The sequence below is a fragment of the Candidatus Poriferisodalis sp. genome, from assembly GCF_965214215.1.
Taxonomy (GTDB): domain Bacteria; phylum Actinomycetota; class Acidimicrobiia; order Acidimicrobiales; family Poriferisodalaceae; genus Poriferisodalis.
Genome location: NZ_CBDCBD010000003.1, coordinates 2871551 through 2928723, shown reverse-complemented (window position 1 = coordinate 2928723; position 57173 = coordinate 2871551). Strand labels below are relative to the sequence as shown.

The 57173-nt window shown below is 65.3% G+C and carries 56 protein-coding genes (2 of these 56 running past the window's edge); 34 read left to right on the top strand and 22 right to left on the bottom strand.

Translation table 11 applies throughout. The features are described 5' to 3' along the window. From ACOOF5_RS15450 to ACOOF5_RS15430, 5 genes are all read left to right on the top strand, one after another. Positions 1-380, top strand: the 3' end of a protein-coding gene (locus tag ACOOF5_RS15450) for a dipeptide/oligopeptide/nickel ABC transporter permease/ATP-binding protein (protein ID WP_420440722.1). Its footprint begins 1675 nt before the window's first position; 380 of the gene's 2055 nt are visible here — the last part of the coding sequence; the start codon falls outside the window, past its left edge; the stop codon is at positions 378-380. Then, positions 377-1462 carry an oligopeptide/dipeptide ABC transporter ATP-binding protein gene (locus ACOOF5_RS15445; RefSeq protein WP_420440720.1) on the top strand — a complete coding sequence of 362 codons (1086 nt, stop codon included), beginning with the start codon at positions 377-379 and terminating at the stop codon, positions 1460-1462. The genes ACOOF5_RS15450 and ACOOF5_RS15445 overlap by 4 nt, the downstream gene beginning before the upstream one ends. Then, on the top strand, positions 1455-2828 hold the full coding sequence (locus ACOOF5_RS15440; RefSeq protein ID WP_420440718.1) for an arylsulfatase: 1374 nt from the start codon (positions 1455-1457) through the stop codon (positions 2826-2828). The genes ACOOF5_RS15445 and ACOOF5_RS15440 overlap by 8 nt, the downstream gene beginning before the upstream one ends. An 18-nt stretch (positions 2829-2846) precedes the next feature. Then, positions 2847-4136, top strand: coding sequence for a CaiB/BaiF CoA transferase family protein (locus ACOOF5_RS15435; protein WP_420440716.1), 1290 nt, complete (start codon positions 2847-2849; stop codon positions 4134-4136). A gap of 94 nt (positions 4137-4230) precedes the next feature. Beyond that, the gene (locus tag ACOOF5_RS15430) at positions 4231-4620 is read left to right on the top strand and encodes a RidA family protein (protein ID WP_420440714.1); all 390 of its coding nucleotides are present in this window, start codon (positions 4231-4233) and stop codon (positions 4618-4620) included. A gap of 35 nt (positions 4621-4655) precedes the next feature. Here ACOOF5_RS15430 and ACOOF5_RS15425 read toward each other — a convergent pair whose 3' ends face one another. The 4 genes from ACOOF5_RS15425 to ACOOF5_RS15410 are packed head-to-tail and all read right to left on the bottom strand — an operon-like array spanning position 4656 to position 8566. Continuing rightward, positions 4656-5729: an ABC transporter ATP-binding protein gene (locus ACOOF5_RS15425; protein ID WP_420440712.1), complete on the bottom strand. Its 1074-nt coding sequence runs from the start codon at positions 5727-5729 to the stop codon at positions 4656-4658. Beyond that, positions 5726-6736 (bottom strand): ABC transporter ATP-binding protein, encoded by a 1011-nt coding sequence (locus tag ACOOF5_RS15420; RefSeq protein WP_420440710.1) that lies wholly within the window; start codon positions 6734-6736, stop codon positions 5726-5728. The genes ACOOF5_RS15425 and ACOOF5_RS15420 overlap by 4 nt, the downstream gene beginning before the upstream one ends. After that, positions 6729-7625: an ABC transporter permease gene (locus ACOOF5_RS15415; RefSeq protein ID WP_420440708.1), complete on the bottom strand. Its 897-nt coding sequence runs from the start codon at positions 7623-7625 to the stop codon at positions 6729-6731. Before ACOOF5_RS15415 ends, ACOOF5_RS15420 begins: the two co-directional genes overlap by 8 nt. Then, positions 7622-8566: an ABC transporter permease gene (locus ACOOF5_RS15410; protein ID WP_420440706.1), complete on the bottom strand. Its 945-nt coding sequence runs from the start codon at positions 8564-8566 to the stop codon at positions 7622-7624. The genes ACOOF5_RS15415 and ACOOF5_RS15410 overlap by 4 nt, the downstream gene beginning before the upstream one ends. 229 nt (positions 8567-8795) lie before the next feature. On the opposite strand from ACOOF5_RS15410, the gene ACOOF5_RS15405 reads away from it, so the two are divergent. Genes ACOOF5_RS15405 through ACOOF5_RS15395 form a run of 3 tightly spaced genes read left to right on the top strand, consistent with a single transcriptional unit; the run spans position 8796 to position 12392 of the window. After that, positions 8796-9734, top strand: a complete 939-nt coding sequence (locus tag ACOOF5_RS15405) for a fumarylacetoacetate hydrolase family protein (RefSeq protein WP_420440704.1) — start codon at positions 8796-8798, stop codon at positions 9732-9734. Positions 9735-9759: 25 nt separating this feature from the next. Then, the gene (locus ACOOF5_RS15400; protein WP_420440702.1) at positions 9760-10701 is read left to right on the top strand and encodes an MBL fold metallo-hydrolase; all 942 of its coding nucleotides are present in this window, start codon (positions 9760-9762) and stop codon (positions 10699-10701) included. A 50-nt stretch (positions 10702-10751) separates the two neighbouring features. Continuing rightward, positions 10752-12392 carry an ABC transporter substrate-binding protein gene (locus tag ACOOF5_RS15395; RefSeq protein ID WP_420440700.1) on the top strand — a complete coding sequence of 547 codons (1641 nt, stop codon included), beginning with the start codon at positions 10752-10754 and terminating at the stop codon, positions 12390-12392. On the opposite strand, the gene ACOOF5_RS15390 is transcribed toward ACOOF5_RS15395, so the two are convergent. Both ACOOF5_RS15390 and ACOOF5_RS15385 read right to left on the bottom strand, forming a co-directional pair. Continuing rightward, the gene (locus tag ACOOF5_RS15390; protein WP_420440698.1) at positions 12377-12517 is read right to left on the bottom strand and encodes a hypothetical protein; all 141 of its coding nucleotides are present in this window, start codon (positions 12515-12517) and stop codon (positions 12377-12379) included. The genes ACOOF5_RS15395 and ACOOF5_RS15390 overlap by 16 nt on opposite strands. Before the next feature lie 4 nt (positions 12518-12521). Continuing rightward, entirely contained in the window at positions 12522-13484 is a 963-nt protein-coding gene (locus tag ACOOF5_RS15385) for an alpha/beta fold hydrolase (RefSeq protein ID WP_420440696.1), read from the bottom strand. A 236-nt stretch (positions 13485-13720) separates the two neighbouring features. Between ACOOF5_RS15385 and ACOOF5_RS15380 the strand changes: the two genes are divergently transcribed. The 4 genes from ACOOF5_RS15380 to ACOOF5_RS15365 all read left to right on the top strand — a co-directional run bounded on the left by ACOOF5_RS15380 (position 13721) and on the right by ACOOF5_RS15365 (position 16116). After that, positions 13721-14608, top strand: a complete 888-nt coding sequence (locus ACOOF5_RS15380; protein WP_420440694.1) for a phytanoyl-CoA dioxygenase family protein — start codon at positions 13721-13723, stop codon at positions 14606-14608. A gap of 123 nt (positions 14609-14731) precedes the next feature. Continuing rightward, positions 14732-15151 carry a nitroreductase/quinone reductase family protein gene (locus ACOOF5_RS15375; RefSeq protein ID WP_420440693.1) on the top strand — a complete coding sequence of 140 codons (420 nt, stop codon included), beginning with the start codon at positions 14732-14734 and terminating at the stop codon, positions 15149-15151. Positions 15152-15274: 123 nt separating this feature from the next. Further along, a complete protein-coding gene (locus ACOOF5_RS15370) occupies positions 15275-15706 on the top strand; it encodes a hypothetical protein (protein WP_420440691.1) in 432 nt (143 codons plus the stop codon). Positions 15707-15717: 11 nt separating this feature from the next. Further along, positions 15718-16116 (top strand): DUF5615 family PIN-like protein, encoded by a 399-nt coding sequence (locus ACOOF5_RS15365; RefSeq protein ID WP_420440689.1) that lies wholly within the window; start codon positions 15718-15720, stop codon positions 16114-16116. On the opposite strand, the gene ACOOF5_RS15360 is transcribed toward ACOOF5_RS15365, so the two are convergent. After that, positions 16038-18317, bottom strand: a complete 2280-nt coding sequence (locus ACOOF5_RS15360; RefSeq protein WP_420440687.1) for a CotH kinase family protein — start codon at positions 18315-18317, stop codon at positions 16038-16040. The genes ACOOF5_RS15365 and ACOOF5_RS15360 overlap by 79 nt on opposite strands. Before the next feature lie 349 nt (positions 18318-18666). On the opposite strand from ACOOF5_RS15360, the gene ACOOF5_RS15355 reads away from it, so the two are divergent. From ACOOF5_RS15355 to ACOOF5_RS15330, 6 genes are all read left to right on the top strand, one after another. After that, positions 18667-19488, top strand: a complete 822-nt coding sequence (locus tag ACOOF5_RS15355) for an MBL fold metallo-hydrolase (protein ID WP_420440685.1) — start codon at positions 18667-18669, stop codon at positions 19486-19488. Between the two features lie 57 nt (positions 19489-19545). Next, positions 19546-20454: a haloalkane dehalogenase gene (locus tag ACOOF5_RS15350; RefSeq protein ID WP_420440683.1), complete on the top strand. Its 909-nt coding sequence runs from the start codon at positions 19546-19548 to the stop codon at positions 20452-20454. 50 nt (positions 20455-20504) lie between these two features. Beyond that, positions 20505-21944 carry a N,N-dimethylformamidase beta subunit family domain-containing protein gene (locus tag ACOOF5_RS15345; RefSeq protein WP_420440681.1) on the top strand — a complete coding sequence of 480 codons (1440 nt, stop codon included), beginning with the start codon at positions 20505-20507 and terminating at the stop codon, positions 21942-21944. A 115-nt stretch (positions 21945-22059) separates the two neighbouring features. Continuing rightward, on the top strand, positions 22060-23289 hold the full coding sequence (locus ACOOF5_RS15340) for a hypothetical protein (protein ID WP_420440679.1): 1230 nt from the start codon (positions 22060-22062) through the stop codon (positions 23287-23289). 19 nt (positions 23290-23308) lie between these two features. Further along, a complete protein-coding gene (locus ACOOF5_RS15335; protein ID WP_420440677.1) occupies positions 23309-24463 on the top strand; it encodes a hypothetical protein in 1155 nt (384 codons plus the stop codon). A gap of 18 nt (positions 24464-24481) precedes the next feature. After that, a complete protein-coding gene (locus ACOOF5_RS15330; protein ID WP_420440675.1) occupies positions 24482-25678 on the top strand; it encodes a redoxin domain-containing protein in 1197 nt (398 codons plus the stop codon). A 15-nt stretch (positions 25679-25693) separates the two neighbouring features. Here ACOOF5_RS15330 and ACOOF5_RS15325 read toward each other — a convergent pair whose 3' ends face one another. Continuing rightward, on the bottom strand, positions 25694-26113 hold the full coding sequence (locus ACOOF5_RS15325) for a DUF5367 family protein (protein ID WP_420440673.1): 420 nt from the start codon (positions 26111-26113) through the stop codon (positions 25694-25696). A 115-nt stretch (positions 26114-26228) separates the two neighbouring features. On the opposite strand from ACOOF5_RS15325, the gene ACOOF5_RS15320 reads away from it, so the two are divergent. Continuing rightward, on the top strand, positions 26229-28502 hold the full coding sequence (locus ACOOF5_RS15320) for an arylsulfatase (RefSeq protein WP_420440671.1): 2274 nt from the start codon (positions 26229-26231) through the stop codon (positions 28500-28502). A 59-nt stretch (positions 28503-28561) separates the two neighbouring features. Here ACOOF5_RS15320 and ACOOF5_RS15315 read toward each other — a convergent pair whose 3' ends face one another. From ACOOF5_RS15315 to ACOOF5_RS15290, 6 genes are all read right to left on the bottom strand, one after another. Beyond that, entirely contained in the window at positions 28562-28819 is a 258-nt protein-coding gene (locus ACOOF5_RS15315) for an alcohol dehydrogenase catalytic domain-containing protein (RefSeq protein WP_420440669.1), read from the bottom strand. A 58-nt stretch (positions 28820-28877) separates the two neighbouring features. Then, positions 28878-29690 carry a coniferyl-alcohol dehydrogenase gene (locus tag ACOOF5_RS15310; RefSeq protein ID WP_420440667.1) on the bottom strand — a complete coding sequence of 271 codons (813 nt, stop codon included), beginning with the start codon at positions 29688-29690 and terminating at the stop codon, positions 28878-28880. A 113-nt stretch (positions 29691-29803) separates the two neighbouring features. Further along, the gene (locus tag ACOOF5_RS15305; RefSeq protein WP_420440665.1) at positions 29804-30226 is read right to left on the bottom strand and encodes a c-type cytochrome; all 423 of its coding nucleotides are present in this window, start codon (positions 30224-30226) and stop codon (positions 29804-29806) included. 23 nt (positions 30227-30249) lie between these two features. Then, positions 30250-31836 (bottom strand): copper resistance CopC/CopD family protein, encoded by a 1587-nt coding sequence (locus ACOOF5_RS15300; RefSeq protein WP_420440663.1) that lies wholly within the window; start codon positions 31834-31836, stop codon positions 30250-30252. Between the two features lie 70 nt (positions 31837-31906). Further along, complete coding sequence (locus tag ACOOF5_RS15295) at positions 31907-32413, bottom strand: O-acetyl-ADP-ribose deacetylase (protein ID WP_420440661.1); 507 nt, start codon at positions 32411-32413, stop codon at positions 31907-31909. A gap of 5 nt (positions 32414-32418) precedes the next feature. Beyond that, positions 32419-34827, bottom strand: a complete 2409-nt coding sequence (locus ACOOF5_RS15290) for a CoA transferase (protein ID WP_420440659.1) — start codon at positions 34825-34827, stop codon at positions 32419-32421. 108 nt (positions 34828-34935) lie between these two features. On the opposite strand from ACOOF5_RS15290, the gene ACOOF5_RS15285 reads away from it, so the two are divergent. Continuing rightward, positions 34936-35595, top strand: coding sequence for a hypothetical protein (locus ACOOF5_RS15285; protein ID WP_420440657.1), 660 nt, complete (start codon positions 34936-34938; stop codon positions 35593-35595). Positions 35596-35980: 385 nt separating this feature from the next. Next, the gene (locus ACOOF5_RS15280) at positions 35981-37588 is read left to right on the top strand and encodes an HNH endonuclease (protein WP_420440655.1); all 1608 of its coding nucleotides are present in this window, start codon (positions 35981-35983) and stop codon (positions 37586-37588) included. Positions 37589-37654: 66 nt separating this feature from the next. On the opposite strand, the gene ACOOF5_RS15275 is transcribed toward ACOOF5_RS15280, so the two are convergent. Next, positions 37655-38425 (bottom strand): glucose 1-dehydrogenase, encoded by a 771-nt coding sequence (locus tag ACOOF5_RS15275; protein ID WP_420440653.1) that lies wholly within the window; start codon positions 38423-38425, stop codon positions 37655-37657. Between the two features lie 273 nt (positions 38426-38698). On the opposite strand from ACOOF5_RS15275, the gene ACOOF5_RS15270 reads away from it, so the two are divergent. Together ACOOF5_RS15270 and ACOOF5_RS15265 are read left to right on the top strand one after the other, a co-directional pair. Then, positions 38699-39709 (top strand): LLM class flavin-dependent oxidoreductase, encoded by a 1011-nt coding sequence (locus ACOOF5_RS15270; protein ID WP_420440651.1) that lies wholly within the window; start codon positions 38699-38701, stop codon positions 39707-39709. A gap of 74 nt (positions 39710-39783) precedes the next feature. Continuing rightward, complete coding sequence (locus ACOOF5_RS15265; protein ID WP_420440649.1) at positions 39784-40467, top strand: VOC family protein; 684 nt, start codon at positions 39784-39786, stop codon at positions 40465-40467. A 352-nt stretch (positions 40468-40819) separates the two neighbouring features. On the opposite strand, the gene ACOOF5_RS15260 is transcribed toward ACOOF5_RS15265, so the two are convergent. After that, entirely contained in the window at positions 40820-41128 is a 309-nt protein-coding gene (locus ACOOF5_RS15260; protein ID WP_420440647.1) for a hypothetical protein, read from the bottom strand. A gap of 9 nt (positions 41129-41137) precedes the next feature. On the opposite strand from ACOOF5_RS15260, the gene ACOOF5_RS15255 reads away from it, so the two are divergent. The 8 genes from ACOOF5_RS15255 (at position 41138) to ACOOF5_RS15220 (ending at position 48927) form a co-directional block, all read left to right on the top strand. Further along, the gene (locus ACOOF5_RS15255; protein WP_420440645.1) at positions 41138-41440 is read left to right on the top strand and encodes a hypothetical protein; all 303 of its coding nucleotides are present in this window, start codon (positions 41138-41140) and stop codon (positions 41438-41440) included. Between the two features lie 69 nt (positions 41441-41509). Then, the gene (locus tag ACOOF5_RS15250; protein WP_420440643.1) at positions 41510-42550 is read left to right on the top strand and encodes a hypothetical protein; all 1041 of its coding nucleotides are present in this window, start codon (positions 41510-41512) and stop codon (positions 42548-42550) included. 36 nt (positions 42551-42586) lie between these two features. Next, a complete protein-coding gene (locus ACOOF5_RS15245; RefSeq protein WP_420440641.1) occupies positions 42587-43429 on the top strand; it encodes a dioxygenase in 843 nt (280 codons plus the stop codon). Positions 43430-43471: 42 nt separating this feature from the next. Then, a complete protein-coding gene (locus ACOOF5_RS15240; RefSeq protein WP_420440639.1) occupies positions 43472-44377 on the top strand; it encodes an FAD binding domain-containing protein in 906 nt (301 codons plus the stop codon). Next, positions 44377-44868: a (2Fe-2S)-binding protein gene (locus tag ACOOF5_RS15235; protein ID WP_420440637.1), complete on the top strand. Its 492-nt coding sequence runs from the start codon at positions 44377-44379 to the stop codon at positions 44866-44868. Before ACOOF5_RS15240 ends, ACOOF5_RS15235 begins: the two co-directional genes overlap by 1 nt. Beyond that, entirely contained in the window at positions 44865-47171 is a 2307-nt protein-coding gene (locus ACOOF5_RS15230) for a xanthine dehydrogenase family protein molybdopterin-binding subunit (RefSeq protein ID WP_420440635.1), read from the top strand. The genes ACOOF5_RS15235 and ACOOF5_RS15230 overlap by 4 nt, the downstream gene beginning before the upstream one ends. A 29-nt stretch (positions 47172-47200) precedes the next feature. Then, positions 47201-48787, top strand: coding sequence for a hydantoinase/oxoprolinase N-terminal domain-containing protein (locus tag ACOOF5_RS15225; protein WP_420441009.1), 1587 nt, complete (start codon positions 47201-47203; stop codon positions 48785-48787). Beyond that, positions 48784-48927, top strand: coding sequence for a hypothetical protein (locus ACOOF5_RS15220; RefSeq protein ID WP_420440633.1), 144 nt, complete (start codon positions 48784-48786; stop codon positions 48925-48927). Before ACOOF5_RS15225 ends, ACOOF5_RS15220 begins: the two co-directional genes overlap by 4 nt. Here ACOOF5_RS15220 and ACOOF5_RS15215 read toward each other — a convergent pair. The 5 genes from ACOOF5_RS15215 to ACOOF5_RS15195 all read right to left on the bottom strand — a co-directional run bounded on the left by ACOOF5_RS15215 (position 48909) and on the right by ACOOF5_RS15195 (position 54020). Continuing rightward, a complete protein-coding gene (locus ACOOF5_RS15215; RefSeq protein ID WP_420440631.1) occupies positions 48909-49997 on the bottom strand; it encodes a DUF917 domain-containing protein in 1089 nt (362 codons plus the stop codon). The genes ACOOF5_RS15220 and ACOOF5_RS15215 overlap by 19 nt on opposite strands. Positions 49998-50032: 35 nt before the next feature. Continuing rightward, on the bottom strand, positions 50033-51133 hold the full coding sequence (locus tag ACOOF5_RS15210) for a phosphotransferase enzyme family protein (RefSeq protein WP_420440629.1): 1101 nt from the start codon (positions 51131-51133) through the stop codon (positions 50033-50035). Continuing rightward, positions 51126-52406 carry an aspartate aminotransferase family protein gene (locus tag ACOOF5_RS15205; RefSeq protein ID WP_420440627.1) on the bottom strand — a complete coding sequence of 427 codons (1281 nt, stop codon included), beginning with the start codon at positions 52404-52406 and terminating at the stop codon, positions 51126-51128. Before ACOOF5_RS15205 ends, ACOOF5_RS15210 begins: the two co-directional genes overlap by 8 nt. Continuing rightward, entirely contained in the window at positions 52403-53278 is an 876-nt protein-coding gene (locus tag ACOOF5_RS15200) for a phytanoyl-CoA dioxygenase family protein (protein ID WP_420440625.1), read from the bottom strand. The genes ACOOF5_RS15205 and ACOOF5_RS15200 overlap by 4 nt, the downstream gene beginning before the upstream one ends. 274 nt (positions 53279-53552) lie before the next feature. Further along, complete coding sequence (locus ACOOF5_RS15195; RefSeq protein ID WP_420440623.1) at positions 53553-54020, bottom strand: hypothetical protein; 468 nt, start codon at positions 54018-54020, stop codon at positions 53553-53555. Positions 54021-54262: 242 nt separating this feature from the next. On the opposite strand from ACOOF5_RS15195, the gene ACOOF5_RS15190 reads away from it, so the two are divergent. The 3 genes from ACOOF5_RS15190 to ACOOF5_RS15180 all read left to right on the top strand — a co-directional run bounded on the left by ACOOF5_RS15190 (position 54263) and on the right by ACOOF5_RS15180 (position 56787). Next, positions 54263-55237 carry a DUF7065 domain-containing protein gene (locus tag ACOOF5_RS15190; protein ID WP_420440621.1) on the top strand — a complete coding sequence of 325 codons (975 nt, stop codon included), beginning with the start codon at positions 54263-54265 and terminating at the stop codon, positions 55235-55237. After that, on the top strand, positions 55234-55671 hold the full coding sequence (locus tag ACOOF5_RS15185) for a hypothetical protein (RefSeq protein ID WP_420440619.1): 438 nt from the start codon (positions 55234-55236) through the stop codon (positions 55669-55671). The genes ACOOF5_RS15190 and ACOOF5_RS15185 overlap by 4 nt, the downstream gene beginning before the upstream one ends. Positions 55672-55752: 81 nt before the next feature. Further along, positions 55753-56787: a phosphotransferase family protein gene (locus ACOOF5_RS15180; protein WP_420440617.1), complete on the top strand. Its 1035-nt coding sequence runs from the start codon at positions 55753-55755 to the stop codon at positions 56785-56787. A gap of 141 nt (positions 56788-56928) precedes the next feature. Here the strand turns inward: ACOOF5_RS15180 and ACOOF5_RS15175 are convergent, their stop codons facing one another. Next, positions 56929-57173, bottom strand: partial view of an LLM class flavin-dependent oxidoreductase gene (locus ACOOF5_RS15175; protein WP_420440615.1) — the 3' end only. Its footprint extends 751 nt past the window's final position; 245 of the gene's 996 nt are visible here — the last part of the coding sequence; the start codon falls outside the window, past its right edge; its stop codon occupies positions 56929-56931.

Genomic DNA, 57173 nt, shown 5'->3' with positions numbered 1-57173 from the left:
CGGATCGCGTTGCGGTCATGTACGCAGGCGAAATCGTCGAGACGGGCCGCCTGACCGACGTGTTCGCCGACCCGCGCCACCCCTACACAGAAGGGCTCATCGCGGCAATTCCCCGAAACGAGCCGCGTTCGGGCGACCTGCCCACGATTCCGGGCGTCGTTCCTCCGCCTTGGGAATGGCCGGACCGGTGCCACTTCGCAGACCGCTGTCCGTACGAGGCCGTCGAATGTAGGCGCGGACCCGTGGAGCTGCGCGCGATAGGTGCTTCGCTCACTCGCTGCGAACGCAGTCACGAACTCGAATTGCAGGGCGTGCGGCACGACGCCGTGGTGGGCGTCGCAGGATGGCAGCAGCGCCCCGGCGGAGATGAGGCTGTGTGAGCGCGCCGCTATTGGACATCGACGATCTGACGATCGTGTTCGGTGGCGGGCGTGGAGCCTTGCCGTGGCAGAAGCTGCCTGACGTTCGAGCGGTCCAGCATGTGTCCTTGCAGATTGACGCAGGTGACACACTCGGGCTCGTAGGGGAGTCCGGATCGGGCAAGACGACGCTCGGTCGTGCAGTCCTGCGATTCCTGCGGCCCCAGAGCGGATCAATCCGGCTCGGCGATTTCGATGTGACGGGTTTCGGTCGGGGCGCGCCGGTGGAGTACCGCAAGGTCGTCCAGGTCGTATTCCAGGATCCGGTCGGTTCGCTCAATCCGTCCATGCTGGTGGGAAGCATCATCGCGGAGCCACTGCGCATTCACTTCGGCATGGACTCCGCAGCGGCGCGCGAGCGGGCCGCTGAACTGCTCACCCAGGTCGGACTCCAGCGCCACCACCTCACCCGGTATCCCCACGAATTTTCCGGTGGTCAACGCCAGCGAATCGCCGTTGCCCGGGCGTTGGCTACCGAACCCGATCTGCTGGTGCTCGACGAACCTGTGTCTGCGCTGGATGTCTCGACCCAGAGCCAAGTCATCAACCTGCTGGAGCGGCTCCAGCGCGAGACCGGCATGGCCTACCTGTTCATCGCCCACGACTTGGCTGTCGTGCGTCACACGTGCCGCCGCATCGCGGTCATGTATCACAGCCGAATCGTCGAGCTTGGCGAATCCGATGACATCTGCGAACGCCCGGCACACCCGTACACCGACCTGCTGCTGGCGTCGATTCCCGACCCCGACCCCGCAGTGCAGCACGTCAAATCGCAACGCCGGCGCGAGCTTGCCCAAGGAGTGGCCGGAGCCAGCGGGAGGGCACCTATCGACAGCTGTCCATTCGCCGAGCGGTGCCCTCATGCGATGGATGTGTGCCGGGAATCGTTTCCTGAACCCGTCGCCACCTCCACCGGGGGAACGGTCTGGTGCCACCTGCACACCAGCGGACCGATGCTCGGCGGCCGACCGGTCAGCGAGCTGGCCACTCGACCGGAGGCGTGTCAGGCAGTCTCAACGTCGCCGTCAGCAGCTGATGGCTGAGCGATCGGGTTCCGAGCCCAGCCGCCCGAACATCTTGTTCGTGTTCGTCGACAATCTCGGTTACGGCGAGCTGGGGTGCTACGGCGGTGGCGCAGTCCGTGGCGTGCCGACGCCCAACATTGACCGCTTGGCAGCCGAGGGCATGCGTCTCACGAACATGAACATGGAGGCTCAGTGCACGCCGTCCCGCTCTGCGGTGATGACCGGTCGCAACCCCATCCGCTCGGGGACTGTTCGTATTCCGTTGCCGGGACAGCCGAGCGGCCTCACTCGCTGGGAGGTGACCCTGCCCGAATTGCTCGCCGTCGAGGGCTACAGGTGTGCGCATTTCGGAAAATGGCATCTCGGGGACGGACCGGGCCGACAGCCGCATGAACGCGGTTTCGACGAGTGGTGGGGCCTGACCGAGACGCACGACTCGTCGTTGTGGTCCACCGAAGCGGGTTACGACACCGAGGTCGTGCCTCCCGAGCAGTTGTTCGAAGGGCGTCGCGGGCAGCCGAGCAGATCGCTGGGCGACTACGACGTCACCCAGCGGGCCCTATTCGACGCCGAGGCGTTCGGGCGGGGCGATGACTTCATGCGCGAATGCGTGTCGGACGAGCAGCCGTTCTTCCTGTACCTGCCTCTGGCGTTCCCGCATTTTCCGACCCTGCCGCATCCGGACTACGCCGGGGTCACCGGGCTCGGCGACTTCGCCGATGCCCTCCGAGAGACCGATGACCGGGTCGGCCGCTTGGTCGGCGTGCTCGACGAGTTGAATGTCGCTGAGAACACCCTGGTGATCTTCACCAGCGACAACGGCGCGGAGGACGTCCTTCCCTGGCGCGGCTGGACCGGCCCATGGGGAGGTTCGTATTTCACCGCCATGGAGGGCAGTCTTCGTGTGCCGTTCATCGCGCGCTGGACGGGCAGGATTCCAGCCGGACTCATGAGCAACGAGCTGGCGCATGCCACCGACATCTTCACCACGTTGGCCGCCGTAGCCGGGGCTGATGTTCCCGCCGACCGCCCGATCGACGGCATCGACTTGATGCCGCTGCTGGAAGGATCGTCGCAGCGTTCGGGGCGCGAGTCGGTGCTGTGCTTCGTGGCCGACCGATTGCACGCGGTGAAGTGGCGCAACTGGAAGCTGCACTTCATCTGGCAGGAATTCATGGGGGATCCGCCGGTGGAGCTCTCGATCCCGCGGGCATTCAATCTCTATGACGACCCCCGCGAACGCCATGACATCTTCCTGCCGTCGAACACCTGGGTTCAGCGGCCCGTGATGGCCGCGGTAGCCGAATTCTGGGACAGCGTTGCCGCGCACCCGCTGATACCGGTGGGCACCCCTGATCCCTACGAGCCGCCGCATGCTCGTTGACCGTGGAGGCCAGTACCGATGAACGCCCCAGTTGATCCTGCATCAGTTGGCGGGGATGTCGGAATCCTTGCCGGCATCAAGGTGGTGGAGTTCGCCCAGAATGCAGCCGTCCCCCATTGCGGCCGTTTGCTGGCAGGTATGGGTGCCGATGTCGTGAAAGTCGAGCCTCCCGGCGGGGACGCCATGCGAACGCTGGCATCGCTGGCTCCGATGGAAGCCAAGGCCTACGCACTGATCAACCCCGGCAAGCGGGCGATGGTGCTGGATCTGGGTCGTCCTGATGCCGCCGAGGTGGTCGACGGTCTCTTCGCCTGGGCTGACGTGGCGCTGGTTGCCTTCAAACAAGGGGACCTCAAGCGCTACGGCATCGACTACGACCACGCTGGGAACGTCAATCCCCGACTCGTGTATCTCGCGCATACCGCATTCGGGCCCGAGGGCGCCGATGCTCATCTCGGCGGCTACGACGTACTGGTGCAGGCTCGCAGCGGCGCGGGCTTCATCATGAACCGGGCCGAGCACGGCGTGCCATCGGCCACACGGCCTGCAGTGAACGATTTCGGCACCGGCATGATCTCGGCGCTCGGCGTGGTGGTGGCACTGCGTCACCGCGACCAGACCGGGCGAGGACAGCGGGTCGACAGCTCGCTGCTGGGCACGGCGATGTCACTCGCCACACCGATGATCGGCGGCTTCGAGACCGACGAGGAGGTACTGACTGAACTGAAGCAGGACTTGGCGGCTGCCCGCGCTGCCGGTGTGGACTTCGTCGACCAGCGTCGTATCTATGAGGAGCGCATCATCCCCGGCGCCGGCGCATTCCGGATCTATTTCCGCACGTACATGACCGCTGACGGAATGATCAGCGTGGCGGGACTGAGTGCGGCGCTGCGGGACAAGTTCCATGAGGTCACCGGTCTGCCGGCTGCTGATCTGCACCGACCCCACTCTGAGGAATTCGCAGAGGTGGTGGCAGCGGCCGAAGCGCTCTTCCGCACTCGAAGCACCGGCGAGTGGCTGGCGGCGTTCCGGGCAGTCGAGTTTCCGTGCGGTCCGTACCTCATGCCCTATGAGGCGCTGGAAGATGAACAGATCCGGGCCAACGACTACGTGGTGGACATCGAGCATCCGGCGTTCGGCCGCTACACGACATCGGGCATGCCGCTGCGATTCAGCGAGGCTGCCAACCCCACCCTCGACGCTTCACCGCAGTACGGCGAGCACACCCGGGAAATGCTGTCCGAGATCGGCCTCGAACCCGCCGCTGTCGAGCGCCTGGTAGCCGATTCGGTGGTCGAAGGCGGCTGACCGCACGTCGTCAGCAGTTGGCGGTGTCCGGTGCTTGCCGATGGGCGCGTCGCGAGCGGTGAATGGCTTACACAGGCAGGGTTAGTCTCCCGTCATGGTTGGCAAGGTCATTCGTTCTGAAGCGCTCATCGAGGCACATCCGGTTCCGGAGCTGATTCGTTCCGGAGCGTTCTCGGCGGCGGTGAGAGCTGGTCCGTCCGTCTACATCTCGGGTTGCATCGCGAACGACCTCACCAAGAGCATGGGTGGCCAGACCGAGGAGATTTTCGAATACATGAGCCTGGCGCTCAGCGAAGAGGGCTTCTCGATGGCCGACGTGGTCAAGCTGCAGGCGTTCATCACCGACGTCGAGCAGTACGGCGAATACAGCGCGGCCCGCAAGAAGTACTTCCCGGGCGAGCCGCCAGCGAGCACGACCGTGATCGCCGGGATCATCATTCCCGGCGCGCTCATCGAGATCGAAGCGGTCGCCTACAAGGAGTAAGTGGCGCCGGCTCATCGGGCCGGCCGCAAAGCGGCTCAGTCGCTGGCGCGTCGAGGTATATACCCGACGCCACCCGATTGCTGTCGCGAAACCTCGACCACGCTCGAGCCGGCTAGGCGCGGGCCGGATTCGTGTAAGTGGCACGCCACTTCGATGTCGCCGTATTTCACGAGCTCGGGCTCGATCTCGCGGCATCGATCCATCGCGTGGATACAGCGAGTTTGGAATCTGCATCCCGGTGGGGGCTCGACGGGACTCGGCATCTCGCCACTGAGCAGAATTCGTTCGCGGCGGTCTGCGGGATTGGGGTTCGGCATCGCTGACAGCAGTGCCTCGGTGTAGGGGTGCCGCGGCCGGTAGTACACCTCGTCGGCCGGTCCCACCTCGACGATGCGGCCCAGGTACATCACGGCGATGCGATGACTGATGTGGTGCACGACTGCCAAGTCGTGCGCAATGAACAGGTATGCGAGGTCGCGCCGGTCGCGCAGCGATTCCAGCAAGCTGAGCACCTGCGCCTGAGTGGACACGTCAAGCGCTGACACGGGTTCGTCGCACACGACCAGATTCGGCTCCAGGGCCAGCGACCGGGCGATGGCCACGCGTTGACGCTGGCCGCCGGAGAATTCCGACGCATAACGCGCCCCGTGCGCTGCTTCGAGGCCGACGTCGGCCAGCAACCGCTCGGTGGCGGACTGCCGCTCAGCCCGGGAAGCCCCGTAGGCACGCAACGGCTCGGCGATGATGTCGCGTACGAGCCAGTTGGGGTCGAGCGAGGATTGCGGGTCCTGGAAGACGACCTGCATCTTGCGCCGTGCGGCGCGCAGTTCGGGCCCACGGGCGTTCGTGATATCGACCCCGTCGAGCACGATTCGACCGGCGTCGGCATCGGTGAGCCGCATGACCAGGCGACCGAGTGTCGTTTTTCCCGAACCTGATTCTCCGACAAGTCCCAGCGTCTCGCCTGGAGCAATCGACAGGGACGCCTCGACCACGGCTTGTAGGCGAGCCGTCACACGTCCGAGCGGATCCTTCGAGGCGGGGAACGACTTGGACACTTCGGTCACGTCGAGGATTGGCGTCGCTGATGTGGCGACGACATCGCTCACAACCCGACTCCTCGTAGTCGAAGCTCCTCTGAGCGGACGCACCTCGTGCTTCGCTCTCCTACATGGACGAGTACGGGGTGACCTGATTCGCACAATTCGTTCGCGTGCTCGCAGCGCGGTTCAAACCAGCACCCCGGGGGAAGCGCATGACGGGGCGGAACGATGCCCGGTATCGGATCGAGCGGTTCGTTTGGGTGCAAGCCCGGCAGACTTCCCAGCATGGCCGCGGTATAGGGATGGCGCGGCTGGCGGAACAGAACGTCGGTGCTGGCAGTTTCGACGACTTCGCCGGCGTACATGACGATGACCCGCTCGCAGGTTTCCGACACCACACCGAGATCGTGCGTGACCAGCAGAACCGCCATGCCCATTTCTGCCTGGAGTCCAGCGAGGAGGTCGAGCACTTGGGCTTGAACGGTGACATCGAGAGCCGTGGTGGGCTCATCGGCGATGAGCAGATCTGGTTCGCACGACAACGCCATGGCGATGAGGACTCGTTGGCGCATCCCGCCTGAGAGCTCATGGGGGAAGCTGTCGATCCGGCGATGAGGATCGGTGATACCGACCCGGTCGAGCAGCTCGATGGAACGCTGTCGTGCTTGAGCCTTGGACATTGCCAAGTGGCGGCGCAGCACTTCGACCATCTGCTTGCCGACAGTGAACGCGGGGTCGATGCTGGTCATCGGCTCTTGGAACACCATGGCGACCTTGCGACCGCGGATCTCACGCAGTTCTCGTTCATCCAGCGCGAGCAGGTCACGTCCTTCCAACCGGATGCTGCCCCGTGAAACCCGGCCTGTCCTATGCGGAATGAGCCCGAGGACCGCAAGCGCCGTGACCGACTTTCCACAGCCCGACTCGCCGATCAGCCCGACTGTCTCGCCACGGCCCACCTCGAGTGACACACCGTCGACAACGGACAGCCAACCGTGCTCGGTGATGAACTCCACTGCGAGGTCCTCGACCAGCAGCACCGGGTCGGCAGCAGAGGACTCCGTGCTACTCACGCCGGGTCTCCCGTCCGAGCGAGTCGTTGAGGCCGTCGCCCAGGATGTTGAATGCCAGCACGGTCAGCATGATGGCGGCGCCGGGGACCACGACGAGGAGCGGCTGCTTGTCGAGCTGAGGGGTTCCCTGGCCGAGCATCACGCCCCAGCTCGCGTCCGGCGGCTGCACTCCGAGGCCGAGGAAGCTGATGCCGGCCTCTGCCAGGACCGCGAAGCCCAGTGCCAGGGATATCTGGACCAGCAGCGGTGAGAGAACGTTGGGGACGACGTGCGTACGGGCGATGGTCAGCATGCCGACGCCGCTCGCTCTGGCCGCGTCGATGTAGGTCTCTTCACTCACCGAAATCGCTGCGCTGCGCACGACGCGGAAGAGGCGGGGCGCGTACACGATGCCGATGGCGATCATCGAATTGGTCAAGTTGGGTCGCAGCACACCGATGATGGCGAGTGCAAGGACGATTGCCGGTATCGACAGGACGGCGTCTGCGACGAGCGAAGCGATGGCATCGATTCGCCCCCGCACCAGCCCCGCGACGACACCGATCGGGACGCCCAGTACGGTCGCCACGAGCACTGCCTGTACCCCCGCCAGTAGCGAGAATCTGGCCCCGAAAATCAATCGGCTAAACGTGTCGCGTCCGAGACGGTCTGCGCCGAGCCAGTATTCGCCGCTCATTCCGGCAAAGCTGTCCGAGAGACTTTGATCGGTTGGTTCCTGCGGCGCTATCCATGGCGCGAACAGGGCGCAGACAATGACGATGAAGAGGTAAGCCAGCGCGACGATGGCCCAACGCTGGCGGCGGAAACGGCGGCGGAAACGGGCCCATCTCGTCTCCGTCGTCACCACAGTCACTCCGACGGCCGCCTCGGGGTGCTCGACGGCGCTCATGATGACCGAACCCTGGGATTGAAGTACCCGTACGAGATGTCCACGGCTGAATTCACCAGCACGATCACGGTCCCAAGAATCAACACGGTGCCCTGGATGAATGGGACGTCGTTCTCGAAGACTGCGGTGACGAGACGGCTGCCGAGCCCGGGGATGTTGAAGAGCTGCTCGATGAGGACCGACAGGCCGAAGAGCCGCCCGATCTGCAGTCCAACCACTGTGACGACGGGGATCATCGCGTTCTTCAGCGTGTGCTTGCCCAACACCTGCCATGTGGCGAGTCCGTTGGCCTGCGCAGTCCGTACGAAGTCCTGTTTCTTGACTTCGATCACGCCTGCCCTCGTCTGGCGGGCAATCTCGGCCGCTCCCGTCAAGGCCAACGCGACTGCTGGAAGCAGGAGACTCCGCAACCAGTCGATGGGGTTTTCAGTGATGGGGACAAAGCCGGTGGCGGGCAGCCATTGCAGTTTCAGACTGAAGGCGAGGATCAATATCGGTCCTGCGACAAATACCGGTATGGCTACGCCAACCGTCGTGCCGACGGTCAGGAAGCGATCGAGGCGTGATTCCTCTCGCCAGCCGGCGATGGTGCCAGCGGGGATGCCGATCAACGCCGATATCGCCAGCGCCAAGCCGAGGAGCGACACCGTGGCGGGCAGCCTGCCCCAGATCTGCGCGCCGACCGAGACTTTCGAGAAGAGCGACTCGCCGAAGTCGCCCCTCACTACGTTGCCGAGCCAGGAGGCATAACGGACGGGCCAGGGATCGTCGAGTCCGAGATCAGCCCGTATTGCCTCCACTTGGTCGTCGGTTGCGAATTCGCCCGCGATCTGTACTGCTGGATCTCCCGGCACCAAATTCAGAAGCCCGAAGGAGATGAAGCTCACCAGCAACAGGAGCGGGATGACCTTCAGCAGCCGTCGGGCGGCCAAGCGGAGCATTGGATCTGATCACCAACTCGTCAGAGAGTCCGAGCACATAGTTCTAGTCGTCGACGAGTTCTCAGACGTGTCGACCCACTTGCCCGCCGACCGCGGTCAGGTGGTGAGCAACTGGACATGTGGCAAGCGACTACCGTCTTCTCGAAGAGCACATCCGGCTAGCGGCGTGAGCGATCACGTCGAGGGCGCAGGCAACAGGGTCGGCCGGAATGGCACCAGCGGGGCAAGCATGAGATGGGTCACCTACCGAGCAGCCGATTCGTCGGAGCGGACCGGGCTCGTCCGCGACGGCTCGATCTATGGCCTTGACAATGAGACCGCGCTCATTGATCTCCTCGGCGATGACGGGTCGGAACTCGCGAATGCTGCGGAGCGAGCCGAGCGTGACCCGTTCGAGGTCATCGACCTGGGTGCCGCAGATCTCGCACCGCCGATAAGGCCGCCGCAGGTGCGCGACTTCCTCTGCTTCCTCGACCATCTCCGCAATGCCCAGGATGCCGCAGGGATCGACCTCGATCCCTTGTGGGAGCAAATCCCCGCGTTCTATTTCTCGAACACGTCGTCAGTGATCGGCCCGAACGATCCGGTCGAGATCTCGCCGGACTGCGTGTGGTTCGACTACGAACTCGAGGTCGCCGCAATCATCGGCCGCGGCGGTCAGGACATTCACCCCGATGAGGCCGAATCGCACATCGCTGGGTTCATGATCTTCTGCGACTGGAGCGCCCGCGACCTGCAGATGCGTGAGATGAAGCTCAGCCTCGGCCCGTCCAAAGGCAAGGACGGCGCGAACACCTTCGGCCCGATGCTCGTGACCGCCGATGAGTTGGAGCCATTCCGCTCCGGAAACTCGTACCACTTGGAGATGACCGCCTACGTCAATGGCGAGCAGATCTCGCACGGCTGGATGGACCAGATGGACTGGTCATTCGGCGAGATCATCGCTTACGCATCTCGAGGAACGGCTCTGCGGCCCGGCGAGGCCATCTGTTCGGGCACAGTGCCCACCGGCTGCCTGTTCGAGCACTTTGCAGTCCAGGGACCTGACGACTTTCCCGGATGGCTCGTACCAGGCGATGAGGTCCGGCTCGAGGTGCAGGAACTGGGCACGTGTTCGCAGGCGATCTTGCCCGCAGTCGAAGTTCACCGACTGCACACCGGAATCTGAAGCCCAGCTCATCGGGAGGGGAATCATGGAAAGGGACTACGACCTCGGACTCGTGGAGATTGGCGACGGCACCTTTGCTTGGCTCCAGCCTGACGGCAGTTGGGGCTGGAGCAACGCAGGGCTCATCACTGGTGACGGGGCATCTCTGCTGGTCGACACGCTGTTCGATCTCAAGCTCACCGCAGACATGCTCAGCGGCATGGCCGCCGTGACGGCGAACTGCCCGATCGGCACGCTCGTCAACACTCATGCGAACGGCGATCACACCTTTGGCAACCAGCTGCTCGGTGGCGCGGAGATTGTTGCCACCGAAGCGTGCGCCGAAGAGTTCTTCGACGTACCCGCCGACGCCCTCGCCGCCATGATCGAGACCGACTACGGGGATCCGGTTGTCAATGGATTCTTGCGTGAGGCGTTCGACCCGTTCGAATTCGGCGGCATTGTGATGACTCCGCCGACGCGCACATTCACCGATTCATTGCGCCTGTCGGTCGGCGGCCGCACCGTCGAGCTGATCGAGGTCGGCCCCGCCCACACCGAGGGCGATCTCCTTGCGTATGTTCCCGACACCAAGACCGTTTACACCGGAGACATCCTGTTCATCTACGGCACGCCGATCGTGTGGGCCGGGCCGTTCGCCAACTGGGTCGCGGCGTGCGATCGGATCATCGAACTCGATGTCGACACGGTCGTACCCGGGCATGGTCCGGTCACCGACAAGCAGGGCGCTCAGATGGTGAAGGACTATCTCGAGTTCGTTCATCGCGAGGCTTCGGTGCGTCACGCTGCCGGCATGTCGGCAGCAGACGCGGTATACGACATCAACCTGGGCGACTTCGCCGACTGGGGCGACAGCGAGCGACTGGTGGTCAACGTGCAGGCCGTATACGCCGAACTCGAACCGGCGTCGGAGTTGCCGCCCATCCCCGAGCTGCTGCTCGGCATGGCCCACTACGCCCGTCGCTGACGGGTTCTCGACTTATTTTGAACAATCGAAAGGGAAGTGTCGTGATGAGAATGAAATGGACGGGGCTGCTGGCCCTGATTCTTGCGTTCACCCTGATAGCCGCAGCTTGCAGTTCTGACGACGACTCCGTGTCCGATGACGAGGCGCCTGCGGTCGATCAAGACGCGGCCGCTGACGACGATGCGGGAGGCGATGAGGGCGATGAGCCTGCCGCCTCCGACGACGAGCCGGCCGCGCCTGAGGGACGAAGCGGGACGCTGAAGTGGGCGCTCGGTTCGAATGGGGCGAACTTCTTCGATCCCCACAAGGCGACCAACCCGTTCGGTCGGTCGTGGATGTATCCCTTCTACGACCGTCTCACCAGGATCGATGACAACGGCGATGTCCAGCCCATGCTCGCGACGAGTTGGGAGTTCTCGGACGACGGTTCAGCTATCACGTTCCATCTTCGTGAAGGTGTGCTGTTCCACGACGGCACGAGCTTCGACGCCGCAGCGGCCAAGATTAATATTGACCGAGCACGGGATCCGGCGGTCAGCGGTGGAACGTTCGTCGATCTCTTGGTTGTCGAGTCGGTCGATGTGATCGACGACTACACGATTCAGGTCAATCTGGGTGCCCCGGGCGGCGCGCTGCCGGCGCTGCTTTCCGATCAAGCGGGCATGATGATCTCGCCCGCGGCCATGGACAATGAAGACTTGGCCACGATGCCCGTTGGGGCCGGCCCGTTCGTAGCAACCGAGTTCCGCGTCGACGAAGCGATGTTTGCCGTTGCATTCGACGACTATTGGAACCCTGAGTTTCCAAAGGTCGAGAACCTCGAACTGCGATTCGTGCTGGACCCGTCGACGCGAGTCAACGCCACGGTAGGCGGAGAGGTCCATGGCGGCGTGCTCGACACGGTCCTGTACACACGAGACGATGTCGATGAACTCGGATTGGTCATTTCCGAACGATTCTCGACGGCTCTCTACCAACTCTTCTTGAACACCGAACGAGTGCCCGAGCTGGCGAACCCGGCAGTACGCCGAGCATTGGCGATGTCGATTGATCAGGATGCCTTCGGCTCAGCACTGTTTAACGGCGAATGCACGCCGACGGATCAGGTCTTCGGCAAGGGATGGTTCGCCCACAATCCTGACATCGACGCGAACTACCACCCCTTCGATCCTGAGGGGGCCAGGGCGATTCTCGAGGCCGAGGGCGCGACCGGCTTCGAGTTCACGGCGATCACGGCGAACATTCCGAGCTTCGTGGCCATGGCCGAGGCGATGCAGGCCTTCTTCGCCGACGTCGGTGTGACGATGAACGTGGCTCCGACGCCGATTCCCGAACTGATCTCGGGCTTCATCGTCAACAAGACTGCTGACGCCTATTGGTCACTCAACCCAGGTGCCGCCGATCCCGCCAAGTTTGTCGCGACGATCTGGCTGCCTCAGAGCCCGTTCAACCCTGGTGGCTACGAGGTGCCAGGACTCTTCGACCTCCACGTTCGGGCTCAAGCAGCGACGAACGAGGCCGACCGGGCGCCGCTGTATCACGAGATGGCACAGCTCCTGGTCGATGAACAGTTGACGATCGCCGTGTGCACCCCAGCCTCACTGATGGCGCACCGTCCGGAGGTCGGCGGCGTCAGCCTCCTGTCCACAGTCAGCGACGTCGATGTGATCGGGATCTACATCGACGAATAGTCGCTGGACAGTTGCGGCGCGGTGCCGAGCAGGGTGCTGAGAATCGCGGTCTCCGCGGGAGCTGCAGAGTCCCGACCGGTGGGTTTGCCTTCGAGCAGCCCCCAAAACTGGAACTCACTCAGCACCTTGCTAAGGCTGCGCGCGACGCAGGATGTGCTCGACGATCTCGGGGCCGTGGGTGAACTGCAGGAAGTGACCGGCGTCGGCCAGCACGTCGATCGGTGCGCTCATCCGACTCGCCCACGTGCGGCCCCACTCCTCGCTGAAGCCGTCGTCGAGAGCGCCCCAGACGAAGTGGGCGGCCTTGTCCCAACCCAGCAGCACCCGGTAGTGCAGTTCCTGACCGGCGCCGTTGCCGCTGTCGTAGTTCCCGACGGGGATCGAGAGCGGGAACCAGCGGGCGCCGTTGAAGCCTTCTTCGGGCAGGCCCCGAAACGGTGCGGAGAAGCCTGCGTACCTCAAAGCTGCTTCGCCTTCGAGTTCCGGTTCGACACCGGCCTTGATCGCCGGAACCACGTCGCGTGAGCGCACCATGCGTCCGGCCAGCAGAGGCACGAGACCGATGCTCGGCTGGGGATGCGCATACCGGCCGCCTGGCTTCCACGCGGCGATCCACTGCAGGAAGCTCTCGTCGTAGTCGAACTCCGGGTGATGGAGCCAGGTGTTCATGATCACGAGCCGGCTGAACCGGTCCGGCATCATCGCCGCCTGGGCGAGGCCGATCGGGCCGCCCCAGTCCTGGCAGACCACCGAGATGTCCAACAGGTCGAGACCACAGATCAGCGAACTCAGCACTTCGGAGTGGCGAGCGATCGAGTACCAGTTCGGGTCGGTCGGCTTGTCGCTGCGGCCGAAGCCGAGGTGGTCGGGGGCGATGCAGCGGTACCCGGCGTCGACAAGACCCGGGATCATGGTGCGGTACAGGTAGGCCCACGTCGGCATGCCGTGCAGCAACAGCATGACGGGTCCGTCAGCGGGGCCTTCGTCGATGTAGTGGACGCGCAGGTCTTTCCACTGGTGGTAGCGGGGCTCGTAGTCCCAGTCTCCGAGGGCGTCGAAGTGCGCGTCGTCGGTACGTACAAAGTCAGTCATGGGGGCCTGCCGGATTCGTCGATGTCGGCAAATGATGCCCGAATCAGCCCCGGGTCAGTGCAGGTCGAGCGACATGCACTGTTCCATGGGGACGCCGTGGCTGTGGGGGATGGGCGTGACTGTCTGCGCCAGCAACTGATCTGAGCCGTGGATGCGGCCGATGCGGCCTGTGGCGTCACGAGTAGTTTCTGGAGGAACCGCCCGGCCTACGGGCCTCGACGCCGAGACGTGTTGCCATGAGCATGACCGCCATTCGTTCCCTGCAGAGGACCCCTGCCGCGGCGGGCCTTGAACCCGTTCTCGCGGCGCTTCAGCAGGACGGCGGCGTCATTGTCGAGGGGATGTTTCCCGTCGACACCATTGCCCAGATCCGTGCGGCCGCCGATGACTTCGCCGAGGGCGAAGAGCCTGGCGGCGCCACGCAGGGCCTCGGCGACGACGGCAAGGGCTTCGTCGGGGCGAACACGATTCGGTTCTCGAGCCTGGCCCGTCTGACACCGGCGTTCTTCGATGTCCTCGACAACGAGCTCTACGCCCAGATCGCCGATGCGGTGCTGTTGCCGATCTGCGGCTCGTACTGGCTCAACACCGCCCAGGTGATGTACATCGGTCCGGGCGAGTCCGCCCAGATGCTGCATCGGGACGCCAACAACTGGTGGGCATTCGTGAGGGCCACGTGGCCGGATTCGCCCGAGGTCACGATCAGCGCCATGATCGGGCTCGAGGAGGTCACCGAGGAGCTGGGCGCGACTCGGGTGGTGCCGGGCAGCCATCGCCAGTCCGAAATTGCTCGCTATGAAGAGCGAGAATCCGTGCCCGCCGAGCTCGGGCCGGGCGACGCGCTGGTGTACTCGGGATACGTGCTGCACGGAGGCGGCGCTAACCAGACGGTAGACCGGTGGCGCCGGGCATTCCATTGCAGCTTCGTCGCCGGATGGCTGACGCCCGAAGAAGCCAGCCCACTCGATTTCGGCCTGGGTGAGCTGTCCGGATACAGCGAACGCGTGCAGCGACTGCTCGGCCACAGCTCATACGATCCGCGCCCCTACAACGGAGGCGGCCTGTGGCTGCGCCACGCCCGCGAGATGCAGGACGTGATCGGCTCCAACGGCGACGACGGTTGAGCCAGCTGCGCGCGGCTGCTGGGATTGATCGGAACGGGCAGCGGTAGCGTTCGCGCCCGGCGTCACGGCGCCGCAATCCCGACATGACGAGCCCGAGAGCTCGCCACCGAGACAGGAGTCCCGATGGACTTTTTGAAGATGAACGAGCCTGTGATCAAGGAGTTCCGCGAGAACGACGGCAATTGCAGCGGCTGGCTCAAGGGCGCGCCGATGATCCTGGTGACCATGACCGGCGCAAAGTCCGGCCGTGAGCTGTGCTCGCCGCTCGTGTATTCCACCGACGGCGACGACATCGTCATCATCGCCTCCAAGGGCGGCGCCCCCACGAATCCGAACTGGTACTACAACCTCGTCGCCAATCCGACCGTCACCGTCGAGGTGGGCACCGACACTTGGGAGGCAACGGCGCAACTCACCGAGGGCGACGAGCGCAAGCGGCTGTTCGATGCTCAGGCGGCGCTGATGCCGCAGTTCGCCGAGTACGAGACGAGCGCCAGCGAGCACGGCCGCGAAATCCCTGTATTCCGCCTCGTCCGCAACTGAAGATCCGCCGCGGGTCAAGTCGCGCGAACGGTTCGAGCGATTGCTAGGTGCTACGCGGGCTTGCCGACCGCGAACCGCTCGACTTGACTCAGGGCGGGCCCTAAACCGCCTCTGGCCGCAGCGGTGACAATTGACTACAACGTCACCATGACGGTGCTGTCGATTCGATTCCGGCGCCCGGGCGCCTATGACCGGCTGAAACGCCGAGCCCACCAGGGTTCGGAGTCGATTTCTGCGGTAGGCGAGCGACTGATCGACGAGGGCTTGCGGATGGAGGCCCACCCCGGAGTCGTCTTCCGTAACGGGCCAACTGGCCGCCGCGCTGGTCTGGCCACAGGCCCCGACGTGTGGGAGATCGTGGGCCTGCTGAGAGACCTACGCGACAGTCTTGAGGAACGAGTTGTCGGTGCGGCTGCTCGCATGGGTCTCGCGGCGTCTCAGGTCCGAACAGCAGGTCGCTACTACGCCGAATTCACCGATGAGATCGAGTCTGAGATCGCCCAGAACGACGAGGCGGCGGAACTCGAGTTGGCCGTCTGGGAGAACGAGCGCTGACTGCTCTGCGGGTGAGGCTGCTCCTGGACGAGATGCACGCTCCCGCAGTTTCGGTAGAGCTGCGACGGCTCGGACACGACGTTCTCGCGGTCAAGGAGCGGGGCGAATGGACAGCGTTGCCGGATAGCAAATTGCTGCTCGCTGCGGCCTCAGAGGATCGTGCGCTCGTTGTCGAGCACCATCCTCACCGCCCGCTCACGCAGCTCGGCAGCATGAATCCAGTAATCCGCCTCCACCAAAACCGGGGCGATTCACACTCCGGCATAGGCGGTCTCGACCTCAAACGCAGAGCAGCACTCGCCATGACAGCGCCCAACGAGGCACTGTCACGTCACGGATGGTTGGCAGCGCCTGGCGTGGGGGTGCTGACCGTCTCGAACGGGCCGGTGACGTCGGGCACTCGGGCGTAGCTCTGGCCCGCACCCGACTGGCCGTCGTCCCAGTCGACGCTGGCGACCAGCGTGCCGTCCAGCAGCCAGATGCCGAGCTCCTCGTCGCTCCCGAGAGCGAAGCCTGGCCAGCCATCCTTGTCGAGGCTGAATTGCACATATGCACCCGGCCCGATGACCGTGCCGGCCGGGAACGGCACTCGCTTTCCGACTTCCGTCAGATCGTCAGCCATCTCGAAGCCGTCGAGCGCTATGGGCACGCGCGATGCGTTGTGCAACTCGAACCAGTCCAGCGGGTCGCCCTTGGCGGCCACCTCGTTGATGACCAACCCGACATCAAGCGGTGAATCTGAAGGGTGAGCGCCCGGGGCGTCTGCGCCGCTGACGCCAGATTGCGATGGAGTCCACCCGTATGCGCCCGAGAAGGCGCCGGCGATAGAGGTGCCCGGAGTCGTCCCGCCGCTCGACAGCTCCAGTTCACCCTCGGTGAACGGCGTGAAGCTGTCCGGCGACGACGCTCCCGCCGGGATCGACCAGATTCCTCCCGCGATGGCATCCACGCCGATGACCAGCGTTCGGCCCGCCACCAACTCGCGCGGGTCCATCACCAACGACATTCCGTTGACCGAGCCATCGGAATCGAGCCCTGCGACGACGATGGACGCAGGTCTCTCGATCTCCGGAAGCAGGATGCGCTCGTCGGGGTTGGCGTCGCCGGCGAAAACCCCGATGCGGTCGATCGACTCGGGGGATCCGTCCAGCACCAGGCTGTGGACCGTGCCCTGCCCGAGCGGGTTGGGACTTGAGTTGCTGGCCCAAGTCGTGTCGAAGGTGACCTCCAGGGTTCCCGAACCGGCAGTCGGAGGGGCAGACACCTCGGGTTCGGGCCACTCGGGAGGCGTGGGCGAGAGATCCGCGAGGAATTCGGTCTTGCGCTTGGAGATGAACGTCCGCAACCGCTCGGTGTCGGCGGCGGCCGCCCGGGCTTCGGCCGAAAGGGCGTGCTCTTGCACGATGGCGGCCATCTCGTCGACCGTCGCCAACAGCTCGGTCTCGTTCCACACGTTGGCCAGAATCTGTTTCAGCCGGGCAACGTATTTCGACCGCCAATCCGGGTGGTTGTACAGGCGGTTGGGAATGGCGGTGAGCGCCAGTACCGACGGCGGAGGGTTGGAGATGTTGTCGAAGGGGTTGGGGTCGTCCTGCAGGTGGAATGTGCCATCGGTGCCCCACGGCATGAACACGAACCGGCCGTCGGGCACCCGGTAGAACCAGTAGTTGTTGCGGTCGCCGGCGTATCCGTCCCAGTGGCCCACCAGCACTTCGGTCGCCCAGAACGACAGGAAACGGTCGAGGTCGACGATCTCGCCCAACGCCGCCAATCCGGCCTCGGAAGGATCGCTCAGGGCTGCGACCACGGCGTCGATGTCTGACCAATCGTCGGCGTCTTCGTTGGTCTTCTTCTCGAATGTGCCGCGGAACTCCGGCGTGAAGTCGCTGATCGTGCCTTCGTACAGGTTGCCCTCCGCACTCTCGAAATGGTGCGACAGGAAAGGGGCCTTGAATTCCTCCACGTGTACGTACAACCCAAGATCGGCGCCGTTCACCGACACGGTGGCAAAATTGCAGCGCGGCGCAGGATTGCCTGCCGCGGCGAACACTCGGTAGGACAGGCACGTGTTGACCATCGAAGGGTCCTGAACGCTGTTGTTCAGTGTCATCCGGTTCATGCCCCCCGACAGGGACTGGCCGTCGATGTACTTGTCGAATCGGAGCTTGAGAGACGGCTTGGTCGAGCTTTGTGAGCCGACGAAACCCTTCTTGCGCACACCCACGTCTGCGTGCGTCTGGCCGTCGACGGTCACCGTGGCGCCGAACCACGTGTAGATGCTGGCGAAGGGCCGCGAGAGGCCGTATTCCTCGATCTCGGCGAACACGTCCGCGATGGTGCGGGACTGGTGACGCAAGGTGTCCCAATCGGGCTCGGCGATCTCGATACTGATGTCGAGCACATGGTCGAGGTCGAAATAGGCGTCGCGCGACTGAGTCTCGGCGTCGTTTTGAGGTGGCGCTGGTGGACTGGTGGTCGAAGCGTCAGTGTCGGGGGCGAGCGTCGTGGCCGGGGACACACCGTCGTCGGTCGTGCTGGTGCAGCCAGCCGCAATCAGCGCCGCCACGAGCACAGCGATCAAGCGACGCGTGCGCCGCGCAGGTGATCGCATTTGTCCACCTCCAAACGTCCATAGGACGTGGGCGGACCATATCGGGGGCTCGTCGTCGGTTAGCGACTTGTTCCGCTCCGCTTCGGTTATTGCAGCAACCTCTTGCAGGACCCGCGGACAGGTGAGCTTTCTTGTCGCCGCACCTATTGCTTCCTGCTCTTGTTTGCTGTCGCTCACGGGCCGCTCGGGCCACGGCTTTGCGTATCGGCGCAGCCGCTTAGGGTTGCGGCCGTATCAGTGGTGCCTGGCGATCGGCAGGCGCTGCAGCACGATCAAGGGCAGCACGATCAAGGGCGACGAGGTACTGACGGTGCCCCGATCGAACTCCCAGGGCAGACAGAGGAACCTCATGGACATCATCCTGACCGGCACGGGATCGCCGATTCCTGACGCGAACCGCGCCGGGCCGTCGACGCTGGTCAAGGCCGGCGACACTCACATTCTCGTGGACGCCGGACGCGGCGTCGTGATGCGCCTCGCCGGGGCCGGCACGCTGCCTGTCTTCCTGAGCGGCGTGCTGCTCACCCACCTGCACAGCGATCATGTGTGCGCGCTCAACGACGTCATCACCACGCACTGGGTCATGTCGCAAGGCAACGGGGTGCTGCAGGTGTACGGGCCGCAGGGCACGGCCCAATTCGTGGAACGTCAGCTCGCTGCCCTCGAACCCGACATCGGGTATCGCATCGAGCACCACGACGACCTCACCGAGGGGCCCAAGGTGGAGGTCACCGAGCTGGTGCCCGGTGACGCGTTCCACATCAACGATGTGTACATCGTTGTGGCGGCGACCGACCACGCACCCGTGAGGCCCACGCTGGGTTACCGGCTCGAACATCAGGGCGTCGTCGCTGCGCTGGTCGGCGACACGCTGCCATGCGAGGGTGTGGACCTCTTGGCGAACGGTGCCGACGCCTACGTGCAGACGGTGATCCGCACCGATCTCGTCCTCCAGCTGCCGATGCGCATGGCACATGACGTCATCGACTATCACTCCGACGTGAGCCAAGCCGGACAAACCGCCGCCCGCGTCGGAGCGAAGCGGCTCGTGCTCACCCACATGGCGCCGCCGCCGACGCCCGAGCAGATACCGGAGTGGGCCGAAATGGCCCGTCGACACTTCGACGGCGAGATCGTCATCGGTGACGACCTCACCACGATCGCACTCTGAGCTGCCCAACACCGACGCCATACAATCGCCGGCCTGCCAGCGACTGGAGCAATCGCCATGAAGATCCTTCGCACGCCCGACGAGTGCTTCACCGATTTGGCGGGCTACGAATTCGAACCGCACTACGTCGAGATTTCCGACGGCGAGGGCGGAACGCTGCGTGCCCACTACCTCGATGAGGGACCATCCGACGCCGACCCGGTACTGCTGTTGCACGGCGAGCCGTCGTGGGCGTATCTGTACCGCCACATGATCAGGCCTATCGCCGAAGCCGGGCACCGGGTGATCGTGCCGGACCAAATCGGCTTCGGCCGCAGCGACAAGCCCGCCGAGCAGTCCGACTACAGCTACGCCCGCCACGTGACGTGGATGTCGAGCCTGATCTTCGACGCGCTGGACCTGCGCGACGTCACCTTCTTCGGCCAGGACTGGGGCGGTCTGATCGGCCTGCGGCTCGTCACGGCGCAGCCGGACCGGTTCGCCCGAGTGGCGATAGCCAACACGGGCCTGCCCACCGGGGACCGTCAGCCCAGCGAAGCCTTCATGAACTGGCAGAAATTCGCTCGGGAGTCACCGGTCTTCCCGATCGGCGACATCGTGAACGGCGGTTGCCTCACGGAGTTCCCCGCCGACGTCATCGCCGCCTACGACGCGCCGTTCCCGGATGACTCGTACAAGGCCGGCGCACGCGCCTGGCCGTCCCATGTGTGCACATCTCCCGACGATCCCGAAGCTCAGCCGAACCGAGATGCATGGGGTGTGCTGGCGCAGTTCGACAAGCCGTTCCTGTGCTGCTTCAGCGACAGTGACCCTGTGACTGCTGGCGCCGACAAGCCGTTCCGTCGGATGGTTCCGGGCGCCCAGAGCCAGGCGCATGTCACCGTCGAAGGCGCCTCGCACTTCCTGCAGGAAGACAAGGGACCCGAGTTGGCCCAGGTGCTGATCGAATTCATCAGCGCCAACTGAGCGAACCGTCACCAATGCCGCAACCGCGGCCGGACCACTACGGTCGCCGCATGATCGCGGGCTATTGCTGGCCGCACAGCGGCGTGGCGGGGGACAACATCGACCTGATGGTCAGCGCGGACGGTGGCTCATGCCGCGTGGAGCTGCTGCGAATCGGCGCTGACGAGCAACTTGTGGGTTCATGGGAGGTGGCGACCGCAGAGCAGCCGGTTCCCGACGACTGTGCCACCGAAGGATGCGGTTGGACCCCGACGCTGCAGCTCGAGATCGATCCTGCGTGGCAGCCGGGCTTCTACTTGGTGCGCTTGGGTGGCCCTGAGGGCGAGGTCGCCGAAGCGTTCTTTGTCGTCCGAGCAGCCGAGCCGGGCGAGACACTGCTCGTACTGTCCACCTCGACGTGGGCGGCCTACAACGACTGGCGCGGGCCGAGCTTCTATACCGGCGGGCATGAGTCCTCCCAGCAACGGCCGCTGCCAAGGGGATTCTTGGACAAGCCGGACCCCCATCGCTACCGCGTCGCCCGCTTTGGGCAGCTGCCCCGCCCAGAGGTCGAGGAGTACTTCGACAACTACTCCTACTGGTCCGCCGCCGCAGGGTGGGCGAATTGGGAGCGACTCTTCGTCAGCTGGGCGGAACGCAACGGCATCCAGCTCGACTATGCGACCAGCTTGGACCTGCACCACCGCCCCGACCTGCTCGACGGACGCCGGTTGTACATTAGCGTCGGCCACGACGAGTACTGGTCCGAGGCCATGCGTGACCACGTCGAGAGCTGGGTCGAATCCGGTGGCGCTGCTGCGTTCTTCTCGGGCAACACTTCGTTCTGGCAGGTCCGCTTCGGCGACAACGATCGGGTGATCGGCTACAAGCTCGACTTCCACCTTGACCCCGTGATGGGTACCGACGCGCAGCACACGGTCTCGACGATGTGGAGCGACCCGCTCACCGGCAGGCCCGAGTCGGAAATGACCGGGGTCTCCTTTACCCGAGGCGGCTACGCCCACTGCCGGCGGGCTCCCAAGGGTTCCGGCGGCTACACGATCTGGCGACCGGACCATTGGGCGTTCGACGGCTTGCGTCTGATCGCGGGCGACGTGCTCGGCGGTGAGCCCGTCGTCGTGGGCTACGAGTGCGACGGTTGTGAGCTGGCGCTGGTGGACGGTTTGCCAGTGCCCACTGGGACCGGCGGCACGCCGGCCAACTTCGAGGTGCTCGGCACGGCCCCGGCACACCTGTGGGAGACCTCCGAAGCCCCACCGGGGCTGCCCGACAGCTATGTCGGCGAGCTCAACTGGGTCACCGAGCGGCTTGGCGGGGGCGACACGCCCGAGAACCGGGAGCGGTTCGCGCACGGTGCCGCGGTGATGGGCTGGTTCCAGCGGGGTCTCGGCGAGGTGTTCACTACGGGGTGTACGGACTGGGCCTACGGTCTCGAACACGACGACGTGGCGACGGTTACCCGCAACGTGGTCGGCCGCCACGTCAACTGAGCTGGCGATCAACCAAGGAATCCCTCGTGCTGCCGGCCATATCGATGACTCACGACATGGCCCTGTTGCTCGTCGCGCCGCTGGGTTACCGTACTTGCGCCCGCGAGGAGGCGACATGACCGACACCGCAACACTGCCCGAAACGGCGGCACCGATTGTGAAGGCAGCCGATGTCGCGTACATCCGATTCTCGGCACCCGATCTGGACGCCATGGAGACGTTCGTCAACGACTTCGGACTCGTTGTGGCTCACCGCGACGACGACGTGCTGATCTCGCGTGGCCTCGAACCGATGCCGTTTCTGCACGTGGTCCACCGAGGGCCCGCCAAATTCATCGGTCTTGCGTTCGAAGTCGACACCGAAGATGATCTGGCTGCGTTGGCCAGTGCGGTGCCCGGCTGCTCGCCCGTTCACGACATCGGCGGTGCCGAGGGCCAGCTCGGCGGCGGCAAGCGAGTTCACTTCGTGGAGCCGATCACCGGGTTCGTGCTCGAAGCGGTACACGGCCAGCACGCCGCACCGCTTGCACCGCGTCGCGACCGCATCACCTACAACCACGCCGGGGTCGACGAGCGGGCAGGTGTCGAGCAGGACGTGGCCGGGAACCGCTACCCGATCAAGAAGGATCCCGGGCCGCCCGAGGTATATCGGCTCGGCCACGTAGTGGCGGCCGTTCCTCCGGGAGCTCACCAGGCATTCATGAAGTTCCTGTCGGATACCTTCGGCATGCTCGTGAGCGACGCCGCTCGAATGATCATCCCCCCTGGCGCTGAGGAGCATTTCCCGCCGCCGCTGGTAGAGCTGATCAAAGCGACTGGCTCCGATGTGATGTTTCAGTTCATGCGCATGGACCGGGGCGCTGCCTTGACCGACCACCACAGCATCCTCGTGTTGCCGCTCATGGACGGAACACCGGAGGCGCAGTTCAGCCATGCAGCGTTCGAGGTATTCAGCATGGACGACGTCTTCCGGGGCCATATGCACTTCCGGGAGCGAGCCGCCGACGGATCGCCGTACAAACTGGCATGGGGCATCGGCCGCCATGTCTACGGCTCGCAGATCTACGACTACTGGCACGACCCCTACGGCCACGTCCACGAGCACATGTGCGACGGCGATCGGGTGGATGCCAACTATGGACCGAACACGATCGACATGACCGATCCCGGGCAATTCGGAGACAACGGCGGCAACCAGTGGGGTCCGACGGTCGAGGAATCGGGCGTGCACAATCTCAACGGCCCCCAGTGCGACCCCACGTTCGCAGACCGACCCGATGACGTCCGTGCCTCACTGCTGTCGAGGGACCTCAGCGAGATACAGCACATCGTTGAGGGGATCTGAGCCCGCCGTGGGCCCCCGAGTGAATCAGTTTCCGGCAGATCGGGAAGCCAATCGGGCGCATCTGCTCGCGTCCGTCGAATCGGCTGCCGATGCACTGGCCGCAGGCCGGGACGAATCCGAGCAGGCACGCCGGCTCTCGTCGACTTCGGTGGAGGCCTTGCGTGAATCGGGGCTGTTCATGCTCAAGACCCCGCGCGAGGTGGGCGGCGCCGAAGCACACCCGGTCGTCCAGATGGACGTGATCGAGGCGGTGGTCATGATTGATCCGGCCGCAGCGTGGTGCATGTTCATCACGGCGGCGGTGTCGGGCGCCACCTTGGCTCAGCTGACCGACGATGCCGTGGACGAAGTGCTTGCCGACGGCTTCCCCTTCATGGCCGGAGCACTGCGGCCCGGCGGAATGGCCCGAAAGGTTGACGGCGGGTACCAGGTGTCGGGCCGGTGGGGGTGGGGCAGCGGTGTCGAGCATTCCGACTGGGTGATGGTGCCGGTGTTCTGCGACGACCCGCCACTGATCAGGGCGCTGGTGCCGACCAGCGAAGTCATCCTGCACGACAACTGGCACACGCTTGGCATGCGCGGCACGGGCAGCTGCGACTACGAGCTTGACGACGTGTTCGTGCCCGACAGGTTCGCCACCGATCTGCTGGGGGCCGAGCTGCTGCGGGGAGGGGCGCTGCACCGGCTGGGCCTGCCGGCATATGTCGTGAACGAGCACGGCAGCTTCGCCTACGCCCTTGGCCGGCTGGCGCTGCGAACCATGAGCGATGCCGCTATCGAGAAGAAGCGCGGCTATCTCGGCGGAACCAGCGTCGCCGATCGGCAGGTCTTCCAGCGGGCCGTCGGCCAGGGCGCCATCCGGATGAACGCCTGCGCTGCCGGGATGGCCGAGGCGCTCGAGCGCATGTTCGACTCCGCCGTTGACGGCCCGCCCGATCCGGCGCTCGTCACCGAGGCCCAAGCCGCGGCGGTGTGGGGCACCGACGAGGCAGTCGACGTGGTGAGCGGGCTGTTCCGGTACGCAGGCGGGAGCGCGGTCATGTTGGCGAACGACATGGGCCGCATCCTGCGCGACATCTACACCGTGCAGTCACACCTCATGGTCTCCGATGTCGGCTATGAAAGCTATGGCCGCGTGGTGCTGGGTCTCGAACCGGGCGGCGGTCTCCCGTAGCAGCGGCTATCGGCTGAAATGGGACTCAAGAGCAGGGGTCGGCAAGTGATTGTTTTGACGAGTGACAGCACCAGCGACATCGCTCGGCGAAGCGATGACACGCACAAGCTGTGGGTGCGGGTCGATCAGCTCGCCTCGGCCACTGGTTGGCAGCTGAAGCCTGAGGGGGTGTGCCTCGGGGAGATATGCGTACCGCTCGTCGAGCCCGAACGCGAAGCGTGGATCGCAGATGCCGACGACTGGGTGTGGTTCTGCTACTCGGCCTTCGCCGACAAGATCGGCCAGAAGTACGTACACGACGACGGCGTGTGGAGCCTCGGCTCGGTGCCCGAAGTACGTCGCATGGGGCTGGAGTCGGGGCTCGCCCCTGACTTCGAGATGACCGACCGCAACGGTGACACGGTGCGATTGTCCGAGCTGCGCGGCCGCAAGGTGGTGCTGTTCAGCTGGGCGTCGTGGTGAGGGTGCCGGGTCAACCTGCCGGTCTGGCAGGAACTGTACGAATCGATCGGCGCTGACCGGTTCGAATTGATCAGCGTTGCCGAGGATTCCCAAGGCGAAGCTGCTGCTGGCAAGTGGTTCGATAAGGCGTCGCCCACGTTCCGATGCATCGTCGACCCGACACACCGGATCAGCTCGTTGTTCGGCTGGGTCAATGTGCCCTCGGGTGCGTGGATCGACGAGGAGGGGCGCATCGTTCGCAGCAACGAGGGCGTGTTCCCCGACGAGACCACCATCAAGTTCGGCCTCGGCAAGGTACGGCTGGGCAACGACGCCTTTGCGCGTGCCACGAGAGACTGGATCGAGCGCGGGGCTGACAGCGAGTTCGTCTGGTCTCCCGAGGAGCTGGCCGCTCGTCTCAAGCCTGTCGACGACGACACCCTGCTGGCGGAGCCCACGTTCAAGCTGGCGTTGTACTTCGAAGCAGCAGGCGACAGCGACCGTGCCCAGCGACATTTCGAAGCTGCGCAGCGACTGGCGCCGGACAACTGGAACTATCACCGACAGGGCTGGACCCACAAGGGAACCCTGTACGCGTACATGCAAGTGCTGAAAAAGTCGACCTACCTGCGCAAGAACACCGACAAGAACTACTACGACCCCATGGAACTGCCCGACGAGAACCATCGCCGGTTCACCGAGCCCGATTGGATCTGGACGCCGGCCGTCAACCGCCTCAAGCGCCTGCTACGCCGACAACCAAGCACGGCGTAGTCGTCGCCAGCGGGTCTACGGCTTGTCGGCGGTGGGCTTGTTGATGAACATTGCCAGTAGCAGGCAGATGCCGGCGGCACCGAGGATGAGTGCCGAATAGGCCGTGTCGTCGTGGGTGCCTTGGTCGAACCAGTCGTTGAAATAGGTGGTGGTGATCGCATCGAGGATCATCGCGGGTGCCAGGAGCGCTATTGCGGCCGAGCTGCGCCATTGTCGCGGTGTTTGCAGCACGCGGAAGCACATGAACATGGTGATCACGGTGACGATCGTTCCGACGATCAGCCAGACCCACCACACGGTGCGGGATTCCGACGGTTCGTAGTCGTCCGTGAAGATCAGCAGGAACAGTCCCAGGAACACGGCCCAGCCGACGACGGCGATCACCATCATCAAGATGATGTGCTGGATGTAGGTGAGTCGGCTCAGCGTGGTCATGAAATTCGTAGTCCTTTCATCAAGGGGCGACGTCGGTGTCGAGCGCCACAGCAGGACGGTAGTTCCCGACGATGGGGCGTAGCGTCCTGGTGCAATTCCGCATGAAAGGCTCACCATGGCTACGCCGAGCAAACTCCCGTCCTTTCAGGGTCGAATCGGCCGAACGATCGCCGAGTCTGAGCCTTGGTTCGAACAGCATCCCCAGGCACCTGCCGGGGCACCGAACGTCGTGTTCGTGCTGCTCGACGACACCGGGTTCGCCCAGATCGGCTGCTACGGGTCAGACATCGACACGCCCCACATCGACGCCCTCGCCGCGAACGGGCTCCAGTTCACGAACTTTCACGTCACGCCGCTGTGCTCGCCGACCCGAGCATCGCTGCTGACCGGACGGTCTCAACACGCCGTGGGCATGCGGTCGGTGTCCAACTTCCTGACCGGCTTCCCCAATCAGCTCGGGCACATCACCAACCACGCGGCGACCATTGCAGAGGTGCTCAGCGCCGAGGGCTATGCCACGTTCTGCGCAGGCAAGTGGCATCTCGCTCCGACACAGAGCATCTCTGCGGCGGGTCCGTTCGACCAGTGGCCCCTCGGTCGGGGCTTCGACCGGTTCTACGGCTTTCTCGACGGCGAGACCGACCAGTTCTTCCCTGAACTCGTCGCTGACAATCACCTGATCGACCCGCCCGCGCGACCCGAGGACGGGTATCACCTCAGCGAAGACCTCGTCGATCAGATGCTGCGGATGATCAACAACAGCAAGGGGGTGCGTCCTGATCGGCCGTTTTTCGCCTACGTGCCCTTCGGTGCTACGCACGCTCCGCATCAGGCACCACCGGAGTACCTCGCGAAGTACCGGGGCCGCTACGACGAGGGCTGGGATGTGGTGCGCCAGCGCTGGTACGACCGGCAGATCCAGCTGGGCGTCATCCCGCCGCACACCGTGCTGGCGCCGCTGAACCCGGGCGTGAGACCGTGGGACGCGCTCTCAGAGAACGAGCAGAAGCTGGCCTGCCGGCTGCAAGAAGCCTTTGCTGCATTCTTGGACCACACCGACGATCAGATCGGACGGCTTGTCGCCGGACTCGAACACCTCGACAACACGATCTTCATCGTGATGGCCGACAACGGTGCATCCCAAGAGGGCGGACCGACCGGTGTGATGCACGAATTCAGCTTCTTCAACCAGGTGGCCGAGCCGATCGAACATGTCGTCGAGCGGCTTGACGACATCGGCGGGCCCAACAGCCACACCAACTACCCGTGGGGCTGGGCTCAATGCGGCAACTCGCCATTCCGCTGGTACAAGCAGAACACCCACGAAGGCGGGGTGCATGTACCGATGGTGGTGCATTGGCCGGAGGGCATCCCCGCCGAGCAGCGCGGGACCCAGCGAAACCAATTCGTCAATGTCGCAGACGTCACGCCCACCGTCTACGAGTTGCTCGGAGTCACTCCGCCTGGGACCTACCGGGGGTTGGAACAGCTCCCGCTGACAGGCAACTCCTTCGCCTCGATGCTTGCCGACCCCGACGTACCGGCCACCAACACGCTGCAGTATTTCGAGAACGGTGGATCACGCGCCTTGGTTGCCTTGCTGGAAGGCGTTTGGTGGAAGGCAGTGGTACGGCATACGCCGGGCGATGATTTCGACACCGAACCATGGGAGTTCTTCGACCTCAGCGCCGACCCTTCGGAATGCAACGACCTCGCTGACGAGCAGCCCGAGCGACTCGCCGCGTTGGCCGACCTGTGGTGGAGCGAAGCCGAGCGTCACGGTGTGCTGCCGCTCGACGACCGAGGATTCGAGCTGTTCGCTGCCCCATTGCTCGAAAACTCGCCTCACACGCCCGAGCGGTGCTACGTGTACCGGCCGCCGATGTCCCGGATTCCGACGCAGGCGGCGGCATCGGCGGGTGGGCGCTCGTTCGATCTGGTCGCCCGGGTCACCCGGCGCGCGGGCGACGATGGGGTCATCTGGGCGACGGGCAGTGCAGGTTCCGGCGTGTCGGTCTTCGTCCAGAATGACCGCCTCGTCGTGGACTACAACGCGTTCGGAGACCACACGATTGCAGAGTCATCCAGCGATCTGCCTGAGGGAGACTGCGTGCTGTCGATGCACCTGCGTCGAACGGACCGGACCAGCGGGACAGTGGCGCTGCGCATCGACGGCGTGACGGCGGCTGCCGCAGAACTGCCGCTCGTGATGCGGATCATCTCCTCGATGGGCACCAGTATCGGCCATGACTACGGCTCGACGGTGTCGAAGCTTTACGACGGCTCGTTCCCGTTCACCGGAACGTTGCACGAGGTCGAGATCAAGCTGCCGAAGCGGAGCGCGGCTGACATTGCCGCCACGGCCCGAGCCGAGATGGGCCGCCAGTAGCGAGCCCCTCGGCGGGTCCTCCGCCGCAACGTGCGCTGACGGATGGCTGGTGCACGGGCCTAACTGGCGTTCTTGGGGGCGACGATGGTGGTGGTGCCTTGGGCGACGGCCACGATGCCGATCCCCTCGTGGCCAGGGATGAATACGTGCGGATTGGTGATGTGGCCCGTGTACTGCTCGTGGTCGATGCCGCACAGCCCACACGCCTCGACCCGCAGCAGGCCGTCGTCTTCGCCGACATCGGGCAGGTCGAAACTGCGCCGCTCGAACGATCGCGGCTCGGTGAGCACCAGTCCGGTTGCAGAGGTCCTGGTCACGTCTCCCCGAGACAGTCTTGCTCGCCCTCTCGGCTTGGGCTCCTTGGCTCGCCGACGTTCAGCTGCTGCGCGAACGCGATGCTGGCGAGTCCTTGGGATTGGCCCAGCCCACGGTCATGCCAGCGGACAGGCCGCCATCGACCGGCAAGTCCACGCCGTTCACCCAACCGGAGTCGCCGGCCAGCAGCCAGGCAATCGCCTCTGCTTGGTCATCAGGTGTGGCAACCCTGCCGACCTGTTCATTGAGCCACGCCATCTGCTCGACGCCGGCGTCTTGCTCGAAGTAGGGGAACAGCGGGGTGTTGACCGGCCCGGGGCTGACTGAATTCACCCGGATGCCGCGTTGCACCAGCTGTCCTGCCAACTGCTTCGTGTAGGACACGACCCATTCCTTCGACAGTGTGTACGCGTTCGGGCCGCCGCGGTCGTAGGACTGGGCGACCTCGATGCCGGCGGCGAAGTCTTCGGCGGCATCCAGCTCTGCGATTCGGTCGAGATGGCGGTTCCACACCATGCCGGCGAGCGAGGCGATGTTCACGATCGACGCCCCGTCATTGAGCTTGCCCGCCGCCAGCAACGTCTCGGTGATGTGACGAAGCCCGTATACATTCACCCGCAGTACCAATTCGGCGCCCATGCTTCCGGCGACGCCGGCGATGTTGCCCAAACCGTCGAACGAGCCTTCGAGGTCTCCGACCACCGCATCGATCGAGTCCGGATCGGACAGGTCGCAGTGATGGTGCTCGGCAGCGCCTTGGGGCGCGTCCTTCACGTCGAGGTTCACCACTTCATGACCGCCGGCGGTGAGGCGTTGCAGCGTGGCGCTGCCGATCCCGGTCGACGCTCCAGTGAGCAAGATGCGCTTAGTCATGATGGCCCCTTGTGTGACTCGTGCGAGTTCCGGCGATTCCGTCAACCCGGCGCAGCGAGACTAGATCGGCTTGAAGTTCCGGGCATCGCCGTGACGCTCCGGCTAGCGCGGGCTCATTCTTCGAACCCGAGGCGTTGCTGTTCGGCACGGATGAAGCTGATCACCTTCTCGATCTCGAGATCGGAGATGCCTTCGACGGGCGGCATGTCGCCGAACCACCAGTGGTGTTCCCGAGTGCCGTCACGGATCGCCACCCGGTATGCGTAGTCGCCGTGGTGGTTGGGTTCGTAGATGATGGACAGCTGCGAGGGTCCCTTGTCGGTGCCGCGCAGGTCGACCCCGTGGCACTCGGCGCAGTATTGCTGGTACACCTCAGCGCCATCGGGAATGGCCAGCTCAGCAGCAGTGCTCGCGGGAGTTATCACGTCAGCGGCCTGTGTGGGGATCGGCTCGGCCGCCGAGGTGTCACCGACTTCGTCGGCATCAGCACCACAGGCTGCAGCGATCACGCAGGTGATGAGAATCGTGAGCGCCATCCGGAGCCCGGTAGTACGTCCTGTCACAGCACAGATGCTCCCACGAGAAAGGCCGTGAGGACGCCGACGCATCCGAGGACTACTGCCTCGGCAACCACGATTCGGCACAGTCGCTCATGTACCGGATCCTCGGCGAATTGGGCAGTCGATTTCGACGCGACGGGCATATGAACCCAGCGGCTGCGGGCCCCCAAGAATGCGGCGAGGGCCACGAGAGCGATCTTCGCGAGCAGCAAGCGGCCCCATGCGGTTGACCACAAGTCGGAGAAACGATCGATCACGAGCACTGCCATAACGGTGCCGCCGACGCCGGCAAGCACAAGTGAGACGGATGCCAGCTGAGAAAAACGCATCAAGTGCCGGACGATGTGGATGCCGCCGCGGTGACTGCGCCGAAGAAGGCCGGCGAGCATCGCCAGACCGCCGCTCCACACCGCCGCAGCACTCACATGAGTCACATTTGCCACGGTGTGCAACCATCTCGGTCCCTCGGTGACCGTGTGACCGTCGAAGGAATACGAGGCCACGACGCCGACAGCGCCGATAATCCCTACTGCCGCCAGTACAGACCTGTCGGGATGCGGTGCATCGATACGCGATGCCGTGAACACGGTGAGGCCGCCGACCAGGCGCAGACTTGCGGCTAGGCCGAATTGCGTCCCGAGGGTTCCGGTGATCGCATCGACCGTCCAGATCGCAGACCAGTCGCCCTCGACGATGGCGGCCTGGGTTAGCACCGCGACAATCGCGCTGGCGCTGAGCAGGAGACCGCTGGCGCGTACCCACGTCCGGAAGCGGGCTCGCTCCAGCGGTTCGTCGCGTACGACGAACGCCATGAACGCGAACCCGCCCGCGATGATCAACGTCGCCAGCAGGCCCAAGGCTCGCATCGACTCCGCGAGTCTCTGTGCGCCGGTCGCTCCTGAGCTGCGGTGCAATGCCTGCGACGTCAGGGTGCGTTCAGCTGCGTCTATGTCCATCGCAGCGGTGTTCGTCGTCGGAGTTGACGAGAACGCGTTCGCCGCAGTGTCGGGCACGGACGGCGGGTCAGCCACAGTCATCGTCGGCGAGAGTGGATCGTCGTCGCGGGCCGAGCCAGCTGAGCTTGCAGCCGCGCCGTCATCAGCTGAGCGATCCCCCACTGCAGAGTCGACGGTTTCGTCGGGGAACTCCCCGCCGGACGCATTGTTCGCATCCCCAGTCGATGCCTTTGAGTGGTCGGGATTCCCAGCGACCGCGAACCCAAATGAACCTTCGACGACGTGGCCATCCTCGGCCACGACCCGCCACGAAACCTCGAACTGCCCGCCGGACAAAGGCGGTTCGAAGTTCAGCAGCCACGTCTGCCTGTCGGCAGAGTTCAGCGAGGCAGGGCGGCGTTCATCGCCGTGCTCGTCGAACACCGTGAAACCGCTCCCGGCCGGTTCGACCGGTCGGTTGAATATGAGCGAGATCCGCGAGACGGGATCGTCGGCGGTTTCCCCGTCTGCCGGTTGCGAAGTATCCAGGCCCGTGTGCGCAGCCGCTGGCGCCTGTGTGACGAGCGCAAGCGCGGCACTGACGACAAACGCCAGCAAGAGAGTTTTCGAGCCGCACGATCTCAGGCGCACCGAGTCGGAGTCTTGTCGAGGAAACTGGCAATCTGCTGTAAACGCTCGCAGAATGCGATGCCATTCGATGTCAATCAGCCAGAGCCGTTTGGTAAGCGCTCAGGGCCTCGTCGTTGAAGCAGACGAAACGGATCAATGCGACGTCGGTGGGCGTGCTTCGCGCAGTTTCCACGGCGACCTGCGTGGCGGGCGCCATCGGGTAGCCGTACACACCCGTGGAAATGGCGGGATAGGCGACTGAACGGGCGCCGACCTCATCGGCGCGCGCGAGCGATTCCCGGTAGCACGACGCCAACAACTCGGCTTCGCCGTGGCGGCCGCCGTGCCAGATCGGCCCGACGGTATGGATGACCCAGCGGGCGGGCAGCCCGAATCCCGGCGTGACCTTGGCCTGACCGGTAGAGCAGCCGCCGAGCGTGCGGCAGTGTGCGAGCAATTCTGGCCCCGCGGCCCGGTGGATGGCGCCGTCCACGCCGCCCCCGCCCAACAGGGTCTCGTTGGCGGCATTCACGATGGCATCGACCTGCTCGATCGTGATGTCGCCGAGAGCCAGCTCCAGCCGAGGGTGCTGAGTCACATCGCTTACTCGAGAGCCTCCGCGACAGCCAGCTCGGCTATGCGGTCGGCGTCGTAGCCGAGGATGTCGCCGAGAATCTCGAAGGCGTGTTCGCCGTAGGTGGGCCCGGCCCAGTCGAAGCCGTTGTGTGCTTCCGACAGGGTGTAGGGCACGGCGTCGACCACCACGCGGCGGGCGTACTGGTGGGGCGCCCATTGGAAGTGGCCACGGTGGGCGAGCTGCGGATCATCGATGCAGGCACCCGAGTTCTGGACGTAGTGAGCGGGAACGCCGTGCGCCTGCAGCCGATGCATGAGACCCGGACCGTTCTGGCGGGCGGTAGAGGCGCTGACGATCTCGTCGAGCTCATCCTGACGGGTCCGACGGGCGGATTGGTCGAGATCGGCGAGATCTTCCCGGCGCATCTCGATCGCCAGTGACTGCCACTGCTCATCGTCCTCGACGGCGATGGCGATCCACTGGTCATCCCCGGCAGCCGGGTACACGCCGTGGGGCACCATGTGGTCGTCAGCGTTGCCGCGCCGGGTGCGTCTCGCACCGGTGGCCTGCATCTCGGCGATAGCGGGTGCCAGCAGGTGCACCGCTGCCTCCATCTGGGAGAAATCCAGGTGTTGGCCTTCGCCGGTTCGGCGGCGGTGGTCGAGTGCGGCAAGCAGGGCGCACACCGTGAACCTGGGCGAGCAGTAGTCGGTGTAGGCGAGGTACGGGCCAGCCGGTCCTCGGTCGTCCCAGCCGGTGATGTCGAAGAATCCGGCGACCGATGCCGCCATGTGGCCGAAGCCGGCGAAGTTGCGGTGCGGACCGCTCTGGCCCATCACGCAGCTCGACACCATGACCAAGTCGGGATTGATCTGCCGGAGGTCGTCGTAGCCGAGTCCCCAAGCGGCCATCGTGCCGGGCGTGAACGACTCGATGGCCACGTCGGCCCATGCGACAAGATCACGCACGACCTCGCGAGCTTCTGGCTTGGACAGATCGAGTGAGATCGTCATCTTGTTGGCGTTCGCAGAATGCCAGGCGATGGCGTTCTCCTGGTCGGCCACGTCGTCTCGATGGCCGAGCGCGCCTCGCAGCAGGCATGGTCGGTTCTGGGTCTCGACTCGCACGACGGTGGCGCCCCAATGCGCCAGGATCTTCGTTGCTAGGGGAGCGGCGGCAACCCAGGCCAGATCGGCGACTTTCAGACCTGCCAGCGGCTTATCCAAGCGGGTATTGGGCGGCAGCGGTTCCAGCGCCGAAGGCAGGCCTGCACCGGGTTCGGCCCGCACTTCTTCGGTATGAGCTCCCGCTTCGGGTGGTGAACCGAGGGGCTGCAGGGGAGTGCGATCGACCAGCACGAATCGCCCCGGAAGCCGGATGCCATCGACATCGTCCCAGAAGTCGCGTGCGGCGAGCTGTGGGCTGTCGAGCACGTCTTGGAGGGTGTTGACCGGGCAGACGAGCAGCGAATCGCGCAGGCCCCGCTCGATCATCTCGGCCTTCGTCTTCGTGAGACAGAACCGGGCGATGTCCGCCATCACGCCTTCGATGACGTCTATGGATTCCTCGCCGCCCTGCAGCTGCAGTGCGAAGTTCACCCAGTCCTTGTTGAGCGTCTCGTCGTCGCAGAAGCCTTCTTCGTTCATCCATGCCAGGAAGCGGCGCACCATCGGGCCGATCATCGGACCGAAGGCGAGGGTGACGATCATGTAGCCGTCCTCGCACGGATAGATCGTGCGGAGCATGAGCGATCCGAAACGCACCCCGCCCGCCTCGCGCTGCACCTCTTCCAGGCCGGCGGGCGCGTAAAGGATCGCTGACAGAGCCGTCTCGCAGACGGCCTGCTGGGCAGACAGGTCGACGTGCTGGCCTCGTCCGGAACGGGCCCGGTGCTCGAGCGCCACGAGCGCTGCGACGGCCGCCTGGGCGCTGGCGTGCAGCCACGCCTGGGGGATGCTGATGCGGACCGGGGGACGGTCGCTGTCGCCGGTCACCGCGAGCTGGCCGCTGGACGCGAACAGGGTCAGGTCGGTCGCCTTCCAGTCGGCTTTCGGCCCGGTCTCGCCCCAAGGAGTGATGTGCACGGTGATGAGCTGCTCGTTCGCCTCGCGCAAGGCCCCGAGGTCGAGCTCAAACGGGGTGGCGTCGTTGTGCAGCACGATGTCGGCGCCGGCGGCGAGGCCGGCCACCTCGTCGGCGTCAGCCGCTACGACCGACCGTTTGCCGCGGTTGTAGGCGTCATGGGCGTAGCCGCGGGGCCATCCGCCCGGAGGTTCCACCAGCACCACATCGGCGCCGAGCTGGGCCAGCAGATTGCCAGCGAACCAGCACCGCTCGTCGGTCAGATCCAGCACCCGGTATGGCCCAAGCATCCCGCCCCCCAGGCGTCGATCCTGCGGCGACAACGCATCGCCGCTGCTCCTGCGACCGGACATTAGTGCTGGCCTGTCGACGCTCGGATTGCAGTTCGTCAGCATCACCCGGGTGGGGGCGCGTACATCGACGGTGCGGAGCCGTGGACGGAATCTGATTGTTCTGGCGAGGTGCCGATCGTGGTCGGTTCCGACGCGGCGGCGCAGTCGGACATCTACAGCGCCATCACTCTTGCTGGAGTGGTGGGAACGGATTGTGTGATCCTGGCTGGGTCGCGCGACAGTTCGATGCCTGCGAGCCAGCAGGCGCGGTTCGGTGATGCTGCTGCGGCGGATGGCTACGTGGTACACGGCGCGGCTGCGGTGCCCGACGCGAAGCTCGCCGGGCGTCACATGACGCGTCTGGGTGGCACGACTCGTTGGGAAACGGCGCACCTCGCGGGCCAGCGTGCCAGCAGCGATATCACCGCAGGCACCGATACCGCGGCCGAGACGATCCAAGAAGAAGGCCAAGACGGCGGGGGCTCCGAATCGGATGAAGAGGTGCCTGTCAAAGACTCTGAACAGAATAACTCGGAAACAGTGTTTCTGAAAATCAACGCCAATCCTGTATTGGTAGCAGAGTTGTGGATGATAGATGATTTTGCAAAAGGTTATGGCTTCCATGCAACCAATGAAAGCGGGACTGGATACCGAGAATGCCACGACTCGGAAGATTCCCAAACGCTTGTATGGATGATACAAGCCTTCTACGGAGATGACTGCAATTTCATACTTCTCGAAGGATGTCAGAGTTTAGCTGGATCCCAGATGCAAACCTTGCAAACGTGAAGGGTTTGCCCTAAGGGTTGGACTCTCGCTAGGAGACAGCTGATTTATTCGGTTTCGGCACCTACGGCAAGTCTCTGACCTGCGGTCTTGCTTGGCCCAAAAGGGCGATTCGGGAATTGCTCAGCACACTCCGAGTTCGGCAGTCAGAGGTCATTCATGCTTCCATCATGACTACCGAGGATGCGAGGGAGGGTACGCATATCACCCTGCCAGTGAAGCGAACTCCTAAGGAGAACCCGCTAACTATTGGGATTGAGGACAGTTCCTGGCTACTATTAAGTTCTACCGTTCGCTGCCACGGCCTCTCGGATCTACAGCAGTAATCGGCTGCAATTGATGCGGGTAAGTATTTGCAATTAACGGCGTATGTGTGTATGCTTCTCTTATGTTCGCTGAGCAGCGTATAGAGGACTCGCCCAGCGGTAACTCGGCTGTCTTTGATGGGAACCCGGCTGATGTTTCTGGTGTTTGTGACGCAATCGCCGCTGGTGATCGTTCGGCAGCGCAGGGCGACGACCGGGAGTACTGGGCCGAACAGAACCGGGCCGCAGACCGCGAGCGGGCTGCGGCCGCGGGCGCTGAGCGGGGCGCGTTCATTGATGCTGATTGCGTGTCGGAGATGGGCTTGGAGTTGTTGGCCCATGACGATCTGGTGGACCGTGTCGTGGAACTGGCCGCCGAGCGGTCTCGCGCCGAGGCGCGGTTCTTGGCGGCGGTGGGCGAGTTGGTGTGCCGTGACGGTGCGCGGTCGGCTGCGTGGCAGCTGCGCGAATACACCCGCATGAGCACCGCGCAGGCGCGCACCGAGACCCGTTTGGCCGAGGCGCTGACGGACCACGATCTGGGCGACACGTTCGACGCGTTGGCGGCGGGCGACATTCATGTCTCTCACGCGAGGCTGGTCGCTCGGGAGGCCCCCAAGGAGCACAAGCTCGATGAGAGCGATCTGCTGGAGCTGTGCGAGGCGTATCCGTCGGACATGATCGCTCGGCGCACGCTCGACTATCGGCGTCAATATGAGATCGAGCAGGTGCAGGCCCAAGTCGTCAGCGGCGAGATCGACCCCGCCGACGCGGAGCTGGCTTTCCAGCGCGCCGAGCGTCGCTGCTCGCTGGTGCTCGGCGATGACGGAATGTGGCATCTGCGTGCCGACTTGGACTACCTCGCCGGCCGGCAGGTGAGCTTGCAGCTCGCAGCAGCCGAAAGAGCCGTGCGCCGGCGCGATGACGCAGCCGACGACACCTTTGCTCAGCGCAGCGCCGACGCGTTGTGCGACCTGATTCTGGGCCGTCAGCGTCCGGGGGCCAGCTTGGTGATCGCGGCGGACTACGACATCGCCTCTGGACGCCTCGCGAATGCTCGCCTCGACGACGGCACGCCGCTGTCGGCGGCACAGCTTGGCGAGCTGGCTGCTGACGCGAAGATCCTGCCTGCGATCTTCAGCAGCGACTGGAGCCAGCTCGCCTTGGACCGGGTGCGCAGCGCTTCTGAGGCGCAGCGGATCGTGCTGGCCATCCGCGACGGCGGCTGCATCGCGTGTGCGACCCACTCAGAACGGTGTCACGCCCATCACATCGACCACTACGAAGACGGCGGCGACACCGACATTGCGAACCTCGCCAACCTGTGCGAGCCGTGCCACACCGACCACCACCAACGCCGCTGGCCCATCGAAACCCCGCCCGATGGACGACCCCGCCGAACACCCCCACCTGACCGGCCCAGCCGAGGAGTCGCTGCAGACCCACCCAGCCGACCACCCCCGGAACACCGGCCCCGCCCAGGCACTCCCGACAACCGGACCGACCGAACGTCGCCTGCCGACCGACCCAGCTCGCCACCGCCTGACGATCGGGCTGACCCAACACCGCCCGATGACTGGCCCGGCCGAATGCCGCCCCCCGACCGCACCGCCGAACCGGCCCGTCGAGACCCAGCCGAATCATCCGGACCCCTCAGCACCTCGCACGACGAACCAGCAACCGCAGCCTGACCGACCCGCTGCAATCCATGGGATGCCGCCGGTCGAGATGATGCGGTGCTGCGTTGGAAGGGCGGTCTACTCGGGGGTGACGTAGGCCGCGGTCAGGCCTCCGTCGATCTGGAGGTTTGCGCCGGTCATGTAGGAGGAGTCGTCTGAGGCCAGGAACAGAGCAGCGGCCGCCATTTCGTCGGCCTCGCCGAAGCGGCCCATCGGCACATGCACCAGCCGTCGGTGCTTCTTCTCGGGCGTGTCGAGGAACGACATCAACATCTCAGTGCGCAGCGGCCCGGGGGAGAGCGCATTGACCCGGATGCTCTCCCGAGCGTGGACCACCGCAAGTTCCCGGGTGAGAGCCAGCACGGCGCCCTTGGAGGCGGTGTAGGCGATCTGCGGTGTGGCAGCGCCGACCGACGCGACAAACGAGGCGGTGTTGATGATCGACCCGCCGCCGCGGCGCCGCATCGCCTCCACGGCGTATTTGCAGCCGTAGAGCACGCCCTTCACGTTGACGTCGAAGGTGCGGTCGATCGTCTCGTCGGTGGTCGCCACGGCGTCGGTGTCGGCGTCGAGCATGATCCCGGCGTTGTTGAAGGCCACGTCAAGTCCGCCGTACTCGTCCTCGGCACGGTCGAAGGCGGCCGCAACGTCGGATTCCACCGAGACGTCGGCACGCACCGCTATGGCCTCGCCGCCCGCGGCGCGTACTTCGGCGACGGTGTCGTCGTTCGAGGCAGCGATGTCGACGGCGACGATGCGAGCACCCTCGGCGGCGAAGCGCAGAGCCGTCGCCCGCCCGATGCCACTGCCCGTTCCTGTGATCAGCGCCACCTTGCCCTGCAGCCTCATGGCAGCCCCCTTCAACCGACACCGACTTCACGGGCCATTGTCCCCGACTCCCGCGCCCGTTCGTCGAGAGCGCCATCATCTAAGGACTCGAGCCAGTAGGCACAGATGCCGTAGCGGTGGCGGCGGCAGGAGACTCTGCGACGTTGCGATCTGCCGGATCGCTGGAGCGGAGGGTTCTGCCGCCTCCACCGCGGGCCCAGCTATCCGCCCGGCTTCTCAGCCCTGCCGTACGTCGGCACGGCCGAGCGAGCGGCACGCCAGTACTCTCGCCCCGTGCGCTTCGGCATCTTCGACCAGCTGGAACAACCCGGCGACGTGCCGTGGCACGAGCTGTACCGGCACCGGCTCGACCTGCTGGTGCGGGCCGAAGAGGCCGGCGTGTGGGGGTGGCACAAGTCTGAGCACCATCTCATCCCGCTCGACGCCGCACCCAGCATCAACGTGTACCTCGCTGCAGCAATCGAGCGCACCAGCCGCATTCGCATCTGCTCGCTGGTGCACCTGCTGCCCTTCTACCACCCGATCCGGCTGGCCGAGGAGCTGTGCATGCTCGACCAGCTTTCCGAGGGCCGGTTGGAGTTCGGCTTCGGCAAGGGCATCAGCGTGCCCGAGCACCTGCTGTGGGGCCTCGACCCCGACGACGCCATCGCCAAGACCGACGAGTCGCTCGAGCTGATCCTGGCTGCCATGCAGACGAAAGGAAACTTCAGCTTCGAAGGCGAGTTCTCTTCGTTCAGCGATGTGCCGATCGAGTTCGAGCCATACCAGAAGCCCTATCCACCGATGTGGCGGCCGGGCCAGCTTGACACCGCCGCAGAGATGGGCGTGCGCACGATGGCCGCCGGGCCGCTGGCGGCAGTGGCGGCCAGCACGGCTCGCTACCACGAGCTGCTCCGTGACGACGGCATCGGCAGGCACCACTCGCCGATGATCGGCGGACTGCGCCGATTGGTCGTGGCGCCAACCGATGACGAGGCCGACGAGATCGGACGCCGGACGTGGGCTGCGTTCACCGAGCACCTGACTCGGCTCTTCCGTCGCTACGAGATGATCCCGCCGAACGACCCGACGCTCGGCGGCGATTACGACAAGGCGAAGCAATTCGAGGCGGTCGTGGTCGGTTCGCCACAGACCATCCGTTCGGTTTGCGAACGGTTTGCCGAAGAGGCAGGCACCGACTACTTCGTCGGTGTGTTTGCGTGGGGCGATCTCACGAACTACGAGGTGGACCGCTCATTCGACCTCTTCGCCGAGCACGTGGTCGCCCCGATGGCGACTTCCTGAGCGCGCTCAGATTATTTCCCCTGAATCCCCAACGCCTATAGTCACGAGAGAATTGAACTTTGGGGACGGCTCGAATGACTGCACTACATCCCAACGGCGTGAACCACCTCGCGCTTTCCACTCGCGACATGAGGGGTCAGCTGGAGTTCTGGTGCGACGTTCTGGGGTTGCCGCTCAAGGCCCTGTACTGGATGCATGGCGTGGAAGGCACCTATCACGGTTTCGTAGAGCTGGCACCCGACAGCTACGTGGCATTCGTCCAGCACCCCGACAACGCCAAGGACATTGAGCTGGGCGTCACCCACGCGGGCGGCCCCGGCGAGCCGGTCACCGCTGGCACCATGCAGCACGTCGCCTTCAACGTCGACGCGTTCGAAGACCTGATGGCGCTGCGGGATCGCATCCGTGATCGTGGCGTGCAGGTGTTCGGGCCGATCGACCACGGCTTCATCCAGTCGATCTACTTCGCCGGCCCCGAGGGACTGGCGCTTGAGGTGGCGTGCGGATCGGCAATTCCGGCCGAGCAGTGGGTCGACCCCGAGGTGCAGGATCTGTGCGGCATCTCCGAGTCCGAGCTGCAACGGCTGAAGCACCCGGCGGAATACACCCGTCCCACTGAGCCTGTTTCGCAGCCGTCATCCGACACGGGCATGCCGCGGCTCATGCCCGTAGACCACTACGACATGGTCATGAGCCTGCCCGACCAAGTGGTGTGGGACAGGATGAGCGAGACCACGCCGCCAGTGGCCGCCGACTGAAGGCTTCGCCCAATTCGCTGTCTGGCACCGCCGGGACCAACGTGCTGTCCGGATCGCGACAGACCTGACGAACACGTTCACGGAGCCTGATGCGCCTCTTTTCTCATCGGAAGCGCTCAGCGGCGGCTGGACCGCTGCCCACCGAATTGCTGCCTCGGCTAGCCCCCGGATCGCTTGACGCGACAACGCGATTGCCCGACTCGCCGCCCGCGCCGGCCACACCCGGAGAGTGGGGCGTGGCGCACGTCTTCGACGACATCGTCGACGTCTTCACGGCGTGCCGGACGGGGGACGTGCTGGCCGCGCCTGCACCTATGCCCAGCGTCGGGGCCGCAGTTGACAACATGCGCGGTTACTGCTTCTTCCTCGACGCCGACCTTGCCGGCATCTGCGAACCGTCGCCGGGGTGCTGGACTGCCGAGCCGATCGAGGGCCATCGCAACGCCATCGCAATCATCGTCGGGCACGGGCGACCGATCCGACCCGGCGAGCCGGGATACGACTGGATCAGCGGCGCGCAGTCGATGCGGGCGTATCTGCGAACGTCGGTCATCGCCAATGCCATCGCCGCACAGATCCGCCGGCTCGGGTACGCCGCGCAGGCCCACACGGCGGCAGACGACGAGATCAACCACATCCCGCTGCTGCTGTCGGCGGGCATCGGCGAACTGTGTGGATCGCCCGCCTCGACGACAAGCTGGGTCGGGGAGAAATCAACCAAGCCAAGAAGTGGTGGGTCGACATCGAGGTGCTCGAGAACACTCCAGTCGAGCCGCCGAAGGGAGCAAACGTCCGCGGCCTCAACCTTGAGCGCAAGCCACGAGACGAATCGGGCTTCGCACTGTTCCCGCCCGAGATGGCGCCGCCAGGACCCGACGGCATGGCCCCCTTCCCGCTCGATCGTGAGGCAGGTATCACAGCGTCGCAACAAGCGGAGCGGCCCGAGGCTGCGCGAGAGCGTGTCCAGCGCTGAACCGCTCAATCCGGCCATGCGACTGACACCGGGCAAGTCAGCCATGACAGATCCACAGAAGGGAATCCAATGGCAGAAGTCCGAGGCGCCCACCTAGTCGGGAGTGCCCCTGTCACCGAGCCGCAGCAGCTGTTCGAATTGGTGAGCGACCACCTCGCCGCGCACCTGCGACGCGTGCCTGACGGCGAAGTCGGCGAACGAGACACCTGGATCGCCTGGCAGTTTCCCAAGCTGAGCGAGTGCCCACAACTCGAGATCCGGTCGGTCACCTCGGCGTACCTGGATCGCGATGTTCCTCTGCACGAATTGATCGATGGAGCAGGGCCGCTCGAACTTGTCGACTTGGGCTATGCGGACGCAGCGCTTGAGTCCTGGGAGAAGTTCGCGGCCGCACAGGAAGCGGGAACGCTGCCCTGTTCGGCGCGCTTCATGGTGGGACTGCCGTCGCCGCTCAGCGTCGTCACTATGTACGTCGCACCGTCGTCCCGCCCAGCTGTGTTCGAAGCGTGGACAGCGGCCATGGAAGCCCAGTTGGCTCGCATCCTGGACGGCATCCCGAACGACCGCCTGGCCATCCAGTGGGAAGTGTGTATCGAGTTCGGGGTCCTCGAAGGCCTCTGGGGCTATCTCGACACGGACGCCAGTGGGATCGACACCTGTGACGGCATCGGGGAACACATCGTCTATCTCGGAGATCTCGTGCCCGACGAGGCCGAGATGGGGTACCACTTCTGCTACGGCGACGCCGGCCATCAGCATTTCGTCGAGCCCTCGACCACCGAGCATCTTGCCTGGGCAGTTCGCACGGTGCTGGGCGGTGTGGAGCGAAACGTCGACTGGGTCCACATGCCCGTGCCGAAGCAGCGAGACGACGTTGAGTACTTCCAAGCGCTCGGTGCAGTGGAGATCCCTCAAGAGACCGAGTTGTATCTCGGATTGGTGCATGCCACGGGTGGGCAAGAGGGCACCCGCCGCCGTATCGCCGCAGCGTCGCAAGTCATTCCGCTGTTTGGGCTCGCCACCGAGTGCGGCATGGGCCGGCGCCAGCTCGACACCATCGGCCCGCTCCTTGACCAGCATGCTGCCCTCAGCGAACCCTGGACGTCGTGACCTGCCCGCGGAGCGAGCGTCCAACAGGGGGAATTCATGACGGATAACAGCGCACAGGCAATGACGCCCGAAGCCCACCTGGCCGACGTCCTGACGGCGTATGACAACTCGCCAAACCCGCGGTTGGCCGAAATCACCACATCGCTTATCCGGCACCTGCATGAGTTCGTCGTTGAGGTCGGATTGACCCGTGAGGAGTGGTTCGCCGGCATCGAGGCGTTGACCCGCACGGGCCAGATGTGCGACGAGCAGCGGCAGGAGTTCATTTTGCTTTCCGACACGATCGGCGTGTCGATGCTTGTCGAGATGATCAATCACGTCGCAGCGGAAGGATCAACCGAGCCCACCGTCTTTGGGCCCTTCCACGTCGAGGGAGCACCGCATCGCGAGATGGGCGACTCGATCATCACCGATTCCATGGACGGCGACCATGAGGTCACCTACGTCGGTCGGGTACTCGGACTCGACGGCGAACCCATCGAGGGCGCCACGCTCGACGTGTGGGAAACCGCGTCCAACGGTTTCTACGACGTGCAAGACAGCGGCCAGACCCCGATGAACATGCGCGGCCTCTTCACTACCGGCAGCGACGGCCGCTACGAGATCAGGGGCATTCGCCCGGTGCCGTACCAGATCCCTGGCGATGGTCCAGCGGGAGATCTGCTGTTCGAGAACGGCCGCCACAACTGGCGCCCTGGGCACATGCACTTCGTAGTTGCCGCTCGCGGCCACAAGACGGTGATCACGCACCTGTTCGACTCCGCCAGCGACTACCTCGACAGCGACGCCGTGTTCGGCGTGCGCGACTCGCTTGTTGTGGACATGAGCGGCGACCGCTGCGAGTACGACTTCGTGCTCGAGGCGCTGCCCGCCGCATAGCGGGACGAGGGTTACCATCGCCCCGATTGAGGGGCACCCGTCTTGAAGCGCCCTCACGGATGGGGCCAGGGAGGTGCGGCGGTGCAGTTCTGCAGGGTCCGCAGCGTCGCCGAGGCAGTCGACGTGCTGAGCCGCTGGGGCAGCGAGGGCCGCATCCTGGCGGGCGGAACTGACGTGATGCCGCAGTACCTGCGAGGCGAGAGCGCCCCGGCAGCGCTGATTGACATCAGCGGCATCGACGGCATGCAGGGGATCTCCGACGTCGGCGGGGCGACCAGCGTCGGCGCTCTGGTCACGCTGCGCAGGCTCGCCACGGCCTCGCTTATCGCACTGCGGCATCCGGCGCTGTCCCAAGCGTCCGCGGCGGTCGGGGCCTGGCAGACCCAGACAGTGGCCACGGTTGGCGGCAACGTGTGCACCGCGGCGTCGTCGGCTGACACCCTTCCGGCCTTGCTGGTCTCCGATGCTCAGCTGACGCTGGTTTCGAAATCGGGCCGGCGGCGAATGGACTTGGGCGAGTTTCTGGCGGGAGCGGGCGCAACGGCATTACGACCGACGGAGCTGCTGCGTGCCATTGAGCTGGAGCCCATCGGCGAGCGCTGCGCCGAGGGATACCTCAAGGTGGGGCGTCGCAGTGCCATGGACTTTGCAGTCGTGGGCCTGGCGCTGCGGCTGTCGGTGACTCCGAGCGGAGTCGTGAGCGGCGCCCGCATCGCGGTGTGCGGCGGGACTCGTGCGCCGCACCGGGTGCCCAGCGCCGAATCTGCAATCGTAGGTACGCGGCTGGATGACGGCCGAGTCGACTGTGCGGAAGCCGGCGCAGCGCTCGCGAGCGCCGCAGCACCCGAACGGACCGAAGCAGCGCGGTACCGGCGGCGGGTGTTCGGCGGTTTGCTGAGCCGGCTGGCGGATCGCTGCGTCGCGGAGATTTCCGGAGCGAGCGGCTGATGGCTCGCGCTGCGGGCGAGCAGTCCGTCTCGATCCGGCTGGTCGTGAACGAACGGCCCCATGTGATCGACGTCGACGCGGGGGAGACCCTGCTGGGCACCCTGCGGGAGCGCCTCGCTCTCGTGGGGCCGAAGGAAGCCTGCTGCGAGGGCGAGTGCGGTGCCTGCACCGTCTTGGCGGATGGCAGTCCGGTGGCGTCGTGCATCGCGGCCTCGGGCTCCATGGATGGCCGTACCATTCGCACGGTCGAAGGGCTTGCCGGTTCGGGTGAGCTCACGCAGCTGCAGCAGGCCTTCGTGAGCCATGCCGCAGTTCAGTGCGGCTATTGCACGCCCGGTGTGCTGATGGTGCTCACCGCCTTGCTTGACGACGTGCCGGAGCCCTCCGAGGCTGACATCCGTCGGTCACTCGCGGGAAACATCTGTCGCTGCACGGGCTACCAGCAGATCGTCGACGCCGCGCTCGACGCTGCCCGGGCGGTGTCGCCGTGAGCGGGCTCGGCGCCAGTCCTGCGCGCAGCGACGCCGACGCGAAGCTGCGCGGTGACGCGGTGTTCGGCGCCGACCTTGTGCGCCCGGGGATGCTGTGGGCGGCACTTGTCCGGTCGCCGGTAGCTGCTGGACGGATCCGCGGCATTGACGCTGAACCGGCGAACAAGATCGACGACGTGCTGGAGGTGTTGACGGCGGCCGACGTACCGGACTGGCGCACCGGCGTGATCGTGTCTGATGCTCCGTTCTTGGCTGCCGACTACGTCGCCTTTGAGGGAGAGCCGTTGGCAATCGTGGTCGCTGAGAGCCGGGCTGCGGCCGAGGCCGGAGCACGCGCCGTCGTCGCCGACATCGAGCCGGTCGAGCCGATTTCCACCCCGGAGCAGGCCCTCGCACCAGGCGCTCGTCTGGTCCATCCCGACTGGAATCGCTTCGCGGTGGCCGGCGGCGCCGATATCGGGCGCGATGGCAACGTGGTGGCAGAGGTGGTCCATGATCCCGGCGATCTTGATGCGGCATTCGCTGCGGCAGATCTGGTGGTGGAGGGCACCTACCGGACGCCTCGGCAGTATCAAGCGCACCTTGAGCCCAAGATGGCGCTGGCAGTGTTCGAGTCGGGCCGTTACACCATCGAGGTTTCTCACCAGTACCCGTTTCGCCTGCGAGACCGGATCGCTCAAATGCTGGCGGTCAGGCCATCGTCGTTGCGGGTGGTCGGTCACCACATCGGCGGTGGTTTCGGCGCAAAGCTCGATGTGAGCGTCGAAGCGTTCGCTGCACTGCTGGCCCAGCGATACCGCCGCCCCGTTCGCATGCAGCACAGCGCTCTCGAAGAGCGCCTGGTGGCGCCATGCCGGGCCAACGCGCTGGTGTCGGTTCGTTCTGCTGTGGGGCGCGACGGCACGATCCTGGCAACCGAGGTCGAGATCGTGTCCGACAGCGGTGCCTACGCCAACAACGGTCCCGCGCTGTCGTCGATCCCGATGTTCGTGTTCGGCTCGATCTACCGGGTAGGCACGGCTCGGATCCGGACCCGCAACGTGTACACCAACACGGCGCCCACAGGTGCCTACCGGGGAGTGAACGGACCCTGGCTGGTGTTCGCCAACGAGCGCCACATGGATGCCATTGCGGACGCGCTCGGCCGCGATCGCCGGGAGTATCGGCTGGCATCGTTGGCTCAAGACGGCGAGCTGATGCGCAACGGGCAGCCGCTCGAAGAGGTCTCGATCCTGCATGAGGCCTTTGAACGAGTCGACGAGCTCGCACCCTGGCACGCAATTGCGGAGCGCACAGCAGCATCGAAGAGTTTGGGCAATGGCGTGCTGCGCGGTGTCGGTCAGGCTGCGGCGGTCTGGCTGACCAACCCGATGCCGGGTCATGCCACGGTGAAGCTGAACGAGGACGGCACCGCGACGGTGATCACCTCGGCGACCGAAAATGGCTCCGGCGCCGTTGCGACCGGCCTGCGGCAAATCGCCGCCGAGGCACTCGGACTCGCTGCGGATGATGTGATAATCACGATGCCCGACACCGACGCGACCGGCTACGACGCCGGGTCACAGGGCAGCCGCATCACCCATGTGGTGGGCCGGGCCATTGCCGACGCCTCAGCGGAGGTGCGACGCCAGGTGATCGACCAGGCATCGCACATGCTCGAAGCGGCCCCCGAGGACCTCGAGATCGCCGAGAGCGTCGTGACGGTCGCGGGTGTGCCCGCTGCCAGCGTGACTCTCGGTCAGGTCGCACAGGCAGCCACATGGTCCGAAGGGCCCATCGCCGCCGGTGCCTCCTACGTCACCCCGACACCGCAGCACGATCCCATGTGTGCAACCGGCATGCTGATCAAGGGTTGGCCGACGCCCACGTATCACCTTCACCAGGCTGAGGTGAGCGTCGACCCGGTCACCGGTCAGGTCACCGTGGATCGCTACGTGGTCTGCCAGGAGGTCGGGCGGGCGATTCATCCTGCCGCCCTTGCCGGTCAGATCCAGGGCGGCGTCGCGCAGGGCTTGGGCTTTGCGCTGAGCGAGCGCGTCGATATCGACCACGGCCGCTATGTACAGCGGACTTTCAAGGAACACGGCCTGCCGCTGGCCGCCGACGTGCCGAAGGTGGAGATGATTGTCATGGAGCACGCAGACGCTGCCGGCCCCTATGGAGCGAAAGGTGCCGCCGAGCCACCCGTCGTCCCGGTAGCGGCTGCGATTGCCAATGCGGTCTCCGACGCCGTCGGCGCACCGATCGACACGCTGCCGATTACCCCCGCAGACGTGCTCGACGCTCTGGAGCGGGCTCAGTGAGCGGTGCAGATTTGCCGCCGGCTGCGCCCTTGCGTATCGGCGTCGACGTCGGGGGCACCAACACCGACGCGGTCGCCATGTCCGCCGAAGATGTCGTCGGCTGGGCGAAGGCAACAACGACGCCGGATGTCACCGACGGGATCGTGACGGCGGTGCAGTCGCTGCTCGGCGAGCACGATCTGTCTCCCGATGCGATCAGCGCCGTCATGATCGGCACGACGCATTTCACCAATGCGCTGGTGGAGGGACGCCGGCTGGTCCCCACAGCCGTGGTGCGTCTCGGACTGCCGGCCACCAAGGGACTGCCGCCGTTCATCGACTGGCCCGATCGGCTCCGGGAAGTGCTGGGCGATCACGTCTATCTCTGCCACGGCGGTCACGAATTCGACGGTCGACTCATCAGTCCGATCGATCACGACGAGCTGCGTGCCGCGGCGCGGGACATCGCCTCGGCGGGCGTGGGTTCGGTGGCGGTGACATCGGTGTTCTCACCGGTTGACGCCAGCTTCGAAGCCGAGGCTCAAGAAGTCTTGACAGAGGAGGCACCCGAACTCGACATCAGCCTCTCGAGCGAGATCGGGCGCCTCGGGTTGCTCGAACGCGAGAACGCAGCGATCGTGAACGCGTGCCTGCGCCCGCTGGCCGAACACACCGTCGCGGGGCTCGCGAGAGCGCTGGTCGAGCTCGGCCTCGACTGCCCGCTGCACGTCAGCCAGAACGACGGCACGCTGATGAGCGCTGACTACGCCCGTCGCTATCCCGTGGCGACGTTCGCCTCCGGTCCTACGAACTCGATGCGCGGCGCAGCCTTTCTGAGCGGTATCCGCGACGGTGTCGTCGTCGATGTGGGCGGCACTACCTCCGACATCGGCGTGCTGGTGCACGGCTTCCCCAGGGAAGCGTCTACGGCAGTCTCGGTTGCAGGAGTGCGCACGAACTTCCGCATGCCCGACGTGATGTCGCTGGGACTGGGCGGGGGAAGCTTGGTTCGATCTCGCAACGGTCTCCGCAGCGAGGTGACAGTGGGCCCCGACAGCGTCGGCTACGAGCTGACCGAGCGGGCACTCGTATTCGGCGGCGACGAGCTGACGGCGACCGATGTGGCCGCGGCTGCGGGCATGGCTGACATCGGCGAGGCGGCTTCAGTCGGCGAGCTGAATCCCGCGCTCGTGAGTGATGCAGTCGAATGCATGCAAGACATGCTCGCCGAGGTCGTCGAGCAGATGAAGACCTCCGCGGACCCGGTACCGGTCGTGGTCGTGGGCGGCGGGGGAGTGCTGGTGCGCGACGGCCTCGCGGGTGCATCGGAGACCATCCGCCCGAGCCATTTCTCGGTCGCCAGCGCGATCGGTGCCGCGATCGCCCAAGTCGGCGCCGAGACCGATCGGGTGTACTCGATGGCGGAGATGACCCGTGACGAGGCGATGGCCGAAGCCCGCTCGGCCACCGCCCAGCGTGCCGTCGACGCCGGCGCCGACCCGGACACCGTCGAGATCACCGACATCGACGAGATCCCGCTGACCTACCTGCCGTCGAACGCAATCCGGATCCGGGTCAAGGCAGTGGGGGACTTGGCTTCGGTCAACGGCCCATCGAACGAGGGGACGCGAACATGAGCGCTGAAGGATCGATCGGCCTCATTCTGGGCAGCGCGATTGCTCCCGAGGCCATTGCAGACGCCGCAGCACAGGCGGAGTCGAGCGGCTTCGACGAGATATGGCTCGTTGCCGACTGCGCTCAGACTGCGGGGACGTAGTCGGCATCGATGCCGAAGGAGTGCGGCCCAACGACGTCCAGCGCCTCGGGCGTGCGCAGCAGATCCGGCGCTGGCAGCACCAGCACGTCGGCACGAACACCGAACCGGAGGAGCTCGGTCGTGATCGGCTCTCCGGTATCGGTGGTGACCAGCGTGATGAGGTCGGGCACCATCACCTTGGGCTCGTCGTCCTCGTAGATGGCGAGGTTCTCATTCTGAAAGTCGATGCGGATGGTGCGCCCGGCGTCGTTGCCAATACCCGCCACGGTCATCTGACCGCGTGCAAACCCTGCCGCGTTGCGCCGGTGCACGTCGGTCACCTTGCCGCGCAGGTATCGCTTGCCCCCGGCGACGCCCAGGATCGCCTCGCTGGGGTCGTCCTTGACCTCACGGGCATGATGCACCGCATGGCCGATGTCGCTGGCCAGGCGCAATGTGTTCGGGATGATCGAGCGGCGGCAGTACGCGCCGTCCATCACGGCGGACGCCAGTCCGGTGTGAGCTCCCATCTCGACGGTCGCTGCGCGGGCTATGCGCTCGAGCCACTTGGCGTCGGGCACTTCGGCGATGACGACCTGGCTGCCACGCTCGTCGGCGATGGCGGCGGGGTACGGGCTGCCGCCGTAGATCAGGTAGGTGATCATCTGCAGCTCTGGGAATGCTCGCCCCATGCCGTCGCCGTTCACGATGGGGATGTCCATCGCTGCGGCCACCACCATCGGCACCATCGAATTGCTGCCGCCCATCTCGAACGGTGCGATGGCATCGAACTTGCGGCCTAGGTGGCTCTCGAGCGCCCTGGCGGCCACCGTCTCCTCGTCGCCGCCAGCCAACTTCTCGTTGCTCACCATCGGCGAGCCCATACCGCCGACCGCAACCAGCAAATCGTCGTCGGCAATCTCGTCGGGCTCGATGACCCGAACCCGACCACCGTTGCGCATCACCTGCAGCACTCGCAGTCGGCCGAGGTAGGGATTCCCGCCGCCGCCAGTGCCCAGCACAGCTGCTCCCAGCGCAATCGGTGCGAGATCAGGCTCGGTGATCTCCCACACGGCATCCCTCCTGCTCACCGCGACGCAGCGACTGCCGACGCTACCCCGCTCTGTCAGATCGGTCCGTGGCCGGCGGGAATCTCAGAAACGACGGTCGCTGTCGATGACTGCGGTGTGTCCTCCGAGGAGGTCGGAGTCGGCGGGTTCTTGAGCAGGCGCTCGCAACCAGCAATGACACCCTTGCGGAACATCTCGAGTTGGCCGTCGGGCCACGGAACCTCAGGCCGAGCGGCTCTCCAACCGAGGATCGCCATGCCGCGGATGAGTTCGAACATCGGCACGAGGGCCAGGTCGTCATCGCTGATCGGGCGGACTGCTCGGTAGCTGTGCAGGAACGCTTGCCGCGCAGCACGGAAATCCGATGTATCCCGGGAATGGAACATCGCCACAGCGATGTCGTACTGGTGCCACCCGAAACCGGCGTCGTCGAAGTCGATCACGCTCAGTTGCCCGTCGCAGGTGAGCAGGTTGGCCAGATGCAGGTCGGCATGAATCATGCTGAAGGTCCGGCCCGGCTCGCCATAGCGGCGGAGCCGTTCCCGGCAGTGATCGCGAGCGGCGATCAACAGCTCTCGCTCGCGCTCTTCGAGCACCGGGTTCTCCCAGAACGGACCCCAGAAGGGAGCATCGCCGAGCAATCCGTCCAAGTCCAGGCGATGTCGCCGAAACGATGGCGGCGGCGTCCAACTGGCCGCCTGGTTGTGCATCGCTGCCATCAGGCCGCCGAGCTGGCCGAACGGCTCGGCGATCTCGATCGGTCTCGCCGCATCGGCGTTGCGGTCGTGGGCGGTGAGCAGCTCGCCGACGATCTCTCCTGGCGCCCAGACGTTGAGCCCGACCTGACGGACCTCGCGTCCATCAACCTCGACAGGGACGAAGTAGCGACCGTCGGGTGCGTTAACAGGCGTCGGCACCGAGATACCGCTGCTGCGAAGTGCCTCCAGCCACACGCGTTCGGAGTTGAGCTCGTCGAGAGTGTGGTAGCCGGGCCGGTGTAATCGCAGCACGTAGGCCTCTGCGGAGCGGTCGTCGTCGGCGCGATACGTGACGTTCTCGCTGATGCCCACCAGTTGCAGGCGGGCAGACCCGATGCCGAACGCGCGCAGTGCCTCGCGGGCGGCTGGTTCGTAACGGGCAGCTAACCCGTCAGCCATCGATTTCGGTCAGCACTGCGTCGAACGCAGCCAGGAATTCGGCGGCGTGTGACTGTTGCAGGACGAGCGGCGGACGCAGCTTCAGCACGTTGGCGTATTCACCGGCGTTCGAAGCAAGCACGCCTTGGTCTTTCAACCGGTCGGAGAACTCCAGCGCCCGTGATCGGTCAGGCACCAGCTCGCCCTCCGGCTCCACCATCTCCACTCCGATGTACAGGCCGTGGCCCCGGACGTCGCCGATCCATGGGCATCGTTCGGCGCGTTCGTTCAGTGCCGCTCGCAACCCGAATCCGAGCTCTGCGACGCTCGCGGCTAACCCACGCTCCTCGATCTCGTCGATGACGGCGTGCCCGACCGCAGCTTGCAGCGGGCTCGCGCCGTAGGTGTTGAAGTAGCGGGTCTCGCCGCGGAAGCGCTCGACCAGATGCCGGTCGGCGACTGTGGCCGCGAGCGGCAGGCCGTTCCCCATGGGCTTGCCCATCACGGCAATGTCGGGCTCGAAGCCGGTCAATTCGTAGCCCCACCAGCGACCGGTCCTGCAGTAGCCGGCCTGCACCTCGTCGGCGATCACCAATCCGCCGGCGGCTCGCACGAGATCCGCAGCCTTCGCCATGAAGTCGCCCGGTATGTCCGGCAGGCCTTCATTGGCCTGGATCGAGCACAAGATGACGGCGGCGACGCCGGCACCAGACGACTCCAGCCGTTCGATGGCTGTCGCCAGCTCGTCGAGGTAGGCGTCGGCGAGTGCCTGCTCATCCAGCCCTGCCCGGATCGGACGCAATTGCTGGGGATACGGGAAGGTCGTCACGTCGGGGTGGTCGTCGGGCCTCATCGCCGCCCGACGCAACGCGATCACCGCTTCGGTATTGCCGTGGTAGGTGGCATTGGTGGCGATGACACCGCGGCGTCCGGTTGCGATGCGAGCCATAGCCATCGCCACCTCGACGGCTTCGGTGCCGGTGCAGGTGATGACAGCGCTCTCGATCCCGTCGTGATGCAACGCCACCAATCGCTCGGCGAAGCTGACGATGCCCTCGTGCAGGTACCGGCTGTGCACATTCAGCGTGGCCTGCTGGGCAGCCATCGCCTCTGCCACGCGGGTATTGCCGTGGCCCACGCAGGGCACGTTGTTGTACATGTCGATGTAGCGGCGGCCGTCCGCGTCGAAGAGCTCGACGCCCTCGCCTCGCACGATGTGCAGCGGCTCGGTGTAGAAGAGCTGTGCGCCGGTGCCCAGCGCCCTCTCACGTCGTGCTTGAAGCGACTGGCTCACTCCACAGGGTTCAGCAGCGCGGAGTTGGAATGCTTCGAGCCCGGCTTGCGGCCCAGCACCATTTCCGGTGTGAGCAGGTCGACCGGCCCGGGCATGCCGTGTGGGTCGGAGTAGTAGCCCAGCGCATAGTTGCCCATTGAGTACCCCATCAAGTCGGCCAGCTCTGGGTCGAGCTCCTTGGCGACTTCGGGCGGGCAGGACAGGAACTGGTTCTCCTCGGTGCGCAGCCAGCCGAGCGTGTAGGTGATGTTGATGCCGGTGCGGTCGGCATCGCTGCGGTTCTCGCCACCCCCGTGGATCACCGAGCCCGAGTACAACAGCACGGAGCCGGCACCCATCGCAGCCTGGGTCTTCTCGTCGTCGGCGGCTCGACGCTCCTCGTCCCACCCGGGACTTCCCGGCACGATCCGAGTGCCGCCGTTGGTGGGTGTGAAGTCGGTGACGGCCCACATGGTGTTGAACTGAGGCTCGATTTCACCGGGGATGTAGCCGCCCCATGCCAGGCGGTCGCGGTGCAGCGGCTGGGTGCCCTGGCCCGGCTTGATGTTGATGACCTGGGTCAGGTGCAGCTGGATCTTGTTCGTATACGGGCTCAGGAACCGGTTGGCCAAGCTGATGACTTTGTCGTGCATGACCAGCTCACGGCAAGCGGCCGAACGAGCTACCAGCGCACCGGTGCGGGTGGTGTTGTGGCCCGAGAAGTTGTCGAGCCCGCCCGGCGTGCGGTCGATCCAGGGTCGCAACTCGGTTTCGAGCCGCTCCACCATGTCCAGATCGATGGCGTCTTCGATGATGGCCCCGCCGTCGATGCGTACCACCTCGGCGACTTCGTCTTCGTCGCTGTCCAGCGTGAAACGGGCAAGCTCAGCCATGCCCCAACAGTACGCGCCACAGTCGGCAAGTGCCGTCGGGGAGCGTCGCTGGCCGACGGGTGTGCTTGGGAGCCGCGCGGTTTGGTGCGCCCGCTGTGGCGGCGGCAGAACCCTCTGCTCCCGCGATCTAGCAGGCGAGAGATGTGTACCGCACCGCATTTCTCACCGACGTCATCGTCGCATCACGGTGCATCACCTCCGGAACCGATCGCAACGTCGCAGAGTCTCGTGCCGCCGCTACCGCTATGGCATCTGTGCCTGCCCGCTCGAGTGCTTACTGGCAGGTGCGTCGCTGCACGCGCACCGTCGGACGCTTGGTGGGCGGGGAGCTTCCGGTGCGGATCGGCACCGGGCGCCACGCTGTCTCGGTTGCACGCCGCCCCGAGGTGCGCAGCCGCTCGGTCGCGCAGGCTCGACGCGCTGGCAGTGCCTTCGCTCCGAGCAGATGGGATACGGCCACCAAGCCGTGGTGGAAGAAGCGGTCGTTCGCGTCGCTCCACGCGCCGTAAGCGTCGAGTTCAGCGCGCAGCTGGGCGAGTTCGGCGTCGACCCGTTCTTCGTACTCGTCGGCGCGCTGTTCGAGGCGCCGGAACTTGGCTTCAGTCTCGCGGACGAAACGGCGGTAGCTCCGAAGGAGAAGCAACTGCTTTCCGACAACGACCAGAAGAATGGTCGCCGTCCACGCGACGAATACCGGCACAGGAACGCCCACGGCGAGTAGCGGGACGGTCTCGGCGGTCATCGCGCGATGCCCGATGTGCGAGCCGGTGATGAGTCATGTCTGCGCCTTGTCATGAGCACACATCAACAGATTGTGACACTGAAAGCAATTGAATTTAGTTGAAAATACTTAAAAGAGATCCATGCAGGTGCCGTCCGAGTGCCCCTTAGCCGTGGGGATCGTGGGCACAGACCACCGAACCCCAGCCACGTGCGCCTCGCATGCGAAGTGCTGAACCGGCCGGCCGATCTACGCTTCGCCAGGTGAGTCAGCACCCCGGCAGCGTTCCCGTCTTCACGCCCGACGACGACGCCTTTCACGCGCATCTGAAGGGTGACGATTGGTGGTTCACCGAAACGGCCTGGTTCTCGTTCCATCACACAGAGCGGGCGCTCGGCGGCTGGCTCTACACGCTGGCGCGCCACAACATCGGCACGATCTCGGGCGGGGCTTGGGTGTGGGATGCAACGGCCCACCTGCCTTGGGAGGTTCCCTACAGCTCCAATCTGACCGCCCTGCGGCTGCCGCCAGAACTCGACCTGCGAGATGCGACCCTGCCCAACGGGGTCAGTGTCGAGGTCGAGACCCCCACGATGGCGTACCGGCTCGGTTACGACGACCCGGGCCGATTCGCCGCCGATCTGCGCTTCGAGGCGGTACTGCCGCCGCGGCCGCTGACGGCGGGAAGCTCGACGTTCGGCCATTCGGCGCACTTCGACCAGATCGGCAGAATCACCGGCGCTATCGAGCTGGCCGGTGAGTCGATCGACATTGATTGCTGGTCTATGCGCGACCGCACCTGGGGACGTCGACCCGAAGACCGTCCCCGTCAAGCCGCCTACGTCACCGGCGCCTGCGATGACGGGTCGGGTTTCCTGGCAGTCACGAACGCCCGCGACGGGCTGGACCGGGTCGCATACGGGTTCACCCAGCACGGCGACACTCAGGTCGGACTCGTGGACGGCGAGCGCACGGTCCGGCGCAGCCCCGAGGGCTGGATCTCCGAAATCCGCATCGACGCCGTCGACGCTGCCGGCGGATCCTTCGTGGCAACGGGCACGCCAGTTAGCCGGATCATCATCAACCGCCACAGCTTCATCGACATCAACAGCCTCATCCGCTGGGACGTGGACGGCGTGGGGACATGCTGGGGCGAGGACCAGGACATGTGGCCGGTTCGACGCTTCGCTGCTGCCAAGCGCAGCGGCGACTGGTCGATTCCCAGTTCGAGACCATGAGCCTCGACGACCACGAGCTGCTGTCGCGACTTGCAGACACCGTGCGCGCCCAGATAGCCCCTGCGGTCGAGGAGGAGTACGCCCGTACCCAGGCGTTCATGGCCTCGGTGATCCTGCAGCGCCTGGCAAGACAGGCACAATTCCAAGACGAACATCGTGCGGCCGAGATTGCCGACGTCACAGCGCTGGCTGATCGGCTCGATGCTGTGTTGACGACAGCCAGCACCTCAGACGGCGCCGTCGCATATGTCCCAGCCGATGTCGGCGACGCCGTCGCTCGCATGCGGGCTCAAGGGTCGATTGCGGCTGCGACGAAGGTCATCGACGCCCTCTACGGGTGGGGCCCTTCGGGTCCGGTGGCCGCAGCGGCGCTGGCCGCTATCCGGCATGCGCTGCGTCGAGACATCGATCGTCGTATGGACATCGCTCGGTGACCAACGCGGGGGAGCACCACAAAGTGTCCGACGTTCCAGATCCGACTGGCGTTCTCGGCGAGGACGGGGGAGCACCACACAGTGTTCGATGATCCTGATCTGACTGGCGTTCTCGGCGAGTATCTGCGCGATCGTCTCGGCGTCAGCGGCCCCGTCGACATCGTCACTCCTCAGCGCATTGCGGTGGGCTGGTCGCACGAGACGTGGCTGTTCGACGCCGTCTGGTCCGACGGCGCCGACGAGCAAAGCCAAGGCTTCTGCCTGCGACGCGACCCGGGCAACGCCCTGCTGCGACACGAATCCGACCTCGAAGAGCAATTCCGAGTATTGCGCTGCCTCGAGAACACCGACGTGCCCGCACCGCGGGCCTTCTGGTACGAGCCCGACCCAGCAGTTCTCGGCGCTCCCGCCATCGTGATGGAGCGAGTGGCCGGCGAGTGTCCGAGCCCGTGGCGCCGGGCGGGGCGCGAGTACTACGCCGCTGCGGCCGAACGCGGCGTGCTGCCGGCCAGCTTCACCGATGCGCTGGCTGCGGTGCATAACGTCGACTGGCACGCGGCAGGGCTCGGGTTTCTCGGCGTGCCCGGCGGCGGCAGCGACTTCGCGCTGCGCGAGATCGCCAAATGGCAGGCGCTCATCGACGACTCCGGGCATCGGGGCCATCCGATCCTCGCCGACCTGATCGGCTGGCTGAAGCACAACGCACCGCCGACGCAACAGCTCACCCTCGTGCACGGTGCGTTTCGGACCGGCAATGTCCTGATCCATGACGACCGGGTGTCTGCAGTGCTCGACTGGGAGCTGCAGGTCATCGGCGATCCCATGTACGACGTGGCCTATGTGCTCACTGAGCTGAACCGCGAGGGCACCGACCTGCTGTCGAATGTCGTGCCGCGGGAGCTGTTCATTGACCGCTACCAGCAGGCCACCGGCATCGAGATCGACCCCGAGCGCTGCGCCTACTTTCAGTTGCTCTACGCCATGCGCTCGGCGGCGTTCTGGATGAGCGCTGCGGGTCTGTACGCCGACGGCTCGAACAACGACCTGCGACTGGCACGCACGCACTGGTCGGTCACTGTGGCGCTTGAACGTGCTGCGACCGAGCTGGGCTACTAGGAACGTGGTCGGGAAGTCGCATTTTCGGCATATTCCACCCGCAAAACCGCAGGTCAGCGGCTTGTTGTTTCGGCCGGAACCCTCTTCCGACCAGACTCCTAGGCGACTCCGGGCAGTCTGCTGCGGCGAGCGGTTCCGGGCTCAGACAGCGAAGGCGTCGATCATCGCCTCGACGTCGCCCAGGGGATACAGGATCGGGCAGGTAGCGCCGTTGGCCAGGTAGCCGTCGACGGCCTCACGGGCCTCCGCGGGCGTGCCCGAGGCCGTCAGCATCTGCACGATGTCGTCGGGCACCAGCCGCGATGCTGCCTCGACCTGCTCAGCGGTCGCGGGCCAGGTCAGCGCCTTGCCGACCTCTTCCAGCAGCGAGTCGGGCACTCCGGAGG

Coding starts and splice junctions, on each gene's coding strand:
- ACOOF5_RS15435 (WP_420440716.1), top strand. CDS start 2,847: ATGAACGCCCCAGTTGATCCTGCATCAGTTGGCGGGGATGTCGGAATC.
- ACOOF5_RS15340 (WP_420440679.1), top strand. CDS start 22,060: ATGACCGACACCGCAACACTGCCCGAAACGGCGGCACCGATTGTGAAG.
- ACOOF5_RS15275 (WP_420440653.1), bottom strand. CDS start 38,425: ATGAGGCTGCAGGGCAAGGTGGCGCTGATCACAGGAACGGGCAGTGGC.
- ACOOF5_RS15210 (WP_420440629.1), bottom strand. CDS start 51,133: ATGGCTGACGGGTTAGCTGCCCGTTACGAACCAGCCGCCCGCGAGGCA.
- ACOOF5_RS15245 (WP_420440641.1), top strand. CDS start 42,587: ATGACGGATAACAGCGCACAGGCAATGACGCCCGAAGCCCACCTGGCC.
- ACOOF5_RS15185 (WP_420440619.1), top strand. CDS start 55,234: ATGAGCCTCGACGACCACGAGCTGCTGTCGCGACTTGCAGACACCGTG.
- ACOOF5_RS15320 (WP_420440671.1), top strand. CDS start 26,229: ATGGCTACGCCGAGCAAACTCCCGTCCTTTCAGGGTCGAATCGGCCGA.
- ACOOF5_RS15380 (WP_420440694.1), top strand. CDS start 13,721: ATGAGCATGACCGCCATTCGTTCCCTGCAGAGGACCCCTGCCGCGGCG.
- ACOOF5_RS15385 (WP_420440696.1), bottom strand. CDS start 13,484: ATGACTGACTTTGTACGTACCGACGACGCGCACTTCGACGCCCTCGGA.
- ACOOF5_RS15375 (WP_420440693.1), top strand. CDS start 14,732: ATGGACTTTTTGAAGATGAACGAGCCTGTGATCAAGGAGTTCCGCGAG.
- ACOOF5_RS15350 (WP_420440683.1), top strand. CDS start 19,546: ATGAAGATCCTTCGCACGCCCGACGAGTGCTTCACCGATTTGGCGGGC.
- ACOOF5_RS15325 (WP_420440673.1), bottom strand. CDS start 26,113: ATGACCACGCTGAGCCGACTCACCTACATCCAGCACATCATCTTGATG.
- ACOOF5_RS15280 (WP_420440655.1), top strand. CDS start 35,981: ATGTTCGCTGAGCAGCGTATAGAGGACTCGCCCAGCGGTAACTCGGCT.
- ACOOF5_RS15395 (WP_420440700.1), top strand. CDS start 10,752: ATGAAATGGACGGGGCTGCTGGCCCTGATTCTTGCGTTCACCCTGATA.
- ACOOF5_RS15410 (WP_420440706.1), bottom strand. CDS start 8,566: ATGCTCCGCTTGGCCGCCCGACGGCTGCTGAAGGTCATCCCGCTCCTG.
- ACOOF5_RS15195 (WP_420440623.1), bottom strand. CDS start 54,020: ATGACCGCCGAGACCGTCCCGCTACTCGCCGTGGGCGTTCCTGTGCCG.
- ACOOF5_RS15200 (WP_420440625.1), bottom strand. CDS start 53,278: ATGGCTGAGCTTGCCCGTTTCACGCTGGACAGCGACGAAGACGAAGTC.
- ACOOF5_RS15290 (WP_420440659.1), bottom strand. CDS start 34,827: ATGTCCGGTCGCAGGAGCAGCGGCGATGCGTTGTCGCCGCAGGATCGA.
- ACOOF5_RS15415 (WP_420440708.1), bottom strand. CDS start 7,625: ATGAGCGCCGTCGAGCACCCCGAGGCGGCCGTCGGAGTGACTGTGGTG.
- ACOOF5_RS15235 (WP_420440637.1), top strand. CDS start 44,377: ATGGCTCGCGCTGCGGGCGAGCAGTCCGTCTCGATCCGGCTGGTCGTG.
- ACOOF5_RS15260 (WP_420440647.1), bottom strand. CDS start 41,128: ATGCCCGCCGACAGCAGCAGCGGGATGTGGTTGATCTCGTCGTCTGCC.
- ACOOF5_RS15250 (WP_420440643.1), top strand. CDS start 41,510: ATGGCAGAAGTCCGAGGCGCCCACCTAGTCGGGAGTGCCCCTGTCACC.
- ACOOF5_RS15360 (WP_420440687.1), bottom strand. CDS start 18,317: ATGCGATCACCTGCGCGGCGCACGCGTCGCTTGATCGCTGTGCTCGTG.
- ACOOF5_RS15265 (WP_420440649.1), top strand. CDS start 39,784: ATGACTGCACTACATCCCAACGGCGTGAACCACCTCGCGCTTTCCACT.
- ACOOF5_RS15400 (WP_420440702.1), top strand. CDS start 9,760: ATGGAAAGGGACTACGACCTCGGACTCGTGGAGATTGGCGACGGCACC.
- ACOOF5_RS15220 (WP_420440633.1), top strand. CDS start 48,784: ATGAGCGCTGAAGGATCGATCGGCCTCATTCTGGGCAGCGCGATTGCT.
- ACOOF5_RS15305 (WP_420440665.1), bottom strand. CDS start 30,226: ATGGCGCTCACGATTCTCATCACCTGCGTGATCGCTGCAGCCTGTGGT.
- ACOOF5_RS15310 (WP_420440667.1), bottom strand. CDS start 29,690: ATGACTAAGCGCATCTTGCTCACTGGAGCGTCGACCGGGATCGGCAGC.
- ACOOF5_RS15440 (WP_420440718.1), top strand. CDS start 1,455: ATGGCTGAGCGATCGGGTTCCGAGCCCAGCCGCCCGAACATCTTGTTC.
- ACOOF5_RS15430 (WP_420440714.1), top strand. CDS start 4,231: ATGGTTGGCAAGGTCATTCGTTCTGAAGCGCTCATCGAGGCACATCCG.
- ACOOF5_RS15345 (WP_420440681.1), top strand. CDS start 20,505: ATGATCGCGGGCTATTGCTGGCCGCACAGCGGCGTGGCGGGGGACAAC.
- ACOOF5_RS15405 (WP_420440704.1), top strand. CDS start 8,796: ATGAGATGGGTCACCTACCGAGCAGCCGATTCGTCGGAGCGGACCGGG.
- ACOOF5_RS15355 (WP_420440685.1), top strand. CDS start 18,667: ATGGACATCATCCTGACCGGCACGGGATCGCCGATTCCTGACGCGAAC.